The sequence below is a fragment of the Cellulophaga sp. BC115SP genome, from assembly GCF_009905545.1.
In the GTDB taxonomy this organism is placed as follows: Bacteria; Bacteroidota; Bacteroidia; order Cytophagales; family Spirosomataceae; genus Flectobacillus; species Flectobacillus rivi.
This window is the reverse complement of the sequence record NZ_JAAALB010000012.1, coordinates 1-57,671: the sequence shown is the minus strand read 5'-3', so window position 1 is coordinate 57,671 and position 57,671 is coordinate 1. Positions and strand designations below refer to the sequence as shown.

Genomic DNA, 57,671 nt, shown 5'->3' with positions numbered 1-57,671 from the left:
AGAACAGAATTTTCCCAGCTTCTAATGGTATTGCCATTTTTTCAACGAATCTTACTTATGAAAAGCGCCTTGAACAATCGCTTATCAAAAGTGAAGCAGAATTAACCTCATTGGTTGAGAATATTCCTTATGGTGTTTTTTCTTTGGATTTATCTTTTTGTTTACTAAAATACAATGGAGCTTTCAGAAGCTTCTGGTTACAAAAAGCTGGTACCGAACCCCAAATAGGCGTGCCACTCCCTTATACAATTTGTAGTGAGGCAAACCTCGTCGATTGTGATATATTCTTCCATGATGCCATTCTAGGAAAAAGTACTGTCTTAGAGCGAAAAATGGATATATCTGGAACCGAAAATATATTTGAAATAAGCATCAACCCTTCTTATGATGCTCAAAATGAGGTGATTGGGATAACAGTCCTAATGAACAATATTACTTCTAGAAAGCAAACAGAACAGATTCTTCTTGAAAATCAACAGCGTTATCAGTCTCTTTTTGATCAAAATCCTGATGGCGTATTTTCTTTGGATTTTGAAGGGAAATTTACTTCTGTCAATATGGCTTTAGCCGACATTTTGGAGTTTCCTATTGATACACTTCTAAAATGTCAAGTAAGTAATTTTTCGGCATTATCATTTTCAGAAAATCTTCAAGAAGTTTTACAAAAGACACTTGAAGGAACTTCTCAAAGTATAGAAATCGATATTCATACACGTACAGGAACACAAAAAAGGATTCATCTTACCTCTATGCCTATTTTGCTCAATGGGCATTTGCAAGGTGTATATGGCATTGCGAAAGATATTACGAGTAGCTTCGAGACCTCCCAAGCGATTTTAGCCAATGAACAAAAATGGAAACGTGCGTTAGAAGGTAGTCAGCAAGGCGTTTGGGACTGGCGGGTATCAGAACAAAAAGTGCATTATTCAAAAATTTGGAAAGAACTGATTGGCTATCAGGAAAATGAGATAGATGACTCCTATGACGAATGGTCTTCTCGAGTACATCCTGACGACTATGCAAAGGTTATGCAGTCGACAAAGCAATTAATCAACGATGAAAGCCAGTATTTTGAAGAAATCTACCGTTTCAAGCACAAACAAAACCATTATATCTGGGTGTTGGATAGGGGAGTGGTAATGGAGCGAAATGCCCAAAATGAACCTACGAGAGTGATTGGAACATTGTCGGATATTTCTCAACTCAAAGGGGTAGAAGAGCAATTATTGAAAAGCGAGAAGAATCTTACGGATGCCCAAAAAATTGCACGAATAGGAAGTTGGGAATTAGACCTCACACAAAATCATTTAGTCTGGTCTGATGAGCTATTTTCGCTATTTGGATTAGATAAAAAATCATTCAAGGCAACTTTCAACACCTTTTTACAGTGTATTCATCCTGATGATGTAAATGACTTTATGACAGCTTACAATCAGGTTTGTATACGAAAGGAACGATTAAATATCGAACATCGTATTGTGATGCCTACAGGTGAAATACGTTATATGCACCAACGTGGAGAATTAATCACCAACGAATTGGGGCAAGGTATAGGTATAAAAGGAACTTCGCAAGATATTACTGAGCGCAAGCAAATAGAGCTGAGTCTGTTGCAGGAACGTAACTTTTTGAAGATTGTTATCGATAATATTCCTGCGTATATCTACTACAAAGACACCGACCATCGTCATTTATTGGTTAATAAAGTTGGCTTAGATTTATTTGGTGTCACCAAAGAGGACGATTTACTGCATCAATCAGGCTTAAACTTATTGGAAGAAAGTAGTGCCAATTTGCTTCGAGAACAAGAGGTATATGTAATGTCTTCGGGCAATGCTGTAACAAATATCAAAGAGTATTTTCTGACTAAATCAGGACAAATCAAATGGTTGTTATCCAACAAAGTGCCTCTTCGTGATACCAGTGGAGAGGTGATTGGTGTGGTAGGAGTAAGCCGTGATATAACTGATTCAGTCAAAAAAGAATTAGAGCAAGAACATCTTTGGACGATTTCTCGAAAACTTAATGAAATAGAAAATCTTCAGGTAGCTATTTATGAGTCTCTCAGGATTTTAGCTTATTACCTAGACTGCGACTATGCTGAAGCTTGGATGCTCAACCTTAATCATTCTAAGCTTAATCTTCATACCAACTGGTTTGCGGATGAGTCTGTGGCCCTAGATTTTACAGGACTGGCGTTTCAAGACCTCAAACGAGGAGAGTTTTTGCCTGGTATGGCATGGGCTACCCAGCGTATTCAGGAATGGGACTTATCACATGGTTTTATTCCTTCTACCGAAAAACGTATCATCGAAAAGCTAGAGTGTCGTTCGGGTGTGGCGTTGCCCATTATGTTTCGTGGTCAAGTTATAGCGGTTTTCAGCTTTTACTCTACAGAGGAGCATATATCAAACGATACAGATTTCTTTGATAACGTTTCAAGACAAATTGGGGTGGACTTATCAAGACGAAAAGCTGAAGACGAGCTCAATATTTTCTTTAACTCATCGCCAGATTTTCTATGTATGCTTGATGCAGATTTTTGTTTTACCAAGCTCAATAAAGTGGCCACCGAATGGCTTTATGGTACTGAGCACTCCCTCATGGGCAGATCTGTTTTTGATTATATACATGAAGATGATCAAGCAAATACTCAACAACAAATTTCCTTATTGGCTCAAACTCGTCAAGTAGGATATTTTGAAAATAGGATACTCAAAGAAGATGGTGAAGTCCGCTGGTTGGCATGGACAGTCGCTTCTATCAAAGAACAAGATAGGGTAATTGCCGCTGCTAAGGATATTACTGAGAAAAAACACAGCGACCAACACTTAAGTTTGTACAAGCACTTGCTCGACAATATGAAAGACTTGGTGTGTTTGTGGAGCCCCGAAGGAAAGCCCATCTATGTCAACAAATCTTTCCATGAATTTGCGGGAGATTTTACGGATATAGTTGACAAAAAAATTCCACTTGTAGAAGAGCCTCTTGCCCAAAATATTTTTGATACGGTTTTAAGAGGACAACATGTTAGTCAAGACGTTGTGATTTATGATAAAGAAGAAGATTGGATAGACTATTATGTGAGCGCAGGACCTATTGCCGACGAAAATAATCAGATAGTGTCCTTGTTTACCATCTTTACGGATATTTCAGAACGCAAGAAACATGAACGAGATTTGGAACAATACAATGTTCAAATCACCAATATTCTTGAAAGTATTACCGATGGATTCTTTGCTGTAAATCACAAATATACAGTAACTTATATGAATGCAGAAGCTGAAAGACTTTTAGGAATGAGTCGTAATTTCTTAATTAACGAAAATCTTTGGGACACTTTTGGGCATGGAGCTCCTTTGAGTTATTATTCTGAATATACCCGTGCTATCGAAGAAAATGTTTCGGTATCATTTGATGATTATTATGCGCCAGGCAGAAGATGGTTTCATATCAATGCTTACCCTTCTGAAAATGGTCTTTCTATCTTTTTTAGAGATGTTACTGAGCAAAAATTAAAGGAGCAACTTGACCGAATTGAAAAAGCAGCTTTAGAATATAATACTTCACAGGACTCTACTTTAGCACAAGTTTTGGAATATTATATCAACGAGGTACAAGAGCTACAAGGAAGCACTTTCATTACGGCATGGCAAGTGGTGGGCAATGATTTAAAAATGCTAGTAGATTCGAGTTTGGATGAAAACTTGATTACCTCTATCGAGACCTTTGGTTTTAATACAAGACCAAACGATGACGGTGAATATACGAGCTTGTTTTTTCCACATAAACAATTTGTAAAAAACCTTGCCCTCATGCCTCAATGGCAACCTTTAGTTGAAATGCTTCGAGCCCAGCGAATCAAAGCTTGTTGGTCGATGCCAATTGTTGGTGCAGGTAATAAAATCATTGGCGTATTGGCCTATTTTTTCAACGATGAGAGAGTGCCTTCTCGAGAAGAAGAAGTCGCACTCGAAAATGTGAAACGAGTGGTAACGCTCATCATGGAAAGTAAGCTCGCCGAATTGGCGCTACGAGAAAGTAATGAACGCTATAATTTGGTCGCCAAAGCCACCAACGATTTGATTTGGGATTTAGATCTTGATACCAATGAAATTTTATGGAGCGATAGTATGAACCAGATATTAGGTTATTCGCTACAAGAAATTACAGGAGATTATTATTGGTGGCTGTCGAAGGTACATCCCGATGATGCTACAAGAGTTAATCATAGTTTGCGTAAACATTTGGTCGATAAAAAACTCCACTGGGAAGATGAATACCGTATCCTATGTGCCGACGATTCCTATAAGTTTGTGTATGACAGAGGTTTTACGCTTTATGATGAAAACAATCATGCTATACGAATGATTGGGGCAATTCAAGATGTTTCGCCCTTGAAACAGACTGAATTGAAGTTAAATGAATTAAATCTTGAACTAGAAAAAAGAGCTATTGAACTGGTTGCTTCTAATGAAGAATTAGAAAGATTTGCTTATGTGGCATCGCATGACCTTCAAGAGCCTTTGCGTATGGTAAGTAGTTTCTTACAACTTTTACAGAAAAAGTATGACGCTCAGCTCGATGACCAAGCAAAAAAATACATTTATTTTGCAGTAAATGGTGCTGAGCGAATGAAACAACTGATCCTTGATTTGCTGGAATATTCGCGAGTTGGCACTAACCGTGAGGCATTTGTTCTGGTAGATTTGAATGAAGTTATGACGGAAGTAATTCAGATTTATGATGAAAAAATCAAAAAAGAACACGCTACTGTATTAGTTAGTAAATTGCCCATTATAGATGGGAACAGGGTACAATTACTTCAATTGGCTCAGAATTTAATTGGAAATGCACTCAAATATCGAGGAGAAAAAGACCCTGTTATACAGATTGAATTAGAGGAAACTGAAAATGATTGGATTTTTTCTTTCAGAGATAACGGAATTGGTATAGATTCTGCATATTTCAAAAAGATTTTTATCATTTTTCAAAGGCTACATAACAAAACAGAATATTCTGGAACAGGTATTGGTCTAGCGATTTGTAAAAAAATCGTTGAACGCCACCGAGGAAAAATGTGGGTTGAAAGTACAGTCGGAGAGGGCAGTGCTTTTAAATTTACATTACCCAAAAATAAGCCCAAGTTTATTGAGACAAACTTGTAAAAAGAGAAAATGGTAAGCAACTAATTTCGTATAGGCCTTTTGGCTTTGTGCGTAATTCACTCTTTTGTATTAACTATATCACCACCATGATTACTATAAGACCACAGCAATTGAGGATACTCGTTGTAGAAGACAACCTCGGAGATTATATACTTTTTGAGGAGTATTTACACGATACAGGGCTAGATGTAAAGGAGGTTCAGAACGTCATATCGGTAGCTGAGGCTAAACAAGCGTTGTCCAATGCCGATTATGATTTAGTATTCTTGGATTTGTCTTTGCCTGATAGCATTGGTATTCAGTCTATTATAGATTTGAATAAAATGGCTGCCCATATTCCAATTGTTGTACTTTCGGGTATGGAGGATACTCAAACTACCACCGAAGCAATCATCAATGGTGCGCAGGATTATCTGATAAAAGGTGAATTAGAGTCTAAATTGCTTTCAAAAACGATTAGATATAGTATCGAGCGTAAGCGTAATCTTGAAAGAATAAAACAAAGCAACGAACGCTATACCATGGTGTCGAATGCGACCATTGGGGTCGTGTGGGATGTCAATTTGTCCAATAACGAAGTCGTACGCTCAGGTGATACATTCTTGCATACACATGGTTATGAGGAAAAATCTTTTACCTCAGATTTTAGCTTTTGGGGCGAAAGAGTCCATCCAGAAGATATTATTGCCGTGGAAACGGTTATCAAAGCCCATTTACTTTCTCGAAGTACCAAATTCTGGGAATATGAATATCGTTTTCAAAATGGTTCGGGTGAATATTTCTATGTACATGATCGTGGTTCGGTAATTTATGATGACAACGATGTGCCTGTAAGGATGTTGGGTACTATGATGGATATAACTGAGCGCAAGGTTTCGCAGGAAAAGTTGCGTATTTCCGAATATAACTATCGTCAAATTTTTGATAATAACCCCAATCCAATGTGGATTTATGATAGTGCTACAATGGAATTCTTAGAAGTAAATCCTGCGGCTATTCATCATTATGGTTATGACCGAGAAGAGTTTTTAGAAATGTGCATGGAAGATATTTGTCCTAAAGCCATGCAAAGAGAATCTTTAACCTTAAAAAACAGTCTTTTACAAGTACATTTAAAAGCAGGATACGAAAAAATCATTGTAGAAGTTACAGCCTATCCTATCGACTTTGCTGGACGAAAGGCTACGCAAATGTTGATTCGTGATGTTACTGAAAAAGTAAGAGCAGAAGAGGAAAAACGAATTTTAGTACATGGTTTAGAATTGTTTAGGAATGCCCCATCTTTGACTAAAGGGCTCAATGCTTGTCTCGAAACAATCCGAAATTACTTGGGTTGGGAACATTCTGAAATCTGGATGACCGATTATCAAAAAGAATATATCCGATTACAAACGTATAGTTATACTGCCGAATTTGAGCATTTGCAAGAAATGGTCGAGCCATTTTTACAGAAAGAAATAAATCTTACTCAAACTGTATATAATAATAGTCGTAATCGTTTAACGCCTATTTGGTTGAATAATCTTCATGATATGAAGGATTTTCAACGAACCAATGTTTCAGATAAAATAGGTATTCACTCCGCTATTTCTATTCCTATTACCTACGATGAAAAGCATATTGGTTGGATGGTGTTTTTTAGTAAGGCCAACCACCAAGTCGATGAGAGTATTTTGACTTTTTTGGGTGAAGTATGTAAGCAATTGGGGGCCGAAATTGAGAAGCGGAATGCTGACGAAATGCTTAATCACTTCTTCTTGTTGAGCAACGATTTGCTCGGCATTGCTACACTCGATGGCTTTTTTGTCAGAATCAATAATGCTTTTTTACGTGTTTTGGGCTATGATACTCATGAAATCAATGGACATGATGTATTAGATTTTGTACATCCTGAAGACAAACAAAAAACGTTTGAGGTACTTCGTGGTATTCAGGAAAAGGCTTCGGTGTCGGTGATGGAAAATCGCTTTATCGCCAAAGATCAAAGTGTTCGTTGGATTTCTTGGTCGGTTACTTATTTGCCTGACGAAAAACTCATATTTGCCTCAGGACGTGATATTACTCAGCAAAAAGAAGAAGAATTACAGTTACGTTTGCGTGAATCTGTGATTACGAATAGCAATGATGCCATTGTGATTACTGAGCCAAACGTCGAGAACGCATGTCATCGTGCGGTTTACTATAACGCTGCCTTTTTGCGACTTTCTGGGTTTGATCCAAGTGAAATAAAAGCTAATCCAACGATGATGCTAGTTGGTGAAAAAACGGATTTGGAAGCTCTTGCCAAAATTGAAGATGCCATTAAAAACTGGAAGCATGAAGAAGTAGAAATTGTTGTTTATCGCAAAAATGGTGAACAATTTTGGGCAAGTTTGGAGGTGGTACCAGTGCCCGATGCCAAAGGTGAGTTTACGCATGCCATTTCAGTATTTAGAGATATTTCAGCACGTAAAAAAGCTGAAGCAGAGCGAGAGGTTTTGATTAAGGAATTGACCGACAGTAATACTGATTTAAAGCAGTTTACGTTTATTACCTCTCATAATTTACGCGCGCCATTATCTAATTTAATGGGTATTTTGGATTTGGTAGAACCTGAGTCAATACGCGACGAAATGACCTTAGAATTACTTGAGAAATTTAAAGAGTCCACTCACTTACTCAATCAAACTATCAATGATCTATTGGATGTGTTGGTAATTAAAAATCAAGTGAATTTAGAGAAAAAACCCTTGAGTTTGACAACCGAATTTGACAAAGTAAAATCTTCTGTTGGGTATCAAATTCGAGAAGCAAACGCTTCATTGCAAACAGACTTTAGTGCAGCAGGCAGTGTTAGTTTCGATTCATCATATCTTGAAAGTATTTTATTAAATTTATTAACAAATGCCCTAAAGTATCGTTCATTGAAGCGACCACTTGAAATACAGGTGTTTACCAAAGACACACCGAATTACGTAGAGCTTCATTTTGCAGATAATGGCATTGGGATTGATTTGAAGCGGCACCGAAGTAAAATTTTTGGGCTTTATCAGCGTTTTCATGATTATCCAGAAAGCAAAGGATTAGGACTTTACATCGTAAGTTCTCAAATTAGAGCGCTTGGTGGAAAAATAGATGTACAAAGTGAAGTTGATAAAGGCACAACTTTTATTGTGTATTTTGCTAAATCATAGGCTTTTGAAACGAAATTTCTCAATATTGAGTTGAAGAAATGTAAGTACTCTCCAAAGTTCTGAATTTACTTTGTTACATCACTTTTGATAGTTGTTTACAAAAGCTTAATTAAATTATGTCAGAAAAAACTTCCTTATCCGCTAATATCATCAGAGCGTTCCTTGTCATTGGAAAAATCGAAGGCTACAGCTATTTGTTTTTGTTATTTGTGGCAATGCCAGTCAAATACATTTTAGCTAAACGAGAACTCGTTACAATTGGAGGTATCATTCATGGAGTCCTGTTTGTTGCATTTGTGGCAACTATTTTAGCCATGATTATTCAAGTAGGAATGACCTTACGTAAAGCGATGTTGGCATTCTTATTATCTTTAATTCCTTTTGGGACTTTTTACTTGAAAAAAACACTGTAATCGTGTTGCAATTGCCTTTATGCATACCGAAAAACTCAACTTAGTACAACAATATGCCGAATCGGTGTTGTCACAACTACCGCCTCAGTTTTGTTACCACAATGCTCAACATACCGAAGCCGTAGTGGCAGCCACCAAAGAAATAGCCCAAGAAGAAGGTGTTAAAGATAAAGCACTCGAAAACCTCTTGATGGCGGCTTGGCTACACGATATTGGTTATTCTGTGAGTTTCGATGATCATGAGACACATAGTATTGCGCTTTCTCAGGAATTTCTTGCCAAAATCGAGTGTACAGAAAAGCAAATACAGAAAATTTCAACTTATATCGGAGCAACCCGAATGCCGCAAAGCCCACATTCACACAAGCAGATGATTTTGTGTGATGCAGATTTGTCGCATTTAGCTTCTGAAAATTTCTTAGAAAAAACCGAACATCTTCGTACCGAAATTTGCTTTACTAAAATGTCTTTGTCTGAGAAAGATTGGCTGAAGAAAACGCTAACTTTCATGGAAGAACATCACTATTTTACCGCTTATGGAAAGAAAGTTTTGGAGCCTCGAAAACAAAAAAATATAAGTCTCCTCAAGGATAAATTGGAAGAGTTGAAACAAGCTAAAAAAGAAAATAAAGAGAAAGAAAAGGAAAAGGAGGCAGAAGCAAAGGTAAGACGCCCTGATCGTGGCATCGAAACCATGTTTAGAACTACCTCTGCTAATCACTTCCAACTTTCTTCAATGGCTGATAATAAGGCAAACATCATGATTTCGGTCAACACGATTGTTATTTCTTTGATTGTCAGTATATTGATGAGAAAATTAGAGGAGAATACCTATCTGGTTATCCCTACTATCATGATTACTACGGTATGTTTGTTGGCTACGGTTTTTGCAGTATTAGCTACTATCCCTAACGTAACGAAAGGTAAATTTTCAAAAGAGGATATAGCCAACCGTAGTGCCAATTTGTTGTTTTTTGGTAATTTTCATGAAATGGAATTAGAAGATTATCAGGCTGGTATGAAAGAAATGATGAACGACTCGGAGTTTCTGTATGCCTCTATGACGCGTGATATTTACTTCCTTGGGAAGGTACTTGGTAAAAAGTATAAGTTGTTACGTATTGCTTACAACATTTTCATGTTTGGTTTTGTGGCTTCTATTCTCGCATTTGGGGTAGCTACCATGTTGCAGCAACATAAGTAACGTTCATTCCTTTGAGGTTAATTTTTTAATGCAAACAGTTCAAAGTTTGAATAGATTTAAAAACAATTGTGCGAATGGCTGATAAACTAAACACTCAATGCTCAGTATGATGTTTTCCAGCTTATTGACCTTGCCATTGACTAAAATTTCATTTCTATGTTCAAAAAATCCTTTAGGCTGGTGTTTATCAGCTTTCTTTTTTTACCAAAAATTACTTGCGCTCAAAAGCAAACTTCTGATAGTTCAAAACCCTTAATTACTGCTAAAGAAATGATTGCACCAGGTATCCTGATTGGTACGGGAATGGTGTTTATTAATAATAGTACCAAAGCTGAACAAAAAGAATGGCATACCAAATATCTATCTAGTTTCAGAACTCATGCCGACGATTACTTGCAGTTTACACCCCAAGCTGCTGCCATGGGTTTGAGTTTAGTGGGTGTCAAAGGCAAAAATACTTTTGTCGATAAAGGAGGAATCATTGTTTTAGGCACAGGTATTATGTTAGGGACTGTTTTTGGATTAAAAAAGATAACCAATACAACTCGTCCTGATGATTCGAGTAATGATTCGTTTCCTTCGGGGCATACCGCTAATGCTTTTTTTGGAGCAACGGTTTTGGCCACCGAATATGGCGACCAAAGTGTTTGGTACACGATTGGGGGTTATACCGTCGCTACTGCTACGGGTACTTTTCGGATGTTAAACAATCGTCACTGGTTGTCTGATGTATTGGTTGGTGCAGGTATTGGAATTCTTTCTGCCAAGGCTTCGTATATTATTTACCCTTGGATCAAAAAACAAATTGCTCCAAAGTTACCTTCCAACGTATCGTTTGTTCCAGTGTATAATGGCTATGCTGTTACTGGAAATCTCACGATTGGATTTTGATTTACGCACACTACTGCTTGATAATTTCTTATGATGAAAACTCGTTTTTTTTGCATACTTCTCTTCCTATCTTATTCAACTCAACTTTTGGCGCAGAATACTGCACCTAAAGTTGAATTTTCTTTGTTTCTTATCGGTGATGCAGGCGAACCCGACACGCATGGTAAAGATGCTGTTTTGAATACACTTTCAGAAAAATTAAAATTGAAAGGGAAAAATAGCTCTGTGGTCTTTTTAGGGGATAATATTTACCCCAAAGGCATGGTCGATGAAGAACATCCTGACAGAAAAGATGCTGAAGACCGTCTGAAAGCACAATTAGATGTAATTAAATCTCATACAGGAACGGGTTATATTATTCCTGGAAATCATGATTGGGAACAAGGGGGGAAAAATGGATGGACAGAGATTATTGCTCAAGAAAAATTTGTCACAGAATATCTCCAAAATCCAGCCGTTTTTTTCCCAAAAGGTGGTTGCCCAACACCTCAAGAAATACCACTTTCTGACAATCAGACCCTAGTTTTGTTGGATACGCAATGGTATTTGCATCCTTGGAAAAAACCTGATGAAAATTCTGATTGTGAAGTAAAAACCCTTACAGGTCTGTTGACAGCCTTAGACGATATTTTGTATCGTAACAGACATAAAAAGGTAGTAGTGGCAGGTCATCATCCCATGTATTCTTATAGTTTGCATGGCGGATATTACCCTTTCAAATCTCATATTTTACCTTTCAACGAGCTAGGACTCAATATTCCTTTGCCGATTTTAGGTTCTATTTATCCTTTGTACCGTTCTTGGATTGGCAATATTCAGGATATTCCTAATCCTGTGTACAAAGAGATGCGAACAGGAATGGTACGTATCATGTCACAATATCCCAACGTAGTTTATGCCAACGGACACGAACATACGCTTCAGTTAATCGAAAAAGATTCTCTTTACTATATTACTTCTGGTGCTGGCTCTAAAACGACGCCTGTCAAAAAAGGGAAAGATTCTTATTTTGCTGCTGCTACCAAAGGATTTGCACAATTAGACTGGCTATCAGATGGTACCTCCAAAATTTATTTCTGGGATGCCAACGGTCAGCTTCTTTATGAAAAAGTTTTAGAGTTCAAGAAAAAGCCATATCAAGAATTAGTTGTACAATCGAACCAACAAACCATTCCTAATCCTAAATTTAAAGCTAATAAATTTAAAGAATGGCTTTTAGGAAAAAACTATCGTAGTATTTGGACTAGTCCTGTACAAGCGCCTGTGTTGGATTTGACACATGAAAAAGGAGGATTAAAAGTCATTCAACGTGGGGGAGGACAACAGACCTTATCGCTCCGATATGCAGGTAAGGATGAAAATCAGTATGTAACTCGCTCAGTGGAGAAATATCCAGAAAGTGCTGTCCCTGAGGCAATTCGTAGCAAATTTACCGTTGATATAGTTGGTGACCAAATTTCAGCATCACACCCATTTGCAGCCCTAACGATTCCTTCCTTGGCTGAAGCTGCTGGAGTCTTGCATACCAATCCACGCTTGGTTAGATTACCTAACGATACTATTCTTGGTCCATATCAACGACTTTTTGCAGGACAATTAGCCTTGTTTGAAGAGCGACCAGATGAGGGTTTTGCAGGTGCAAAAAAGACCTATTCGACCCTAAAACTTTTTGATAAATTAGACCAAGACAATAAAAATGTCATAGACCAAAAAGCCTTACTTCGAGCTAGATTATTAGATATGCTCATTGGAGACTGGGATCGTCATGATGACCAATGGCGATGGGCTGCTTTTGATGAAGGAAAACATACAGTTTATAAGGCTATTCCACGCGACCGTGACCAAGCTTTTTTTGTAAGTCAAGGAGTTTTACCAAAGATTGTATCTCGCAAATGGATACTGCCTAAAGTACAAGGGTTTGATTATAAAATTCGAGATGTAAATACGTTCAACTTCAATGCAAGATACGTTGATAGAGCATTTTTAACGCAATTATCCCAACAAGATTGGCAAGAAACAGCTAGCTTATTACAAAAAAGTATTTCAGATTCATTGATTGATGAATCTATTAAAAAGTTACCCAATAATGACCCATTTACCTCTGAGATAGCAGCTAAGCTTAAGCAACGCAAAAAGGATTTATTGGCTTATGCTTCAGAGTACTATAAATTTTTAGCGAAAGAAGTAGATGTTGTGGCTTCGGACAAAGACGAAATTATCGACATCGAGCGCCTCGCCGACGGCAATACGAGTGTAAAGCTATTTGACCAAACTAAAAAGGGAAAACAAGGAACACTATTGTATCAAAGAGTTTTTGACCCAAAAGATACCAAAGAAATTCGTATCTGGGGAATGGACGGAGAAGACGTATTTCATGTGTACGGAAAATCAAATAAAGGTATCAAAGTAAGGTTGATTGGAGGAAAAGGGAAAGATACCTTTATCGATAGTTCAGCAGTTGAAAAAGGTGCACGCAAAACGCTGATTTATGACAAAAAGAAGAACACAACAATTCAGGCAGGAGAAGAAACCGTTAATCATACCACCGAAAACGATAAGCATATCAATGATTTAGACAGATTTGCCTTTGTGTATGATAGATTAGCTCCATTAGGTTCGCTGGCTTATAACCCAGACGATGGTTTATTTCTTGGTGGTGGAGTGCAATATACCCAGCAAGGTTTTAGAAAATCGCCTTTCCGAATGCAACATAGTTTGTCAGGAAATTATGCCTTCTCAACCAATGCCTTCAATCTTTACTATGTAGGAAAAGCCGTTGATGTGATAGGTAAAGCAGATTTAGAAGTAAAAATAACTTTACAGCAAGATGGGCTGACAGACAACTTTTTTGGTCTAAGTAACGAGTCTCAATACATCCAATCCAAGGGCATAGAATATTACAGGGTAAAACTAAGTAATCTTGAAAACTCAGTGCTTTTGAGTAATAATTGGGGACCCTTGAAACTATATTATGGACTTGTATTTAATGGCTATAATGTAAAAGAAAATGCTAAACGATATATTGCTGAATACGCTCCCAAAGGATCACCAGTGTATGATGAACAGGATTTTTATGGTGTACGTACAGGCTTTACTGTCGATACTCGCAATAATCCTGTTATGACCACTCGTGGTTTGAAATGGAATACAGAGGCAACTTTTCAGAAAGCATTTGAGCATAATTATAAAGACGATTACTTAAATGTCAAAACTGATTTGGCATTTTATCATACCTTCAAACTTCCGGCTGTTTTATCCTTTGCTACTCGTGTTGGTGGCGGAATCAACTTGTTAGATTATGAGTTTTATCAGGCTAATACTTTGGGAGGGTTGAGTAACCTCAGAGGTTTTCGCCGTTCACGTTTTTCAGGAAGAAGCTCATTTTATCATAATTTAGAAGCACGTTTGAAGTTGCTCTCTTTCAAATCGTACCTTTTCCCTGCGCATCTTGGCGTGTTGGCGTTTAATGACCTTGGCAGAGTATGGAATCCAGATGAAACATCTCAAAAATGGCATCATGGATACGGTGGTGGTATTTGGCTTTCGCCATTCCAAATGGCAGTGCTAACGTTGACTTATGGACGTTCTTCAGAAGATGAAGTGATTAGTTTTAAGCTTGGTTTTTTCTTCTAACAATATTTTTTATAATCATTACAAGATAATTACAAGAAATAAACTTTTTTGGAGTTAACATTTGTTTCATTCTTACGAAACCCACTTAAGTGTGATAGAGGATTGGTGGCGGCTTATAGTTTGATAAAATAACTAAATTTTACAGCAAGCTGCTCTATTCATTTATACACAGATCTCGAAACCATTTCAATCAAAATAAAAGCCTATTTCTTTTCGCCAGTGAAAGACAGGATCTCTATTTTATGAATGATTGTTATAAAAAGATAGTATTACATTTTCTATTGTTTTATAATAGTAAAATGTTGATTACCTTAGAGTTATATCACGCCAAGGATATCTATTTTGTGATTTAGGAGAGTAGTTTAGTGGGGGTAGAATTAATTAATCGCAGCAAGGAATGCCGTAGAGGCAACAACAACAATGAACACGCTAGTACCAGAATGTGAATTAGACTTATTAACTGTCGAGGAGTTTGTATCGACCAAGCTTTCTTTTCGCCCGTTTTTTCGACTCTTAAAAGAATATGCCCAATCCTCAGAGGGGATTCTCAAGAGGATTTACGAAGAGGTCTTGAACCAATTAGAGCAATATCCTGAACTTCAAGAGCCCATCTATGATACTCAGATTCTTCAGAAATATCCAGAGGTTTTAAGCCTACTCAAAACCGTTATTTTTCCATTGCTTTCTGAAAATGATAAGGAGATTTTTGCGCTTAGCTATCCTGTTCATATTCGCTTTTTTTACTATTCAGAGGCATTTGAAGATATTTTTATTGATAAAGATTCAGGTAAAATTTTAGTTAAAGAATCAGAGCATATCCAGAAAATCAATAGTACCAAATTGCATCATGCATACAAATGGATTTTGGGAAAATACTATGGTATTAAGGTGGATATGAATGAAGAAGTACCGTATTCTTTTTTCAATAAAAAAACGGGATTGCTAACACATTACCTTATCAAGCCTGACAAACGCTTTTTGGATGTCAACTACATCGGAACAGAGCCTTTGCCAAAACTTGAGGGTGGCTTGGTGTGTGATGGGAAAAATGAAATTATAGATTTAGAGACCCTTCAACGATTATTACCGCTCAACCAATTCGAATTTGAAGGATTTGGTTTAATTACGGTTAAAGACATAACTGCCGAGACTTGTCTTCATGAAATGAAGAATATCGTTCTCAGAATGCCTTCAGAAAAAGAAGAAGTTAGTTATAGCGCCTTGAGCGAAACCATCAAAGTACTATTGGGAACTGCTAATGTCCAAGTAAATCTCATTCCATACTTGCGGCTAAATGATACCTATGTGAATGCTCATGAGTATCATCGTGGTACGATGTTTATTACGCCCCCAGTTTCAAGTATTTATTATGAAGAATTTCAAAAAGCTTATGACAAATTTTTACAATATCCACATGTAGTTTTTATTCCTAATTTGCTCAATGAAGAGACAAGTATCGCTGGCTATTTAATTGAGCAGGGATTCAAAAGCTATTTGATGTATCCGATTCAGTCTCAAGACCGTATGCTTGGAGTTTTGGAGATTGCCTCTGCGAGTGTTTCTGAATTATCGCATGAATCACTCAATAAAATCAATAGTGTATTACCAATTTTGGAACAAGCTTTAGACTATCACATCAAGAATTTTGATGATAAAATAGAACGATTGATAAAGCAAAAATTTACCTCTTTACAACCTTCTGTAGAGTGGAAGTTTAACGAAGTCGCATGGGAATATCTCAAAAATAGAGCTACCACCAAACAGCCTATGGGCAATGTGGTTTTTGAAAAAGTATATCCACTATATGGCGCTATTGACATTCGTAACTCTTCTATTGAACGAAATAAAGCCTTACAACAAGACTTTATGGAGCAGCTTTTACTGATTCAGGAGACCTTGGAGGTATTACGAAATGAATTTGTTTTACCCTTATTGGATGAATTGAATTTCAAAAATGACGGTTTTATTCAAAAAATTTCTGAAGGAATTTTACCTGATGAAGAAATGAATATCAACTTTTATTTTGAAGAAGAAATACAACCCATATTCAAACATTTGCAAGGAGAAAAAGGCAAAGCGAGCGAAGCCATTGCAGCATATTTTGCTAAGACTGAGCCCTTCCATCAGCATATTTTTACACATCGAAATGCCTTTGAGGATAGCCTGACCAAAATCAATGCAACGATTAATAATTTTTTGGAAGAAGAAAGAGAAATCTTGCAAGAAGCTTATCCAAACTATTTCGAAAAGTATAAAACGGATGGTGTCGAATACAATATCTATATCGGACAAAGTATAGCTCCAAATAAACCGTTTAATCCACTGTATTTGAAAAACTTACGATTGTGGCAATTGATTTCAATGGCTAAAATTGTGAAAATGACTGAAGATTTGATCCCACAGTTGCCTGTGCCTTTGCATACTACGCAACTGATTTTGATTCACAGTAATCCGATTGATATTAGTTTCAGAAAAGACGAACGTCGTTTTGATACGGAAGGAGCTTATAACCTACGATACGAGATTATGAAAAAGCGTATCGACAAAGCTCTAATAAAAAACACTGGCGAACGATTGACACAGCCTGGCAAGATAGCCATGGTGTATGCCAACCATAAAGACGCTGAAGAATATGTAAGTTATATCACATATCTTCAAAGTAAAAATATTCTTTCTGGTAAGGTCGAACACCTCGAATTAGAAGAGATGCAAGGTGTCTACGGTCTCAAAGCGCTGAGAGTAGAAGTTTAGGTAAGATTTTGGCAATATGTTTGATATATGCTAGGAAGCCCGTAATTTTATTTTCCTGAACGTTAAAAAATCATGATAATAGCATAAAATTTGCTAGAGTATTAAGAGTCCATTTTCTCGCAATATTTCTGATATTTTAATGTTTATGATTGGGTTTCCTAGCATACCTAGTTTTTGAACTATTGCCCAATTTCAAAACTTACTTTTATGAAATTACTCTCAAAGTATCTTTTATTATTTCTTACTTTATCGAGTCTTTGTTTTCAAAGTTACTCGCAAGCTCCCACACTTGACTCCGACGAGCTTTTCAAATTGGCTCGAACCGCTGCATTTGAACAAAAAAATTACCCCCTTGCCGTATCGTACTGCCAACAGGCACTCAAAAAAAGCCCTGATTACCAAGACATAAGAGTGTTTTTGGGAAGGATATACATTTGGACAGACAAGACTGATAGTGCCCGTGCCGAACTAGGACAAGTACTTTCTGTTAATCCAAAAAATAAAGAAGCGCTTAGTTCCATGATTGATTTAGAATATTGGAACGACCATCCTCAAGAGGCGCTCAGTATTTGCGAAACAACCCTAGGTTATTATCCAAACGATACCGAGATATTACTGAAAAAAGCAAAAGCCTTGAAAGATTTGAAAAAATTTGATGAGGGGCTTTCAATTGTTAATGGAGTTATCAAACGCGAACCTCAGAATACCGAAGCTCGTACTTTGGCAGCGCGTATGCAAGATAATTCGAGGCAAGTGTTTGCGACTTTGTCCTATGATTTTTTCTATTTTGATAAAAATTACAATTCTTCCTTACACGAACAACCTTGGCATTTGACTAGTATTTCTGTTAGCAGAGGCTCACAAGTAGGTTCGTTTATAGGTCGCGTTACTCATGCCAAAAGATTCGGTGACGATGGCGTCCAGTTTGAGGTAGATGGCTATCCTCGCATTAGCAAAACCTTTTACACTTATGTCAATTTTGGTTACTCGCCTAGTTTGCCTGTTTTTCCAACTTTTAGAAATGGGTTTTCACTGTACGCTAATCTACCCAAAAGCTTTGAAGGAGAAATTGGGTATCGCTACTTAAAGTTTTCTGACGAAACGTGGATTTACACTGGGTCACTTGGTAAGTACATCGGTAATTATTGGTTCAATTTGCGAGCGTTTTTAGTGCCGAGCAATAGCGATATTTCACAGAGCTATACCTTTACAACTCGATATTATTTTGGGGGCTCATTTGATTTCTTATCTTTTGGAATAGGAACAGGTATTTCGCCTGACGAGAGTCGTAATGTATTGTTAGAGGGAGGAAGAAAGCTCAATACTTTCAAAATAAATCTTGGCTACAGTAAAGTAATTAAGGAAAAAACAACGCTAGCGCTTAGCGCATCTTGGTTCAATGAGGATTTGAGTCAAAGAGTCAACGGTAATCAATATGATATTGGTATTAGCATTCGCAGAAAGCTTTAGGTAAAATGAAGAAATTTTCTTGGATTAAATTAGTATTACTTGTTATTATTAGCGCACCGCTTTGGATGTGGTTGGCTTGGTGTTTTACTCCCAAAAGAAAAATGGTGGTAGCCACCGTTGATAAAACTGTTCTTACGCCCGACGGACAAGAACATATTTCTTTGATTTGGATGCTAAAACATAAGCGGTTCACCAAAACTAGCACCAAATTGTATCAAATTAGTGATTACTTTGGCTTTTTTCCGAAAGACGACCAAAAGTATCAGGTAAAAGGCTTGGAACGTTTTTCGAGTTCGCAGCTAGAGCAGCTTAGCAAAGATTCTGATGTAGCATTTTTTACCGATACTTACGGTATTTATCGTCAGGAATGGTTTGCTGGAAAAAGTCAAACCGAGCGTTCTGGAATTTTGTATGGAGGGATGTCTGAACAAGATTTGACTTTGCTCAAAAATATGAAGCAACAGAAAAAGCTTGTCATGATGGAATTCAATGATATTAATTCACCTACAGCGCCATATCTTCGTGAAGAGTTTGAAAATGACTTTGGTGTTCAATGGACAGGTTGGATAGGCCGATATTTTGACTCTCTTGACACAACAGTAAATGTTGAGTTACCAAAATGGTTGGTTCGCAACTATATCAAGCAAAGAGGTTCATGGCCATTTAAAAAATCAGGTGTTGCATTTGTTTCAGAAAAAGACCAAGTAGTGGTATTAGAAAACGAAACGCATCTGACCAACGAAGTGCCTTTTATGGTAAGTACCAACGAAGGTCAGGAGGTATATGGGTTACCAGAAAGCATCAAGTATCCATATTGGTTTGATGTATTGAAGAATAATCCTAAAATGAATAAAGTAATGGCTTATCACCAAGTATATGCCAATTCGCAAGGGACAAAAGAACTACAGCGCTACGGGATTCCATCAAAATTTCCTGCGGTAATTATTCATAAAGGAGACGACTATCATTTCAGCTATTTTGCTGGAGATTTTAGTGATAATCCTATCGGAATGTTCTCTACCTACTTTAAGTGGATTGAGTATATTGCGCCTTGGTTTGTACAAGATGAGTCGGTTTCAGAACGTAAGGGCTTCTTTTGGGAGGTATATCAACCACTCACAAGCAAGATTTTAGAGGATTACTATAAAGAAAAGGTGCAATCAAAGGTGGAAATTAGGTAACGGTTTGGAAATCTAGCAAAAAATCAGTAAAGTTATCCTTTGAAAAAATGAGGTGTACCTAAATCACGCTAGATTTACGAGTAAAATGCAAAAAAGAGAAGCACTTAAACTTTCTGAATCGGAAAAAAAGCTTTTACAAGAAACTTCGATGTATCATCCGAAGCCAGAGGTTCGTATGCGTTGTCAGGGGCTTTTGCTGAACGATTTTGGAATGAACCAAAAGAATGTAGCAAAGTTCATGAATATTAGTGAAAATACATTTGTGAATTGGAAAAAAGCATGGTTATCGGAAGGACTCAATGGTTTGATTAGAAAAGAAGGCCAAGGTCGAAAACAAATCATATCACTTGATAATCCTCAGCATTTGGAGGTAATAGAAGAAGCCCTCAAAGACGAATCAATTAATTTGAGAGCCCTACAAAAAAAGCTTTTACAAGAATTAGACATTTCCGTGAGTATCGATACGGTAAAAAGGCTTGTTAAAAATCGATTGAGCAAATAGGAAAAAATCCTAAATAGAAGAGGTTCTAAAACGAATGTGTTTTAGAACCTCTTTTGTTTAATCACTTATTTGAGTCGAACAGAATCAGGTAATAACTTAGTCCCTTTCTGAATTTTCTCGTTTTTCTGTTTGAAAATATCAAAATTAGCCTTCACCGCCGACTGTGCGTCTTTCTCTGGACTTAGGGTCATCGACATATTTGGTCCTATTTGATACAAGTCTGTCCCGTTCAACACGTAATCTCCATAAATGAAATCAATCATTTGTGCTTTTGTCATCATCAATGGATAAGAGTGTACGTTTCTGAACTGTCTGACGGTATCAATACCTGTACCAATCCAATTGGTAACCAGTGGTTTTGCTACACCATAGTTTTTGTTCATAAAGGCTGCAATAGTAGGCGCTATGTCGAAGTGTGTCGAAATAGATTCAAATTTCACAGGACGCTTTACTAACGGAGAGTAAATAATCAAAGGCACATGGAAACGGTCAATTTTAGTTGCCATCGGAATTTCTGGCATACGGTGGTCTCCAGTAATGACAAAAATGGTGTTAGCAAAATCTTTACGTTTTTTATATTTCTCAAAAAACTCGCGAATAGCTTCGTCGGTATAAATTACTGTCGAAAGCATTTGTGTGTAATCTTTGGCATTTTGTTGCTGTGACGCACTCATTCTAGCCTTAGGGCTTTGGCTATATTGTAATAGTTTTTGGGTATAAACACTCTGATTATTAATTAAAAATGGACTGTGAGTTGAAACCGTCAGGATAACCTGAAAACTAGGTTTGCTAGTCTCATTGGCATTTACATCAAAGTATCGTTTAAACAAACTTTTGTCATCATAACCCCAAGTAAATGAACCTGTTTTGGGAAGTTTTAGATATCCAGAACCTGTAAAAGTGGGCTCATCATTGACTTGATCAATACCTTCTTTTTGCAAAAACAACTTCATGTTATCGAACTTGCTATCGCCACCATAATAAAATGCGGTATGATAACCTGCACGTTTCATAATGCCAATTAATGAATTATTAACGGGCATATTATTGCCTAAATCATTGAATCCACTTTTTCCAAAAGGTAGCGAGCCTAAAATAGAAGGTAATACAGCAAATGTACGTCCCCCTTCACTCAAGAAATTATTCCAATATAGACTTTTCTGCGATAAAGAATCCACAAAGGGGGTGTAGTTACCCAGATAAGCGCCTTCGCCCGTAAAAGCTCTACCGAGTCCTTCCACTAATAGAAATACGATATTAGGTTTTTGAGGAGATTTATTGAAGAAATTACCTAATACATCCTGCGTAGAATCTATTCTTAAGAAAGGGTAATTGTTTTCATCCAAATAATTTACTTTCAAAATCTCGTTATTGCCACCAAGTAAAGCACCGCCAATGCCCAAGTAACTATCGGCATAGATATCTACTTCGTCGTCGGTAGCAACAAAATAATCATAAGACGAATTAGAGAAATAGAGAGACTTGTTATAAGTGAGATAGTTATCAAATTCATTACTAAATTGATGACTTGGTATTTGTAGTTCTACATCAAAATAATAAACAACGAAGGCAAGTCCCCAAATCGTTAAAGGAATAACTATGCGATGTATCGGAGCTTTTTGCGTCAATGTACGGAAAAGTAAAAATTGCAATCCAATGATTACAATCATTCCAATCATTCCGAGTACAGGAACACCTGCTGCTCCGACGGTTTGTTTGATATCGTCGATTGAATAACTATATAAATCCGCACCGAGTGGTACTAAGGCTGTCAAAAAATATTGCATTAATGATAAATGCAATAATGTCAAGGCTGAAATAATGACCCAAATGACAATTTTAGCAATCTTAGAAGACAGAAACAGTAGAGCTTGATGAAGCAGCCCTAAAAAGACAATAGATTTTGAAAAATAGATAAGGTCATACAACGAACCTCTTGCCCATAAAAAAATGAGTGAATCGCTAATATTTTGAGTTGTACTGCCATAAATCAACTCAACAAGACGAATAATAAGAATGGTTAGAAACCAGCCAAGGGCCATGTTTCCAAACTGATTTAACCCAGACTTTTGAAGGTCAAAAAAGGTACTTTTTTCTGGTGATTCGCTCATGCTTAATTATAATTCTATCAAAAAAAATGAAATCTAAATTTTATGCTACAAATAAAATACCGAAATTCGAGTAAAACCTATTTGGAACGATTTTTGCGTTGATAATTTTAATTCTTCGTTAATTACACTAGTCAAATATAGGTTTTTTGATTTTCTTTGTAAAATAACTGAAGGTGCCGTTCGATTTGATATAGTATAAAAGTAGCGCTCCGCCAATTTTAGCGTTTAACTTTTAAGATTGTTTTATTTGTGAAGTTTGATAATAATGAGCTTAGAATCCTTTCCTTTTCATCCTAGTTTCGACAAAGAATATATTGCAGAGTTATTTGATAACGAGGCTTCATATTTTCTTGAAATAGTGGAGTACTTTTTTAACAACATACCTGCCGAAATGTCTGATTTGAATCATACTTTTGCAAGTGGTGACAAAATGGGTTTTGCCAAAAAATTGCATAAGATGAGTTCAATGTTAGGGTGTGTAGGTCAAGTTGAGTTTAGTAAACAATGTAAAGAAGTCGAAAAATCCTTTCTACAAACCCAAGAATTTATTGTCCCTCAAGAAAAGATGATTGAGGATCTTCAAGAGATTTTGCTTCATATTCAAAACGATTACGAAAAGCTCAAAAAGCTTTCAGAAGAAGCTATCTAAATGAAGTAATAATCGAATAAAACTATTATTCGGTAACAATTAAAATAAATATTAACCCTAGTTTCACAATACTTAGGGGGTATTGTACTAGACCCAATTTTGATCAATCATGAAAATTCTTATTGCCGAAGATGAATCACTGTTGTTAAAATTACTTGTTGATAAATTTAATAGAGAAAGCTTTGAAGTGACAGGGTGTCAAAATGGCTTGGACGCTATTGATTTATACGACGAGGTTCAACCTGATATTGTCATTACTGATTTACAAATGCCGTTTTCGGGAGGATATGAGCTTATTTTTCATATCCGTAAAACCCGCGACGCTCAAACTCCAATTATTGTACTTTCAAGTACGAATGTAGAAGATAAAATCGTTTCTTCTCTGGAACTTGGCGCCAATGATTTCGTTGAAAAACCGTTTCGTTTCAACGAGCTAATCATTCGTGTTAAAAGACTACTCGGAACCTCCGTTTAGGGATTCCATTGGAGGTTTGATGATATTTATTGCCCTTTCTCTCAAAATTTATGAATAATATACCCACTCATATTCAACGACTTATATTTATTATATTAGTCATTGCTGCAATCTTGTTGGTTGTAGATTCGGTGATTATAATAAGTATACTGAGTGAAAAAATAAGTGCCAAAAGAAGCGCAAAACGAAGAGCAGAAATCCGAGAAAAAATTCAGCAATATATCACAGCTTGGCTCATGGAAGAAGACTTGAATATTCAAGAATTTATGAGCAAAGAAATTGCAAACTACTTTTCTAATATTCAGCTAAAGTTTAAATTGTTTAGAGAAATTCTCTACGAAGAAATATTCAACGCCAACAAAGTTCTCCTGGGCGACGATCAAAAAAAAATAAAAGAGCTGTACACCTTTTTTGGTTTCGAGCAAAAAATCAAAAAGGAATTCTTCAGGTACAAATGGTATAAACTAGTCAACGCAACGAATGACCTTTTGGCGATTAAGGCGTTAGAAAATTCGGCTATGTTTACCGAATTATTAGATCATCCGAATCAATTTGTACGTTTGGTGGCCATTAAGGCCGAAATATCAATGGGTGGCGATCAAGTGGATATTCTGTCTGAAATACATTTTCCTCTTTCAGATTGGGAAATGTATGAAATCATCAGTTTTTTGAAAAGAAGCCAATTTAAACAAATCCCTAACTTAAGCAAACTGATTAACCATGAATCAGTTACACTTAAAATATTAGGATTGAAACTTGCTAATATTTTTCAAGAGCTTGATTTGGAGATGGATACTAAATCATTTGTGGTACATCCCAATCCAAAAGTAAGAACTGCTATTATCGAATACCTCGCAGAGTGTGGTGGCAACGAGTATTTGAATGATCTAAAAAGAAGGTTTGCTTCTGAAGAAGAACCTGTAAAAATTGCCATTTTAAAATACGTAGCCTTACACGGAACCGACGATGATGTTCCATTTATATTCAACAAATTGAAAGATGCGTATCCAGCTATTCGGGTGAAAGCTGCCGAAACGCTTCAAAACATGAATTCGAATAGTATGTCATTTTTATCTTATCTTGAATCAAATGGGGATAAATCTGATCAAAAATTGGCGATTCATGTGCTAAATAAATTTTAAACGGATGCTAACATTCTTCTCTTACTTTATACAATTTGGTTTGTTTTTGTACTGTATGATGATTTTTACATCTTACATACTCATGAGCGTTAGGTCATGGAAAGTACTGAAGCACCATAAACAAGCAAACCTCAATATCGATTTTAATGCTTTTCGTCAAAATCCGTACCTACCTTCTATTTCTGTTGTAGCACCTGCGTATAATGAAGGGGTCACCATTGTTGAGAACATTCGCTCCTTATTATCACTTGGTTACAATAATTTAACATTGATTATTGTAAACGATGGGAGTAAAGACGATACGCTTGAAAAAGCCATCAAGTTTTATGATTTAGAAAAGGTAGATTACTATTTCGAATATCGTTTGCCTTGCAACGAAATCAAAGCTATTTATAAATCCAGAAATAAAGCTTTCAAAAAACTTATCGTCGTTGATAAAGCTAATGGTGGTAAAGCCGATGCCCTTAATGCGGGCATAAATGTTTCGTACTCAGATTATTTTGCTTGTGTCGACGTGGATTGTTTGTTGGAAGAAAATGCCTTTGAACACTTAATTTATCCAGTTATTAATAGCCATAAAGAAGTTGTTGCAGTAGGAGGAATTGTTTGGCTCAATAACGATGCAGAGGTATATCATGGTCACATGGTGAAGCTACAAATTCCTAATAAATTTCTGCCAAGAATTCAACTAATAGAATATTTCAGAGCCTTCTTGTTAGGACGTACCGCATGGGGATCTATCAATGGACTTCTGTTAATTTCGGGTGCATTTGGTATTTTTCATCGAGAAAGGGTTATTGAGGCTGGTGGCTATAATAAGAAAACAGTTGGTGAAGACATGGAGTTGGTTATTCGATTACACAAACTCATGCTCAATAAAAAAATACCTTATGAAGTAGCATACGTACCCACCCCACTTTGTTGGACGGAAGCTCCTGTAACAAAGACCATTTTGTCACGCCAGCGTAATAGGTGGGCACGTGGCACAGCCGAGTGTTTGATGCTTCATAGAGATATGATTGGACGAAAAAAATATGGTATTATTGGTTTGCTTAGCTTCCCATATTGGTTGATTGCAGAATGGTTTGGGCCGTTTATCGAAGCATTCGGTCTGATTTTTACGTTGGTAATGATTCTGTTGGGCTATATCAATATATACTTTTTTATAGCTATGCTTGGCTTGGTTTTCTCAATGTCTCTATTCTTTTCAATATTGGCAATTCAGGCTCAGGAAACCTTTTTTAATCGTTACTCTGAGCCAAAAGAAATAGGACGACTTTTTGTCACTGCTATTTTAGAGCCTTTTATTTATCACCCACTCACGGTATATTGGGCTATAAAAGGTAACTATGATTTGTTTTTCAAGAAAACACACTCTTGGGGCGAAATGACCCGTACTGGTTATGCCCCAGCTACTGCTCCTAAAAAACCGTAACAAGAAATAATCTATTATCAAGGGGTTGAATATGGCTTTATAAGCTATTATTCAACCCCTTATCTTTTATATTTTTGATGCGATTTTATAAATTTGCAGAAGAAGAAAATACCTTAACCCATGAAAACATACCAAGAAGAATTAGAAGAACAAAAAAACAAGCAAGCAGCCTTTTGGTGGACGCTTGCTGTTGGCGCTATTCTTTTTTATACTTCCATCAAGTTACCTATTTGGAATGAAGCTACGAAAATAGTGACACAAGAACCAATCAGAATCTCCTTTGCTACGAATGAATTAAAAGAAGCTCCCTTCAAAAATATAATTGAACATAACAAAAAAATAAAAGAAGCATCGGGTCCTGCAGCCCCAAACAGGGAGAATCGTAATGCATCAGGAGCAGAAACATCCTATGCTAAACCAAGTCCTTATAAAGCTCCTAAAGCAAAATTGCCAAGCTCTACATCTGACAAATATGGCTATAGCCCAGAACCTAAAGCTTTTATGCCTGATTATGGCGCCTCAAAAGGAAAAGGTCTCGAATATGGACTAGATCGCTTTTATTTGGCTCAAAAACCTTTGTTGACAGACAAGTCTAGCGAAGTTGGTAAAATTGTCTTTAAAATAACTGTTGATAATGAAGGACAGATTTTGAGTATTAGAGTACAATCTACAACCTTAACTGAAGCTACTACCAATATTTACAAAGAAGATATTAAGTATGGGGCTGTATTTCGACCACATCACCTCAAAGGAACAACAATTGCAGCGACATCTTCAGGGCTATTGACAGTCCACGTCAATGTAAGAGGAAATACTCAGTTTGTTTTATGATACTCATAAAATATATTCATCAACTAACTATAGTTTTATTTGTTTAAATAAAATACGTATTTTTACCACTCTGTATATGTGTCTTTAGTGACTTCTACACGTATCAAGTGAGTATCCTATAGTAAATTAATTTGTATTGTGCTCATATTACCCTTGTGATGGCACTTCTATAAAACTATAAATCTGCAAGCCCTAAGTAGTAAGTTTCGTCTATTGCCAGTAGCGAAACGCCGTAAATTTCTGAATACCAGATAGCCATAACCTATTCCGAGTGGGTTGGGCAATAGGGGTCTTTGTTCACATACAAAGATATTGTTGGGTACATTACCTCAATTATTACGTAACAAACTACTTATGAAAAAACCACTCTTACCAAGTAACGAATCGGAGCGATTGGATGCGCTAAAGAGTTATCATATTCTCGATACTTCACCCGAGAGAGATTATGACTCTATCACTCAAATTGCTCAAGAGATTTGTCAAACTCCGATAAGCCTTATCAGCTTGATTGATAAGGATAGACAGTGGTTTAAGTCAGCTAAAGGAATCGATATGGCAGAGACACCCAGAGATCTTTCTTTTTGTGGACACACTATTTTGAATCCATACGAACCTTTTATTATTGAAAACACATTGGAAGATGATAGGTTTTATGATAATCCTTTTGTCATAAATGACCCTGGTATACAATTTTATGCAGGCATTCCGCTAGTAACCTCCAAAGGATATGCGTTAGGTACGCTCTGTGTAATTGATAACAAGCCCCGCTCGCTAGCCGATGATCAAATTGACGCCTTAAAAGCCCTAGCAAATCAAGTAACGAATCAATTTGAGCTTCGGAAAAAAACAATTCAGTTAGAAAAAATCAAAGAAGATTTAGAAATAAAAAACCAAGAGTTAGAGCAAGCGAAACTTCATTTGGAAGAAGCATTAAAGGCAAAATCGGTGTTTCTTTCGATGATGAGTCATGAAATTAGAACTCCTTTGCACTCAATTCTTGGCAATATTCATTTGCTTTTGGAAGAACAGCCTCGCAAAGAACAAGAAGCTCCATTAAAGGTGTTGAAGTTTACGGGGGAAACTCTTTTATCAATTATTAACGATATTTTAGATTACAGTAAACTTGAAGCACAAAAAGTACAAATTGAGCAAATTCCTTTTAACCTTGTTGATTTGCTTAATAATATTGTAGAAATAAATTGGCATCGTTCTAAGGAAAAAGGCAATACACTACAAATAGATTTGGATACCGATATTCCTGCATTTTTGGAGGGAGACCCTACTCGTTTGGTTCAAGTAATTAACAATTTGGTATCGAATGCGGTAAAATTTACCAAGAATGGAAAAATTATTTTAAAAGCTAGCATTGCGAACAAAACTCAATCGCATGTTGAGGTCAAATTTGAGGTTATTGATAATGGCATCGGAATTTCTGCAGAATCTTTGCCTAAAATATTTGATGAATTTGCACAGGCTTCCATTATCACCACACGTCAATTTGGTGGTACTGGACTTGGACTGGCTATTATCAAAAAGATTTTGTTATTATTCAATAGTGAAATAAACGTTGATAGTAGGCTTAATGAGGGCTCTAACTTTTACTTTACCGTTAATTTTAAAATTGCAGAAAATCAAAATTATTCTGTAAAAGAATTGACTGATTTTGATTTTAAAGGATATCATATCTTGGCAGTAGATGACAATGAAATCAACTTAAAAATCATTGCAAGAAATCTATTGAAAAAAGGTATTCAGGTTGATACTTGTGCTTCTCCATACGAAGCTTTGAAGTTGGTAAGTTCAGATAAATGCTACGATTTAGCGATTATAGATTTACAAATGCCAGAATTGAACGGATTTGAATTGACCAAAGAAATCCGCAAAATAGATAGCAACTTGACCATCATTGCAAGCTCAGCTGACAATAATGCGGAAACTATCAAAGAAGCTTTCGCTGTAGGCATGAACGATTATCTGTTGAAGCCACATACCGCAGATGAGTTATATTTGTTGCTGGCCAAACATCTTAGATATCAAAGTGACCATATAATCAATACATAGTTGTATCTTTGCTAAAGTTGATATATTTAACGAAATTCGTAATCTGTTTTACGAATTTCGTTAGCTTCTACAATTTAAATCTGATTTTCTTCTAGTAAACACCATTCAGATATATAGCCAGTAAAAGATTTTTTACTTTATGCTATATGCCAATTTTAAGACAAACTGTCTACCCGTAACGCTATTATAGTCACTGATTCAGCGACTTATCAATAAAAATATGCTTCATTTTACTGTATTTCAATCATATAGTAAATCCTTTCCACTACTGATAAAATCCCTGAAAGGACCACAATTGAATTTTTGATTTGAGTAAAACCACACTGTGTTATGAAAACGATCCGAGAGCCTTGGAATCGGGAAGGATATTACGATATTCCTAACTTTTGGGCATGGGATTTGACGAGCAATACGTTTTCTATTTCAGATAATGTGAATGCGATTTTATCACTGCCTTCCCAAACAATTAATAATTTGGATACATTGAAGCGCCATCTGTTTTCATTGGATACAAAATGGCTAGATTTCAATGTAGTAAAGGAATTAACAAAAGATGAAAACTATTTTGAGCAAAAAATAAGGCTGTATAACGCTGATGGAAATTTTCAGTTTTTTCAAATAAATGGATATGTTGAATTGCGGGACGAGTACGACTATGCTATATTGCTGAAAGGAACGTTTACGCACATTTCCTATTTGATAGAACACCCTGAAAAGTTGCCAGCCCCTCCCGTTCACAAAACAGAGTTTGAACTCATCATCAATGGCATAGAAGCTGGTATATGGGATTGGGATTTGCAGTATGATACAGTTTGGTGGTCGAGCAAATTTTATGAGTTATTGGGCTATGAGGCTGGAGAGATTAACACTTCATTCAACGCTTTTTTCAATACACTTTTGCATCAAGATGATAAGGCGAAAGTCGAGCAACTCATTGGGGAACATCTTTATCAAAAGAAGCCCTACAAAACTGAAATTCGCCTGCTTTGTCGCTCTGGAGAATATAAATGGTTTCAAACGTCAGGGCAAGCTATGTGGAATAAGGAGGGAAAGCCTATCAAAATGGCAGGGTCCATCATTGATATTACGGAGACTGTTAATTACAAAAGTTCTTTATTGAAGAATGAATTTCTGTTGAATGAATCATCCAAATTAGCACGAATTGGTGCTTGGGAGGTTGATCTCAAAACACAGAAAGTGTATTGGTCAGAAAGTACAAAAGCTATCCATGAATTTCCTTCAAATTTAGAAACTCCTAGTTTGGCTGAGGCATTCTTGTATTACCCGGAAGCCTCTAGAGCTATGGTCGCGAAGGCATTTGACGAAACTATTGCCTTAGGAAAAGCTTTCGATGTAAGTTGTGAGTTTTTGACATATTTGCAAAATAAAATTTGGGTAAGGGTCATAGGTAGCCCACTATTCGATACTCAAGGTATCATTATCGGCGTTCGTGGAGTAATCAAGAATATCGATGAAGAAAAACAAAAAGAACTTTTTTTACAAGATTCTTTAAAAATCATTCATGAACAAAATAAGAAATTGGTAAATTTTGCCCATATTGTATCACATAATCTAAGGTCACATACTGGCAACTTAGAAATGGTAAGTAATTTCATTGAAGAATGTGATACCGAGTATGAGCAAAAGCTCTTGTTAGACAATGTTAAGCAAATTTCTAAGCAGCTCAGCGAAACTATTTCACAACTCAATGAAGTATTAGTAACACAATCACAAGTTCAACAACCGAAAGTTAGGATTTGCTTTGATGAGATGCTGACAAAAGTCAAAAGTCAGATTCAAAGCGAGCTAGTTCTCAGTAGCGCACGTATCAAAAGCAACTTTACAAGCTGTAAAAGTGTCTACTATATACCAGCCTATTTGGAAAGCATTCTGACAAATCTTCTTTCCAATGCAATTCAATTTCGGAAACCCGAAGTGTGTCCAGAGATTACTCTTTCTTCTTGGATTGAAAATAATAAAATCATATTGCAAATAGAGGATAACGGTGTAGGTATTGACCTTGAGAAATACAAGTACAAGCTTTTTGGTATGCATCATACTTTTCATAAGCACACCAGTGGAAAAGGTTTTGGGTTATTTTTAATCAAAAACCAACTGGATTTGATGGGAAGTAAAATAGAAGTCGAAAGTCAAGAAAATATTGGTACAACATTTAAGATTACATTTTAATGAAGCCTGTAGAAACTATTTGTGTCATAGATGACGACAACATCTATGGATTTTGGGTAAAGAAATTATTGGTCTCCAAAAACTTTTGTAAAAGCTTGAGCATTTTCGAAAATGGCTTGGCAGGTTTCAACTATTTCAATGAATTAGTCGTGGGAGAGGGTGTGATTCCTGATTTGATATTACTGGATATTAATATGCCAGTGATGGATGGATGGGAGTTTTTGGAAGAGTTTTCCAAAATCAAAAATAAATTTGAGAAAGAGATTCCAATATATGTCGTTAGTTCGTCCATCAATCCCGCCGATATAGAACGAGCCAAAGGGTTTGAAGAAGTGAGCGGATTTATCACAAAGCCCTTAACGTTCGACAATTTGAAACAAATCAAGTTATTCCAAGATTAAATAAAGAAAAGGGTATTTTGTAGCGAAATACCCTTTTTCTTTGAAAATAGTTCTATATTCAAAAAAACTAAACCTACCATTGAATCTAGTATAAATAAGCAATCTTAATCTTGAATGATATGCTCAATAGTGCACAAAGACCTACCAACGAAATCAAGCATTTCGTCTTAAGCTCCTATTTTGGAGACGGACTTCGTATCACCTTTGGGGTTCTGTTTCCAAGTCTTTTCATGCTCGAGTTTGATAAAATCAATATCGGCATGACGATTTCTTTGGGAGCCTTATGTGCCAGCGTCGTGGATTCGCCTGGTCCTATTGTGCATCGACGCAATGCTATGCTTACTACCACAGGAATAGTTTCGTTGGTGGCTTTACTAGTAGGATTTGCCAATCTGTCTATCCCGATTCTGGGATTAATGATTACAGGATTTAGCTTTTTATTCTCTATGTTTTATGTCTATGGGCTTCGTGCAGCTGCCATTGGTACGGCAGCGCTATTGGTCATGACATTGAGTATTGGAGATATTCGCCCGCTTCATGAAATCATGATGCACCCTGTTTATATCCTAATAGGGGGACTTTGGTATACAGCACTTAGTTTGTCATTGTACAGAATAATGCCCTATCGCATTGCACAGCAATCGTTAGGAGATTCTATTGTGGAAGTAGCCAAGTTCATGAAAATTAAAGCAGCTTTTTATCGTGAAGGAGTTGATTATGATGAAAATTATAAAAAGCTTATTGAAACACAAATCAGTGTGAATGAAAAGCAAGATGCTACTCGAGAAATGCTTTTCAAAACACGTGAGATCGTTCGAGAGTCGACACAAGAGGGACGTTTTTTGGTGGTAGTTTTTGTGGATATTATTGATTTGTTTGAGCAAATTATGTCCACTTTTTATAATTACCAGCATCTTCATAAACAGTTTGATAGTGTTGGCATTCTCAAAAAGTATGAGGATATTCTGACACTTTTAGCAGATGAATTAGAAAAGATTGGGTATGACCTCAAAATGGGCACAACCCCGCATCTTTCACCAATTATTCCTAGAAAACTTCAAGAACTACACCTTGCCGTTCTTGATTTGGAGGAACATGCCGAAGAACATGGATTTACAGCACTAAGTATTGGTGCATTGAAAAATATCGAAGTCAACATCAAGAATATCTTTGCGAGATTAAAGAAAATTGTAGGAAATTTTAAAAATAGAAAGAAAAAGACGCTTAATTCTAGTGATTTAGCAACCGACCAATTTATTTCTCATCAAGAATTTGAACCCAAAATTTTCAGAGAAAACCTTACGTTTGATTCCGAAATATTCAGGCACTCTTTACGAGTTGCGCTTGTAATGCTGGTTGGCTTTATCATTGCACAGTCATTTGAGTTTTTGCATAGCAATTGGATTTTGCTCACGATTATGGTAATCATGAAGCCTGCATTTAGTCTAACTAAAGAGCGAAATTATCATCGTTTAATCGGTACAATCGTAGGGGCTATTTTTGGCTTATTAATTCTTTCGTATCAGCATAACAAAAATGTGTTATTTGCCATTTTGTTGCTTTGCATGCTTGGAGCGTATAGTTTTCAACGAAAAAACTATGTGGTAAGTGTCTTGTTTATGACTCCATTTATACTCATTCTTTATAATTTCTTAGGAATGGGGAATATTTCTATTCTTGAAGAAAGAGTCATGGATACCTTTATTGGCGGTGGCATATCCTTTATTGCAAGCTATTTTCTATTTCCGGCTTGGGAAAAGGAAAAACTCCAAAAGGTATTAGTCGAAATGCTAGAAGCTAATTTAGAATATTTTAGGCAGGTAAGAGGTTTATATCTGGGTAATGAGTTTCATTATTTGCCTTACAAATTGGCGCGTAAAGATGTATATGTAAAAACTGCCAACTTGGCATCGGCATTTCAGCGAATGTTTTCTGAACCTAAAAGCAAGCAAACAAGTATTAAGGAAGTTCATAAATTTTCGGTCTTAAATCACCTATTTGCTTCTTATACTGCTACTTTGGGACTTTATGTAAAAGAGCATTTTGACCAAATTCCAGATTTTCATAATCTACAAATGGTAGGGGATAACACCGAAAAAATATTAGCCCTAGGGATAAAAACGCTTCAGGGCGAAGAGGTTGATTTAGCAGAGGTACAATTAATACAGCTCAAAAATCCCGTTCGTGACGATGAAGAAACGGTATTGCTGATTCCTGAACAATATATCAATCTTCAAAAAGCAGCCCTAGATATTTTGAAGATTACCACAAAAATTAAATTGTAGAGTCGTAACGGCATAGATTTTGTAAAACGTACTGCGTAAATATGTTTGACGACCTATTGCTTATTGAAATTTGATTGGTGTCAGAACATATCTAACGCTGTTATAGGAATCCTCACTTCGGTGGGGATTTTTTATTTTAGGACGAATCATTAAAAACATTTTATCAGAACAATATCAAATCATACCTATAAAGTAGCTAAAAATCAGGGTATTTAAAACTGAGGTTACCCCAAAATGAAAATTTGTTCACATTAGAAAAAGCAGATAAAGAGCATAAAATGTCGTCATACTTTTGTGGCCTCAACAAAACCCATACGCATTTATGCTCACGTTTACTATTTCAAACAAATTCTCAAACCGTGTAAAACAGCTCCAGATTTTCCTTATTTTTTCTGTACTGTTTATCTCATTTAATTCATTTTCACAAGGTACGGATGCTACCATTTTAGGAAAAATCACAGACGAAAGTGGCGAAATTATACCAGGTGTTTCAGTGAAGGTTCGTAACGAATCAACAGGCTTCCAGACAGGGACTGTCACCAATGCACAAGGTGAGTATCAACTACAACAATTGCCCTTGGGTAAGCCATATTCCATTACCATTTCATTTGTGGGGTATCAAACTACAAAATTCACAGACTATGCATTGAATCAAGGTGACAAATTAAGAGTGAATGCTCAACTCAAACAAAGCAACACCGAACTAAAGGAGGTGGTAGTAAGTGCCAACTTTGTCAATAAAGAAACTGAACGTGCTGGTGCTGCTATCGCCGTGACCTCGCTCCAGATGAAGCAGTTACCTATGGAAGGACGTAACTTTACGGCGCTAACAGCATTGTCTCCACTTCAAGGTAAAAATGGTAGTTTTGGCGGTCAGCGTAGCTCCTCGACCAATGTTACGATGGATGGGGTAAATGCTCGTAGTATGTACACCAACGGCGCAGTAGGTAATGGGCCCTATACCATTTCACAAGAAGCAATACGTGAATATCAGGTTTCAACTAATAATTATGATGTGACGCAGGGTCGTCAAGGTGGCGGTTCGGTAAATGCTGTTACCAAAAATGGTACTAATAAAACCGAAGGTTCGGCATTCTTTTTTCAACGTGCTAATCAAGCAACCTTTGTAGGTAACAAGCTTTTCCCTTTGGCTAGTGAGTACAATATCAATGGAACACCTCGTACCACGGTTTTTGACCAAAAGCAATATGGCTTCTCTCTAGGTGGAGCGATCGTAAAAGATAAACTTCACTACTTCGTAGCTTATGACCGTCAGACAGAAACGATCCCTTATCAGATTGCTCCAGTTTATGACCAAACACAAGAACAAAACTTTGGTATAACTAAGGAAAATTTGGATAAGTTGATTGAAGTAGCAAGGGCAAAATACGGCATGAAAAACACCCAACAATATGGAGATTTTTCGAGACAAACAGAAGCTAATGCACTTTTTACCCGATTGGATTGGCAGATTAACGATAAAAACAAACTTACTTTTCGTAACAACCTTACCACTTGGTTGAGTCCAAATTCTACAACTGACAACTCAAATATAAATTTACTTGAAAGTTGGATTGGCTTTAAATCTCTTGAAAATAGCACATTAGTTTCGTTACGTTCATCACTGAGTCCAGACGTAACTAACGAATTGAAAGTGCAGTATCAAACTGTTGCGCGTGACTATATCGTCAATGATGATTTGCCAAGTGCCAATATTCCTAGAGCGATTATAACAGTACGTTCTGTGATTCCAACAGCGACGAACCCAAGTGCTACACAAACCAGAACAGTTCAGTTTGGGGGACAACGTTTTGGTACTGAAACCACAAGAGATAAAACGATCCAATTAGCCAATACCACGTATTTACGCAAAGGAGCCTTTAACTACAAATTCGGTACTGACAACATGTTGACTTTTTTGAACTCAACAATTGTCAACGAAATGAATGGTCGCTTTTTCTTCAATAGCTTACAAGATTTTATCGACCAAAAACCAAGTCGTTATGCTAGAGAAGTTCCCTTGGTTAATCCAGCCGTTAAGCAATCTTTACTTGATTTAGCGCTATTCGCTCAAGTTGATTTTAATCCGACTCCAAACGTAAGTGCTATGTTTGGCTTACGTTATGATGCTACTATTTTCTTCCGTCAAGGTGATGCTAATCCTAAAACTGAAACAAGTTTAGGCATAAAAACAAACAATACTTTAGCGGATTATAACAATATCCAACCACGTTTTCAATTGACTTGGGATGTAAAAGGTCGCCAAAAAGATATTGTCAAATTAGGTGGTGGGATATTCTCGGCACAGCCAGTTTCATATTTGCAATTGAATAATATTCAAAACAGTGGAACAATGGTTGGTTCAATTGATATTTCAGGTGCTGGTGTTCCTTTCCCTGATTTTGTTTCATATCGTAACAACCCATCTACTACGCCTGGCATTCCAGCAGGAGCAAGTTATGTGTCTACAATTAATGCGGTAAGTAAAGATTTTCAAGTTCCTTCTATTTATAAAGTAAACCTTTCTTACAATAGATTTTTCAACGAAAGATTCAGAGCTGGTGTCAATTTACTTTGGTCAAAAACAGTCAACAACTATGTGTACTATGACCGAAATATCGTAGACGAGCCTTATTTCAGATTGAGTAACGAGGCAAATCGTGGTGTTTATGTTCCTGCTAACACTATTCCTGCCAATGGCTCAACAGACTGGACACAAGGTAGGAAAGATAAAAACCTTGGTCGCGTGCTTGAACTAGAGTCTACAGGTGTGTTAGACCAATACGCTATTGTATTAGATGCGAGTATGAAAATCGGACAAGATGGGTATTTATCAGTAAGTTATACCAAAAATGACACCAAAGATAATACCTCATTCAATTGTTGTGTAGCCAATACATCTACTTTCAGACCAGTAGTAGACGACCCTCGTGACCAAACTGTTTCATATTCTGATGACCAATTCTCAGACAAATTAGTGATTTCAGCAGCTACTCCAAGCGTGAAAGGATTTCAATTAGGGGCAATTCTCAATGGTGTTGGAGGAACTCGCTATTCGTTTATGGTTGGTGGTAATAAGAGTTTGAATGGAGACTTTGTACTAACGAATGACTTAGCTTTTGTTTTTGACCCAAATAATCCAAGTGTTCCAGAGCCAATTAGAAAGGGGATTCAAGGATTGTTGGATAACCCAGAAGTTACAGAAAGTGTTAAAAATTACATCAGACAAAATATTGGTAAAGTAGCAGAAAGAAATGGCGGTGTCAATCCATTCTATTACACGGTTGATTTACGTTTAACCAAGGATATAAAAATTCTTAGTAGAACCCTTTCTGTATCTGCTGACTGCTTCAACTTTATGAATCTTTTGGACAAAACACAGGGGGTAAGCTATAACCATGGTAATATCAACTTGGTAACAATGACTGGTTTTGACCAAACAACCAAAAACTATACCTACACTGTTGAAAGTGGCGCTGGTCGCAAGCAATCTACCGCAGGAGGTACTCCTTGGCGTATTCAGCTTGGATTAAGATACGCATTTTAATATATCACTTTTGTAGGCGGTTAAAGCAGATTATTACTTTAACCGCCTTTTTTCAAACCCTACCTTTACATTCTCTAAAATGAAAAAAGCTATTTTCCTTATGTTATTGCTTACGTCAGTGTCAATAACATTCGCCCAAAAATCAAAGTATGTAGTTGTGATCAGTCTCGATGGCTTTCGCCCAGACTTTTATAGACAAGCACAATGGCCAACACCAAACCTTCATGAAATGGCTCAAAATGGTGCTTCTTCAGACGGTGTAAGAGGCGTTTTCCCCACAGTTACTTATCCTTCGCATACTACCATTGTGACAGGAGTTTTACCAAACAAACACAAAATTTTTCATAATACTCCATTTGAGCCGACTGGACAAACAGGACGTTGGAACTGGGAAAACAATTTGATTAAAGCAGAAACAATCTGGGATGCCGCTCACAAAAAAGGTCTAAAAACGGCTTCTATTCACTGGCCTGTAACAGTTGGTACACAAACTGTAGACTATAATATTCCAGAAACAGAAATTGAAAAAAATGTAGCAGATCCATTGATTCAAATGCGCAAATTTGCCAAACCACAAGGTCTGTTTGAAGAAATTGAACGTGAAGCAACGGGTAAATTGACTGCTAAAGCAATGGATAGCGATTATTTGACGATGGATGAAAATATCGCAAGGATGGCAGCTTACGTATTGGAAAAATACAAACCAAATTTGACAACTGTCCACATTTTTAATTTAGATCACTTTGAACACAAAGAAGGTCGCAATGGTCCAAGTGTTGAAAGAGCCATCGCGGGTGCTGACCGTGCTGTAGGTAAAATCATGGAAGCTGCCGAACGTGCAGGTATCAAAGATAGCACTACGTTTTTGATTGTTGGTGATCATGGATTTGTGGATATTCATGCACAACTTTCACCAAACACATGGCTCGTAAAAGCAGGTTTGATGGAAAAGAAAAAAGATAGAGGAAATTGGAAAGCGACTTTCCATCCACAAGGCGGAATGGCATTTTTGTATTTGAAAGATAAAAACGACCAACAAACGTTGAAGCAAGTACAAAAGATTCTGAATGATTTGCCAGCTAGTACAAAAAAGCTATTTGATATTGTAAAAACTGAAGATTATCAAGCTATTGGTGCTGATCCAGAGGCAGCACTGGCTCTGACGGCCAAACAAGGGTTTTCATTTTCGGATTCTTTCGAAGAACCATTCCTAAAGCCTGCGAAAGGTGGAACGCATGGGTATTTTCCAAACTTCAAAGAAATAGAAACGGGTTTTATTGCTTATGGTGCAGATATAAAATCTAATGTAGTGATTCCAACCATGGGACTTGAAGATATTGCTCCAATCGTAGCAAAATTGTTGGGACTATCAATGACCAATCTTGACGGTGTTTTGTATCCGAGTGTAGTAAAATAAATTTAAAGAAAATACCCAAATTACTCATCATTGGATGATTCTATAAATTTTCTGATTACTGGACAAAGCGAAAAAGTGTCATTCAAGTGTTTGGACTTACTTTTTAAAACAGTTTAAAACTGTTTTAAAAAGTAAGTCCAAGACTAAGTCTTGAACTAGGAACTTCAATTTTGTCTATCTAGTAATCAGAAAATTTTAGAATAATCACTCATTCACTCAATTGTAAATCACTAAATTAGAAAGGATCCATGTTTTAGGAGCCTCAACAAATCATCTTTCGTCATTTGTTGCAACATATCTTGGTCAGTCTTAATCAACTCATTGACCAAATGTTGTTTATTAGACTGCAATACCATCATTTTTTCTTCAATGGTATCTGGACAAATCAAGCGAACGGCAACCATATTTTTCTGTTGTCCTATACGATATACTCGGTCAATCGCCTGATTTTCTACGGCTGGGTTCCACCAAGGATCAATCAAATACACATAGTCGGCTTGTGTAAGATTCAGTCCTATGCCTCCAGCCTTTAAGCTTATCAGAAATACTCTAATTTGGTCATCATTCTGAAATTGCTCCACCACCTTTGCACGATTTGTAGTTTGTCCTGTCAGATAACTAAATGGTATATCTCGGAGTAGCAATTCTTTTTTGACCAACTCCAACATTTCTACAAACTGTGAAAAAACTAATATTTTGTGTTTGGGAGATTTGTTCTCTATCTCTTCAATCAAAACCTGCAATTTGGCAGATTCATGTCCATAAAACTCTTCATCACTGAGCAAGGCAGGCGAATTACATATTTGACGGAGTTTGGTCAAACCTTGTAAAATATGTAATCTTTCTTTCGGTATATCTCCTTCTTTTTGCGTATTCAAATAATCCCAAAACTCTCGCTCGTAAGCTTCATATACACGACGTTGCTCGGTACTCATTTCACAGTAAAGTACCATTTCTGTTTTTTCGGGAAGTTCTTTGGCTACCTGTTGTTTGGTTCTTCGAAGGACAAAAGGCTTGATTTTTTGTTGTAATTCTTGTGCTCTTGGCAAATCTTTAAACTTGTCTATCGGCATGGAATAGTATTCTTTGAAAAACCGCTTTGTTCCCAAAAGTCCTGGACAAGCAAAGGAAAACTGCGCATAAATATCAAAGGTATTATTCTCGATTGGTGTCCCCGTCATTACCAAACGATGGCGACTTTGCAACATACAAACAGCCTTATATCGCTGTGATTCAGGATTTTTGATAGCTTGAGATTCATCCAAAACAATATAATTAAACAGGTATTTTCGTAAAAACTTTATATCAGACAAAAGCGTATGATAAGTCGTAATAACAACATCATATTCCTCAAAACCAAGTGTATTTTCAGGACGATTAGATCCGTGCATGACTAGCACCTTTAAACTAGGTGCAAACTTTTTTATCTCTTGTAGCCAGTTAAAAATCAATGTCGTAGGCACAACCACCAAATTAGTTTTTAAGGTGCTTCTTTCTTTTTGCCATAAAAATAAGGCTAATACCTGAAGGGTTTTACCCAAACCCATATCATCAGCTAATACCCCGCCCAAACTCAATTGATTCAAATAAGCCAACCAATTCAAACCCTCCGATTGATAACTCCTCAACTGAGCGTGAAGTGATGATGTTACTTGGATAGGGGCAATTTTGTCTATATTTTCAATCTTATCTCTAAAATCTTGACTCAAAGCCTTTACTTCCTGCGTCAGCATTTCAGCATCAAAAAGCTCTTCTAGACTTCCCAAACGTGATTGTGGTACTCGCAAAGTTTCTTCGACGATTTCTCCAGCTTGGAAGTAATCCGCAAATTTTGAAACCCATGATTCAGGCAAAATACCCAATGAACCGTCGTCGAGGGTTACATATTTCTCTTTGTTTTTAATTGTTTTTTGCAAATGCTTTAACGAAACTCTTTGTTTCCCAAACTGAATTTTGATGGTTGTATCAAACCAATTCATACCCGAATTAACCACCACACTCACATGAGCTTTATGAGCGCTTAATCTAGTTTTCTTGAACTGGTTAAAACCTAAAATCTTGATTTGTTGTTCTCGCCAAACCTCAAAAGCATCTAAAAACCATTCATTTTCTAAAAACCTCTTGCGATGTAAATAAAAACTCTCCTGATGTAATTGTTCCTCAAAATCAGGATGTTGACGAATCAATATTCCTAAAAACCGTTGCTCTTCTGGTTCATTGCGTGGTAATGTAAAAGGCTTACCTTTTCGGTCAATCGCATAGAGTTGTTTTTTGGACAAAACAGGAATTTCTACTTCGCCATAAACCATCGTTGGCGTCAGCAAGATATAGTCTTCATATTCAGATAAATAAATCATTCTGACTAAAGCTTGATTGAGATTTACCTCTTGAATTTGTTCAGGACTAGCAGGTTTTAGGTATGAATATTTAACACGTACATGTCTTTCAAGTGGATCGAGAATCTCTTTTTGAAACTCCGTATATTTTGATTCGTGTAAGACTAAATAATAATTATGTCTTCTAAAAAAGGCAATTACTTTGAGAAAATGAAGATTATCCACCAAATACATCGTTTGATGAATTTGGATAAAATACCCATATTTTAAAGTCAAATCTTGCAATGGATATACCTGCCCATTTACTTGAAGATATACCTTAATTTCATACATCTCATCTTGCTGAAAAACCTCCAACTGTAATTCTATTGGAAGCGTACTCAATTGCACAGGCACAATCGATTGTGAGGCAATATTGACAGAAGTTTTATGATTATGATAAAAGACAGGTAATGCCAAAGGATTTTTAACAAGTGCTTTCAAGCTAGCTAAATCCTCTTCAGGAGGTGTTTGCTCATAATTATGTTGAAAGCGAGCCACTGCCATAAAAAACTTCAATACATCAGGGTCTTCAATTTGCCAAATTTTATCTAGTGGCGCTCTTGAAATCAATGGGTTTTTAGGTTTTCCCTCCTTGGTAAAATCAGCTTGATATAGCTCTAAATGAAAATGGTCGAAATATTTATGTAGTTTAAAAACCACAATCAGATTCTCTTGTGCCGACGAATTAGACAAATGTTGCCAGTGATTTGCTGACAGCAATTGGTCTTGCAATACCACTTTTGTATCGTTGGTAAAAGCAAAAAGAGCAGGATTTTTGGGAAGAATATGTGTTTGTTTTTCTTGATAATGTACCCGAAAATACTTCATTAAATCGGGCTCAGCCTCCAATCCATAATCATACGCTTTGGCTCGCATTTTTCTAAACCTCAATGCTTCATCAAAAAAAATTAGTAAGTCTTGATGCTTATGTACATTGTGTAAGGCTTGTGCCTGATGATCACACATTTTTATTTTGGAGGCACCACAATTACAATGTGTTTGTAATGCCCCCGCAACCTGATTGACCTGTATTAAATAGCCCATCGGATGCTCAAATACAGCCCAATTGATTTCGATATGACCAACTGGCAAATCAAAAAAGCCCCTAATACTTGTATCAGGGACAGATTCGCTATGTTGAATAATCAAAATTTCGTTGAGGAGATGGATGCTAAAGGCAGGAATCGTATAAACATTACGAGGGTCATTCACAAAAGCCGAACGGTGTACTGAATTCATCACAAAGTCTGTTGGTATTTGGTTACATAGATACAGGATTTTTGTGAAAATCGCAAAGTAACACCCATCTCAACACACTGACTTATTCTTTTAAGCTTTTCAAATATGCAATACTTTGTGGCACTTGAATATTTTGAATTGGGCTTTCGTCTTCGATAAAATAGTGCTTTATTCCTAGTTTTTTAGCCTTTCTGATAATGCCAGCCACGTCGATTTGACCAGTTCCTAAAGTTACGTCATTAGTCACAGGTGTCGAGCCCGAATGATTTCCTTGAACGCCCTTTCTCAAATCTTTTACATGAAGCATTTTGAATCTGGTAGGATATTTGTCCAAAAGTCCTTCGGGATTGGCACCACCATGAAACGCCCACAGCATATCTAGTTCAAAAGAAACATACTTGGGGTTGGTACGTCGCGCAATAAAGTCGAAAAGAGTTCCGTCCTGATACGGGATAAATTCATATCCATGAATATGATAGCAAAAAGTAATGCCATTTTCTGCTAAAATTTTCCCAACTTGATTGAAATCTTCGACCGCTTGTTGCGCCTCAAAAATATCAAAATCGCCTTTGTGTGGTATCCATGCCACCATCACGAATTTTGCACCAAGCTTTTTGGCATTTTCAACTACACTCATAGGATTTGCAACAATCTCTTCGTATCCTGCCCCTGTCGAAGGAACCTTTATATTTCTCTCTTTCAACAATTTAAGATACTCTGTTGCTTCCATTCCTTTCGGAATATTCCCTTCCAGTTCGGTAATACCAAGTGCTTTGATAGTATCGAGTGTGGCTACTATTCCATTAGGAAAACTATTTCTAAAAGTATAGGCTTGCGCACCAATTGGGAAGGTAAAAAGCTTTTTAGATTTTTGACCCAAAGCAGTCAATCCTAATATCAGATTAGCAATCAATAACAAAAGTGAATATTTTCTCATAAGAAAAAGGGGATTTTTGAAGAGATAATTACAGTAAGTTTTCCGTAAATTACCCTTTAATATTTAATATTTTATCTTGGTTTATTCTTAAAATATAGAAATAATTGCCAGAAAGTACCTATCCAATTAGTTAATGTCAGAATATTCACTTAACTCCCCTTATAAATAATGAATAAACGTACATTCCTTAAAACATCTTCCTTAATGGTAGGAGGCGCTTTTTTACCCAAAATGATTTTAGCAAACGATACCCCTCGCACCAACTGGGCAGGAAATTTACGATACAGTGCCAAGCAATATTTTGAGCCACAGACGATTGCTGAAGCGCAAGAGCTTGTCAAAAAAACACCGATCATTCGTGGTTTGGGAAGCAGACACTCTTTCAATAATATTGCTGATACTCCTGCAACTCAGATTTCGTTGAAATCAATGCAGAAAGTTTTATCCATTGATAAAGCAAACAAAGAGGTAACCATTGAAGGTGGTGCTACCTATGGACAAATTTGTAAAGAAATTCACGAAGCTGGTTTTGCACTAGCAAACTTAGCATCACTTCCACATATTTCGGTGGCAGGAGCATGTTCAACAGGGACACATGGCTCTGGTGTGAAAAATGGAAATTTGGCTACTAGTGTAAGAGCATTAGACATTATCACTGCTAATGGCGACATCGTTAGTTTTTCAAAAAACGAAAATACTGAAGCTTTAAAAGGAGCGGTAGTTGCTCTTGGTGGTTTAGGTATTGTTTCAAAAATGACTTTGGCATTACAAGACACCTTCGAGATGAAACAGTTGGTCTATCAAAATATGCCCATGTCAGCTTTGGAAAAAAACTTTGAAAGCATCGTTTCCAATGGTTACAGTGTAAGTTTGTTTACAGATTGGCGTAACAAAAATGTCAATCAAGTTTGGTTGAAAAAACGTAGTGAGGATGTTTCGACGCCAGATACAGAGTATTTTGGAGCAAAATTGGCAACACGTAATCTTCATCCTTTGGAGGACCTTTCGGCCGAAAACTGCACAGGACAAATGGGAGTATCTGGACCTTGGTATGAACGAATGCCCCATTTTAGAATGGGCTTTACACCAAGTAGCGGCAAAGAATTGCAATCAGAATATTTTGTTCCTTTCGAGCATGGTTATGAAGCCATGATGGCTATCGAAAAACTACATGAAAAAGTAAGCCCACATTTATTTATTTCAGAAATAAGAACGATGACAGGCGACGACCTTTGGATGAGCGCCAATTACCATCAACCATCCGTAGCCTTTCACTTTACATGGAAACAAGATTGGAATGCGGTAAAACAACTCTTACCATTAATTGAAGCGCAATTAGCACCATTCAATGCTCGTCCGCACTGGGGCAAATTGTTTACGATGAACCCTAAAAAGCTTCAATCACTTATTAAACCTTTGCCGCAGTTTAAAGAACTTTTAGCCACTTACGATCCAAAAGGCAAGTTTAGAAATCCATTTATTCAACAGAATTTGTACTGATTCTTAAAGTAGAATTGTGAGTGGGGAATTAGGGTTACACGAAGGATTTTCTTTCTTTCAAAAGAGTTCTTATGATTAGTGTTTTTTGATGTAGTGGCAACTCTTGCAGTTGCCACTACATCAATTTTATCTTAAAGCTAAACCTTCGTACAGTACTAATGTAAAATACCTAGTTCGAGACTAAGTCTCGGACTAGGTATTGCCTCAGTTTTTAAACTGTTAAAAAAAATAAGTCCAAGACAAAGTCTTGAACTAGTCATTTTCACAACTCACAATTCACCACTAATATTTAAACGACTTCTGTGGTTGGAGCTTTAAACTTGTACAGATAAGGCGCTTTATTGGCGGCACCAGTGTATAGTTTTTCGATTCTTTCCAAAATATCCATACTTAACATTTTGCGCTGAAAGTTATTTCTGCGAAGCGGATACCCCAAAATAGTCTCATAAAGACTTTGAAGTTCAGGCATAGTAAAGGTTTCGGGTAATAAATTAAATCCTACCAATTTAGTATCCAAGTTAGCCCGAAGAGACTCCAGCGCTTTGTGTATCATTTCTCTATGATCAAAAATCATAGGCGGCAAATCTTTTAAATCAAACCATTCTGCTATATCACTAAATGAATCAGGTGTTGGGTTCACTTTTGAAAAATCCACTAACGCATAATAGCCAATCGATACAAATCGCTTGTTGAGCCACGAGTTTCTAAATTCTTCCGTATGTCCAAAATCAAGAATATCTGCCAAGGTATTTTTCTTGGAGCGGTCTTCATGACCAAAAGTATGATATTGCTCCAAATAGACATTTTCTAAACCTGTTCTTTCACGCAAAATCCTCAAAGCCGCAGGATCGATACCTTCTTCCATTCGCACAAATCCACCCGATAAACTCCATACTCCTGAATCATGAACTCTCAGGAGCAACACTTTTAATTGATCTTGATGAAAACCAAAAATGACGCTGTCAATTGACAAGTGAGGAATAAAATTTTGCTTATTTTCTAAAAATCCATTCAAATCAACATTTCTCTCCATGTGATACCTTCTACTATTTAATTTTCTACTATGAGCTAAAAGTAACAATTTATACCCGTCAGATACCCGATTTGAGCTACACTATTTATTTTATGTCATAGGTCTACACAATCAGTACGGTTAATCACAAAATTATATAAATATTTTGCTACTTCTAAAATTTCAAGTATTATTGTCCCAAAATGGGAAAATAATAAAAATATACCTTTTAAGAATTTAACTTATCCAATTAACACAACCCTTCAGAACACTATTCCAATGAAGAACCTTCTTTTCAATCAATGGAGAAAACTGAATCTCTTGTTGTTAGCCTTGGGCTGTACCATCATTCAGTTTGGTACCTATGCTCAAAATGTAGGTAAACGAGTATTAGTTTTCAGTAAAACCGCTGCATTTAGACACGCTTCTATTGAAGTAGGTAAAGTAGCTTTTCAAAAAATGGGAAAAGAAAAAGGCTTTTCTGTAGACCTTACAGAAGATGCTAACGCTTTTACCAATGAGAATCTTCGCAAATACAATGCTGTTGTATTTTTGAGTACAACAGGCGACGTGCTTAATCCAACTCAACAGGCTGAATTTGAGCGTTATATTCAAGCAGGCGGTGGCTATCTAGGTATTCATGCGGCTACAGATACCGAGTATGATTGGCCTTGGTATGGCAAGTTGGCAGGTGCTTACTTTCTTGACCATCCAATGACTCCGAGCAATGTTCAAAAAGGTAAGTTTTTTGTAATTGACAAAAACAATTGGGCTACCAAAAATATGCCAAGTGAGTTTGAGCGTAGTGATGAGTTTTATAGCTTCAAAAATATCAATCCTGCCATTAATGTTGTAGTAAAAATTGATGAGAAAAGTTATATAGGTGGAAAAAATGGTGATAACCATCCTATTAGCTGGTATCATGAATTTGATGGCGGTCGTTCGTTCTATACTGCTATGGGACATACTGACGAAACATTTGCTGAGCCTCTTTTCTTAGACCATATTTCTGCTGGCTTAAACTATGTCATGGGTGGAGATTCTCCTAAACCTTTAGACTTTTCTAAAGCTCGTCCAGAAGAAAACCGTTTCGCGAAAGTGATTTTGGAAGAAAAGCTCAATGAGCCAATGGAATTGAGCGTTTTGAACGATGGTCGCATCTTGTTTATCGAGCGTCATGGCGCAGTTCGTTTGTACAATTTGAAAACAAAACAGCTTAAAACCATTGCAAACATTGAAGTAAGTACTAAATACAAAGATAAAGAAGGAAAAGAATCAGAAGCTGAAGATGGCTTGTTGGGTTTGAACAAAGATCCAAATTTTGCTCAAAACCATTGGATTTATTTGTATTATTCTGACCCAAAAGAATCTAAAAATGTTTTGGCAAGATTTGAATTAAAGGGCGATGAATTAGTGATGTCTTCCAAAAAGATTTTGTTAGATATTCCTACACAACGTGAACAGTGCTGTCATACAGGAGGCTCAATTGCTTGGGATAAAATGGGAAATCTTTACCTTTCGACAGGTGACAATACCAACCCTCACGGCTCAAATGGCTATAGTCCGAGTGACGAACGTCCTGACCGTGCGCCTTGGGATGCTCAAAAATCTTCGGCTAATACCAATGACTTAAGAGGTAAAATTATCCGTATCAAACCTACTGTTGATGGTTCTTATACAATTCCTGAAGGTAATTTATTTGCTAAGGGTACGCCAAATACACGTCCTGAAATTTATACAATGGGACACCGTAATCCATTTCGTATTTCGGTTGACCAGAAAACAGGATTTGTATATTGGGGTGAAGTAGGTCCAGATGCTAGTAAACCTGCCGCAGACCGTGGACCTGAAGGACACGATGAAGTAGGACAAGCACGTAAACCTGGCAACTTTGGATGGCCTCATTTTGTAGGTGACAACAAAGCATACAATAAATATGACTTCGTTAAAAACGTTTCTTTAGAAAAATGGGATGCAGCAGCACCAACCAACAACTCACCACACAACACAGGTTTGAAGGTATTACCTCCTGCTCAAAAAGCATTTATTTGGTATCCTTATGCTGCTTCGGCAGAGTTCCCTTTGGTAGGTAGTGGTGGTCGTAATGCGATGGCTGGCCCAGTATTTTACAGCGAGGATTTTAAAAATGCAAAGCGTGCTTTTCCAAAATATTACAACGAAAAATTGTTAGTATATGATTGGATGCGTGGTTGGATTATGGCTGTAACAATGGATAAACAAGGTAACTTAACCAATATGGAACAGTTTATGCCAAGTTATCGCTTTAGTAATCCAATGGATATGGAATTTGACGAAAATGGCGATTTGTATATGCTTGAGTACGGTTCGGGGTGGTTTACTGCCAACGACGATGCACGTTTGATTCGTATCGAATATAATGGTGGTAATCGTAAACCAGCTATTCAAATGGCTGCCAACCAAATGGGAGGAGCATTGCCATTCAAGCTTAGCCTTGACTCAAAAGGAACGAAAGATGCAGATGGCGATGCTTTGACTTATTCTTGGAAAATTTCTTCGAAAAATGGATTCAATAAAGTAATTGCTTCTCCATCAGCAGATGTAACTTTAGCCAAAGCAGGTATCTATAATGTGACATTGACGGTTTCTGATGGCAAAGGTGGTGTAAGCACACAAGCCATGGAAGTTTCAGCTGGTAACGAACCGCCTGTATTGTCTTTTGATTTGCCAAAAAGTAACAAAACATTCTTCTTCCCTAATAAGTCTTTTGATTACGAAGTAAAAGTAAAAGATAAAGAAGATGGTAGCCTCGAAAATGGTAAAATCAAACCAGAGCAAGTAGCGGTAAATATCGATTATTTGGCAGAAGGATTTGACAAAATTGCTATCGCACAAGGTCACCGTTCGGCAGATGCTAGTACGGCACTTGTAAAAGGCAAAAAATTGATTGATGCAAGTGACTGTCAGGCTTGTCATAGCATGGACAAAAAATCGGTTGGACCAACTTACCGTGAGGTTTCTAAAAAATACAAAGGCGATGCAGGTGCATTAGAGCGTTTGACTAAAAAAGTAATCTCTGGTGGTAGTGGAGTTTGGGGCGAAGTAGCCATGGCTGGTCACCCACAATTATCAACAGGTGACGCTGCTGAGATGGTAAAATATATTTTGACTTTGGCAGATGAAAAAGCAAAAGAAACCCTTCCAACAAAAGGTAGCTTCACTGCAAAAGTTGGCGCTGGAGATAAAGGTCAAGGAGTATATATCTTACGTGCTTCTTACCAAGATCAAGGTGCAAATGGTGTTCCTTCTTTAAGTTCAGAACAAACATTTACCTTGCGTAATCCACGTATCAGTCCACATGGATATGACCAGTACGAGGCTGTTTCAAAAATGAGTTTTGGAGGAAATGAATTAATGATTCCTAGCAAATCAGGTTCTTACATTGTGTTGAAAAATGCTGATTTGACTAATATCAAACAACTTGAGTTGTTGGCTACAGCTCCCAAAGCGCAATTAAATGCACAGGGAGGAAAAGTCGAAATTCATCTAGACTCGCCAACAGGAAAAATTATAGGTGAATCTGCCTTCTTGGAGGCTAGTGATAAAGCAGGGTTTGCTCCTTCACCATTAAGTGTGCCAATTAATCCAACAGACGGCTCTCATGATTTGTATATCGTTTTCCAAAACCCTAAAGCAGAAGGTTCGCTCATGGTAATTATGGGAACAGCCTTCAAAGATGAACTAGGAAATAGTGCTCCTGCGCAAGCAGCTGAGCTAGCCAAACCGAAAGACTTGAGCGATTATGCTGGAAAATATAAAATGACTGGTTTGCCATTTGAGTTTATTGAAGTCGAGGTAAAAGACGGAAAAGTAATACTCAACGCTGGAGGTCAAGGCGGTGCACTGACAGAACTTGAGCCAGACAAATATGATGCTGACGGAAAAGCAAAAGTACAGTTTGTAAGAGATGATGCTGGAAAAGTTAATGGCGTTAAACTCGAAGCAATGGGTATGAGCTTTGAAGGTAAAAAACAGTAGAATATTAGCTTAAAAACAAAAAAGGCGAATTGCACCGTTGTGCAATTCGCCTTTTTTATTACAAAAACTATTGAAAATCAAAAACTTACCCTATTCTATTTAGCTCATTTCTCAAAATCAAAATATGTCCAATAAATACCCCTGCTGGCACAACATAACTTTTGAAAACGAATATAAATAAAAAGTAAATCAGGGTAAATGCTACCAAACGTACAGTCAATTTATTCATCATCTGGTCTGGCAAGCGGTAACGACTCAATTGAAAAACTTGGTATAAAGAATATCCAAAACAGCTCCAATCAATAATTCTGAAGTAATCGTTTAGCCCTGTATGAAAATCACCTTTCAAAAAGAAGCCAAGGTCAACAAGGATAAAAATCATTCCTAATAAAATAACTGTTCTGATGATATACGTACTTCTCATGCTTTAGCGATAGTTTGTTTTGATTTGGGTAAATACTTTTAGAGCGATGCCTTAAAAGATTTTCACAAAAGTAAAGGGCTGGAAGAAATTCCCAGCCCTTTTTCTTTATTTCTTCACAAACTTTTCAGGTTTTTTATCAAACATCTCTTTACAAACTACGCTACAAAAGCCGTATTGCTTTCCTTTGTAGGTACTTGTGAACTTCGTGTCTTTTTCAGCGTGCATTTTGCAAACAGGGTCTTTGGCTTCCATTGCCACTGCCTCTTTTTTGCTTTCACTAGCTGCTTTTTTGTCTTTAGGAGCTTGTTGGAAACTTGCTGCAAGTACCAACATCGAGCATAAGATTGTTTTCATTTTGGAATTCTGGATTAAAACATAAAAGTAATATGGGCAGTCGTACGAGCATTTGCTTTTAATTCACCTCTCGACAATTCTTGTGCAAAAGGCATTTGATGTGTTAGACCAAGGCTAAATTTCTTAAAAAATGCCTCACATCCAATATTTGCTGAAGCCAAATAACCCCCAGTATCTTTATTGATAATACCTTTATCATGGTCGTTTTGGGCATATTCCCAATAGACCCCTGCATTGGGCATTAGGGTATTTCCTTGACCAAAACCTTTGGCATAAAACGCCGTCAATGCTGTTGTCAGCTTATTGCCATACCGATACTGATTACTATTTTCAGTATTGATCTTATAAGTCAAATCAGTATTCAACCCCCATTGATCATAGCGAACGGTATAAATGGCATTCAGTAAAAAATCTGTACTTCCTGTTCCTAATTGAAAATTAGGATTAGCTACTTCTTCAGAGCTATTCAAATCATATTTGAATCTACCAGTAGGAGCTTTTACGCCCACACCAAGCATCAGATTATGATTTACTTGATGCGCCGTACTATCCCAAAAGGTATTCAACACATTGTAATGCCCCAATATTGTAATATCGCCCAAACCTTGAATGGTATTAGTGAGATTTGGTAAAATCTGCGTTTGAGCATTAAAGTTATAAGGTACAAAAGCTAGAATTTGTACTTTTTTCAAAGGATAAAATCGTCCCCAAAGTTCGGTAGTATGAAAACTTTCTTTGGTTTTCAGTAATTGTGAATTTAGATGCGAATCAAAATTTGAATAGCGATAACGCAATCCTAAAAAACCTCGGTGAGATTGTGGCAATATGCCAAAAAAGGCATTTCCATTGGAGCATCCACAAATATCACAAGCACGGCTTTCGAAAAAAAATGTACAACAGAATATGAGTAAAAATATCTTGAATCGCATAAAAACATGGTTAAAATTGACCCTCTACAATAAGATTATTGCAATCTTTTATCAGCTAAAAAAGTCTTGTCTGTCAACGTTTTTAAAAAAGCAATAACTTGCTTTTTTTGCACATCAGTCAACGAAACACCACCTTTGAGCGAAGGGTCGAGATTCGGAGTATTCTGAACATCATCGGTATAATGGTTCAAAACAGCCTCTAAAGTATAAAAACGACCATCGTGCATATAAGGTCCTGATACTTCGATATTGCGCAAACTTGGCACTTTAAATTTGTACTTATCGGATTCTGATTCGGTAATTTTTCCACGGCCAAAATCTTCAGGGCCTTGTATTCTTAAGCCATTATTGCGGTAGGATTGATTCGTAAATAAAACTCCACTGTGGCAAGAAGCACACTTTTGTTCAAAAAGACTTTTACCTGCTAGTTCATCCGCTGTAAAAATAGCTCCATTCTCTTTCCTCATCACCTGGTCATATTTCGAGTTAGCCGAAACCAAGGTAAGCATATATTGAGAAAGAGCTTTTAAGAATCTTTGTGTATTGATTTCTTCCGTTCCAAAAGCCTTTTTGAACTGACTTGGATAATAGGAAGTCTTGCGAAGTTTTTCGAGAATAACACCTATTTTCTCATCCATTTCTACTGGATTTTCGATAGGGGCGAGGGGAACAAAATCTAAGTCGCCAACACCGCCATCCCAAAAGAATTCTGACTGCCAAGCTAAATTTTGAATTGGCAACGAATTTCTTATCCCGACTTTTCCATCTATTCCATGACTCAAATCATGCCCATGATGCGTAAAAGCAAAACTCTGACTATGACATTCTGAACAACTAATCGTATTATCGCGTGACAAAAGTGGATCAGCAAACAAAGCTTTGCCTAATTCAAATCCTTCGGGCGTAATAGGATTACGAGCTAAATCATAGGTTGGCGCTGGAAAATCACTAGGTTGCTCAAATCGTATCGTTGGCGTTGTCTCTGATTTTGTACATGCTATCAGACTTAAAAAAGTCATCAAAAGTGTTAATTGAACATATTTCATCATTTCAAAAAGATTGATAGTATTCCCGACAGCAATAGTCCAAATGAGAATAAGTGAAATAGAAATAGCCAAAAAACTAATCTGCTTTCACTAGTCAAACGGATAATTTCAAATACCCTTTCGGCAAAACTTGGCTTGGGAAGTAACACAATTCCAGTGCCTTCAAGCCACTTTTCAAGTTCGTATCTTCTAAGCATCACTATATTGATTATTCAGAGCAGAAATGGTGGGACAATGTTATTTGTCCCACCGTGTTATTAATTAGTCATTGTGTACGTGGTCTACTACAAACATATTTTTGTAATTATTGGCAATTGGAGTAGCCAGTGCAGGAGACATAATTACAGGAGCATCGGCCAATTTGAGCGTTGTAGTGCCAGAAAATACCTTAGTTACATCAGCCACAAAATGAATCGTCGGAGCAATACTTTTGCGCACGGTCATCGTACTTGGCAATGAAAGCGTAACGGTTCTTAAGTTATTTGGAGTAACACTGGTACGACCACCAAAACCTCCTACATGATATTGGTATTTTCTGACACCTGCCGCATTTGCAGCCACTGCTGATGATGTCCCTTCTAATTTCATAAAGATATAACCTGAGTTCCATGACCAGTACATACCGTCATCCGAGAATCCTGCTGGATCTAATACGCCCGTACGTTCTTCTACTGGCGAAATACTTTTTACACTATCTACTCCAATCGTAAAAGTAACTTCCTTATAATCAGCCGCTGGAACATCTTTCAATGATTGAATCAAGGTTGTTGCATCGGCTTGACGAACTAAGAAATATTGATTTTTGAAGTCAACTGTACTGCCATCTACTTTTTTCAATGAAACATTACTGACATAATAATTCAAAGTAGTTACGGTAAAATCCTCACCAGCTGCATTTTTAGCGGTTGTTGAACCTAGGACGATTTTCTGTCCACCCATCAAGTTATCAAACTCAAGGCTAACATTATTTTTATCACTTGTGCCTATTGGCTCTATATCGTCCTTAGAACAAGAAACTATTGTAAAGAAAGCAAGTGTTAAAATTGATATTGATTTGAATAGAGATTTCATTTTATGAAAATATTTTTTGTTTTACCTTACAGGGAAGCCATCAGGCTCTGCAAAGCGTTTGTCTTTTAAAAAAGTGTCGTCTGTGAGTGTATTCAGAAAAGCTATTATTTTTCTTTTTTCCTCTGATGTCATCTGAATACCTAAGCGTCCATTAGATTGTCGCAAAATCGGGTCGAGTGTTCCATAATCTTGTACACTAGCATCATAAAAATTCAATACTTCGAGCAAGGTCGTGTACCGTCCATCGTGCATATAAGGCGAAGATGCCGCTACATTTCGCAGACTTGGCACCTTAAATTTGAATTTATCATTCGCATTTCCTGTAACTCTAAATCTACCTTCGTCCACTACGATTTGTAACACGGGTTTCTCATTGATATATTCAATTTTTGTTCTTTCAAACTTAGAAAGTCCGTTACTTCTAAAACTTTCGTCGGTGAACAAAACGCCTTTATGGCAATTAGCACAGCCTTTTGAGCTAAACAAACTCATCCCGTCTAGCTCATCTTGTGTAAAACTTGCCGATGCATCTTTCAGGAGATATTTGTCGTATCTGGACTGATATGATACCAAACTTAGCATAAATTGAGTCAGTGCCTTAAGCATACGCTCCTTGGTTACACCCTCCGAACCAAAAGCCGCTTTAAACTTGTCACGATAGCCTTGGTGACGTGCCAATCTGGCAACGACATTATCAATTTTATCGTCCATTTCGTCGGGGTGCTCAATGGGTAAAATGGGTTGCTCGTTTAAAGTTGCCGCTTTACCGTCCCATTGAAAACGCTCACGCCATGCTAAGTTTTGTAAAGATTGTGCATTTCGAAGCCCCACTCTTCCGTCAATTCCATGACTCAAATCGTGCATGTGATGGGTAAAAACATAGGTTTGTCGATGACATTCGCCACAAGCAATGGTACTATCTCTCGATAAAATTCCGTCGTAAAACAAGTTTTTTCCCAAATCAAAACCCGCCGCCGTAATTACATTAGAATCAATAGGATACACGGGTTTAGGAAAATGACTGGGTGCCACAAAATAAACCTCAGGATTAGGTTCATCTGTTTTTTTGTGACAAGCCACAACAAATAATACGAGGATTAATAACAAGTGTTTTTTCATGACTATCGTGATTCGTTTTTATAGAAATAACTCTGCTGGCGTTGACAAAAGTACAAATATTCCGTACTTATCAACGAGCTAATAATATATCCGAAAACATAAAGCAATAGTCAATCCATGTCCCACCGATGGGGAATTCCATTACATTGTGGAAATTGAGGATTATATTTTGGGAGGTTGAAAAATCCCAAGAAGTGGCGAGCCATAACTAGGCTCTAGATAAGAAAAAGAATGAAGCTGAGGTAACTCTTCAAAAGAGCTAAGTCCTGATAAGTCAACATGGCTATTGTCGAAGAAAAGTACAATTTCAGGCATTTTTTCTAATTTCTCGGAAGTTGCCTTTTGTTCTTTTTCTTCAGCAGCTTTGAGTTTTTTCGCTAAAAAACATTTCCCGTCACAATGTAGTTGGGGCTTGTTGCGATTGATACAAAGCTCTTTGGCAATATAACTTTTGTTGACTTGGTAATACACCACAAAGCTCCACTTACTAAACAATGGAATGTTTAGTAAAAACAGTAGAAGTATTGCTATGACTTTGTTTACCATGGCGCAAAGATAAACCTGTAATTTGAGTCATACTACGTTTTTTTCAAAAAATGATAAGAATCAGGAATTGACTCAGCTGACCCTTGCTCTTGTATTTAGCGTTGAATAAAGTAGTATTTCTGCAAATTAGATTTAGGAGTTATGGCGTTTTATTACTCTACCCTATGATTTTTGGGAGAAAAAAGGAAAAGGTTGAATTTTGTGTTGCAAAACGACCAAAACCAGCCTTTTCAGATGAAAGAGTTCATCCACGACAAAGTTACTAAAATCTTGTTTACGATTCCACTGGCAACAAATTTAGCCCGTAAAAAAACAATTTCTGACATTCTGTTAGGACTGATTGAAAGTAGAAAAGTTCAATTCCATGAAATAGCACTTTACGTTGCAGGTAAAGTAAAAACAGCCTCAACTGAGCGTCGCATTCAGGGATTTTTTAAGGATTTTAACTTTGATTTCTGTAAAGTTTGTTGTGCCCTAGCCTTATTTTTACCCCAAAAGAAAGTTTTTCTATCTATTGATAGAACTGAGTGGGACGGGGATGCCTAATCTTTGGGAAATTTCAATACAATATTCTAATGATTGTAGCCTCCTTCGATAGATTAGGAATTCCCTTATATTGGCAATTATTAGATAATAAATCAGGTAACAGTTGTTACAAGAACCGTATTGAGATATTAGAAAAAGTGATTTCCGTAATTGGTAAAGAACGTATTGCGGGGATAGTTGGCGATAGAGAGTTTATAGGTGCTTCCTGGTTTAAATACCTGAAAATAAACAGCATTCCTTTTTGTATGCGCTCACCTAAACATCATCTATTGACCTTAAAATATGGAAGTATTTACCATATTGAGTGCCTATTATAACAGCACAAATAGCGATACTTTCACGATGCTTTGGTGGATGGCATTGTCTGTAATGTAATGCTAAAAAAGCTTTCTAATAATGATTTTCTTTTTTTGGCTGGTCAGTTTAAAGCCAAGAAATTAGGTGAAGTTTATCGAAAACGCTGGGCAATTGAGGTACTTTTTCAGAATCTAAAAAGTCGAGGATTTGATTTAGAAAGTACACATTTAAAATGTATGAAAAAATTAAGTAGCCTCTTAGTATTTATCTGTCTTGCCGCAGCAATTTGTTACAGTATCGGTAAATACTATAATGGTAAAGTACAAAAAACAAAAGCTAAAAATCATGGTTACATGGCTAAAAGCTTTTTCAGAACAGGTTTGGATCTATTGCGTGAACTACTAAAGAACCCTAATTCCGACTTAGTTAATCTATCGTACAAAATCATCCGAGTGTTCTATAAGATTATAAAACAAAAAAAGCTTATAGTCAGCAAGTTATAAAAATCATCGGGTAGAGTAGCGTTTTATTCTTGAAGCTGTTTAAACTTTTGTTTTTTTAGCGACTCTTCGTAATAAAATAACCGAGAATGCCATAAGATGCAAAGAAATCCAATTTTGTACTAAGAATTCAAACCTGATGAGAAGAGCCTTAAAGCTATCAATCCAAGCATTGGTTCGTTCAATTACATAGCGTCCTTTGTAGAACATATTATCTGCTATTTCTGGCACTTTGTTTTCTTGTTTATTTCTTGGATTCGGTTTGATATTGGCAATGATACCTCCTTTAGAGCAAGCTTCTTTTAATTTTCTTGAATCGAATCGCAACGGCGAATCGTCCACTATCAGCATTTAAAAACAGGCCATCTAAGCTAATGCTTGCATCTTTTAACATATCACAAAGTTCATCAAATAGTATGTTAATTTCATATAGATCATGGACTGGGCGTCGCCATGATTACCATCTTGGGGTGTGCTCATAGACAGTGGAATTCCTTGATTATCAACAATAAATAGAGCATTTGTCGTCTTACAAGATTTTCTACCTTGATAAGCAACGGACTCTCCTCCATTTTTTGAAGGAGTATGTGAACCGTCCAAGGAAAGTTTTGATAAGTCAAGATATTGTCGAAATTCTCTTAGTAAATTAATAAAAATCTTTCGCTAACAACCTGCCTTATTCCACTTATTAAAATGGTAATAGACACTATTCCAAGATAAAACAGTTCCTTTAAAAAATTTCTCCGTTGGCAATGATCTCCACAGTTCCACTGCGGTTGGACCCTATTTTTAGGCGATATAAGATAGCTTCAACAAGCTCAACTAA

Annotated in this window: 37 protein-coding genes (1 of these 37 running past the window's edge); 25 read left to right on the top strand and 12 right to left on the bottom strand. The window is 36.8% G+C overall.

What is annotated here, in order from left to right:
* The 10 genes from GVN22_RS11445 to GVN22_RS11400 all read left to right on the top strand — a co-directional run.
* Positions 1–5,168, top strand: partial view of a PAS domain S-box protein gene (locus GVN22_RS11445; protein WP_166551162.1) — the 3' portion only. It extends 805 nt beyond the left edge of the window; only the last 5,168 of its 5,973 coding nucleotides appear in the window; its start codon lies beyond the left edge, outside the window; the stop codon is at positions 5,166–5,168.
* Between the two features lie 86 nt (positions 5,169–5,254).
* Positions 5,255–8,341, top strand: coding sequence for a PAS domain S-box protein (locus tag GVN22_RS11440; RefSeq protein WP_166551161.1), 3,087 nt, complete (start codon positions 5,255–5,257; stop codon positions 8,339–8,341).
* Positions 8,342–8,457: 116 nt separating this feature from the next.
* On the top strand, positions 8,458–8,754 hold the full coding sequence (locus tag GVN22_RS11435; protein WP_166551160.1) for a DUF3817 domain-containing protein: 297 nt from the start codon (positions 8,458–8,460) through the stop codon (positions 8,752–8,754).
* Between the two features lie 19 nt (positions 8,755–8,773).
* Positions 8,774–9,958, top strand: a complete 1,185-nt coding sequence (locus GVN22_RS11430) for a Pycsar system effector family protein (protein ID WP_166551159.1) — start codon at positions 8,774–8,776, stop codon at positions 9,956–9,958.
* A gap of 156 nt (positions 9,959–10,114) precedes the next feature.
* Entirely contained in the window at positions 10,115–10,849 is a 735-nt protein-coding gene (locus GVN22_RS11425) for a phosphatase PAP2 family protein (protein ID WP_166551158.1), read from the top strand.
* An 87-nt stretch (positions 10,850–10,936) separates the two neighbouring features.
* Positions 10,937–14,482, top strand: coding sequence for a BamA/TamA family outer membrane protein (locus tag GVN22_RS11420; protein WP_166551157.1), 3,546 nt, complete (start codon positions 10,937–10,939; stop codon positions 14,480–14,482).
* A gap of 420 nt (positions 14,483–14,902) precedes the next feature.
* Positions 14,903–17,233: a GAF domain-containing protein gene (locus GVN22_RS11415; RefSeq protein ID WP_166551156.1), complete on the top strand. Its 2,331-nt coding sequence runs from the start codon at positions 14,903–14,905 to the stop codon at positions 17,231–17,233.
* Between the two features lie 207 nt (positions 17,234–17,440).
* The gene (locus tag GVN22_RS11410) at positions 17,441–18,703 is read left to right on the top strand and encodes a YaiO family outer membrane beta-barrel protein (protein WP_166551155.1); all 1,263 of its coding nucleotides are present in this window, start codon (positions 17,441–17,443) and stop codon (positions 18,701–18,703) included.
* Positions 18,704–18,708: 5 nt separating this feature from the next.
* On the top strand, positions 18,709–19,884 hold the full coding sequence (locus GVN22_RS11405; protein ID WP_166551154.1) for a hypothetical protein: 1,176 nt from the start codon (positions 18,709–18,711) through the stop codon (positions 19,882–19,884).
* An 85-nt stretch (positions 19,885–19,969) separates the two neighbouring features.
* Positions 19,970–20,386 (top strand): helix-turn-helix domain-containing protein, encoded by a 417-nt coding sequence (locus GVN22_RS11400; RefSeq protein ID WP_166551153.1) that lies wholly within the window; start codon positions 19,970–19,972, stop codon positions 20,384–20,386.
* Positions 20,387–20,451: 65 nt separating this feature from the next.
* Here the strand turns inward: GVN22_RS11400 and GVN22_RS11395 are convergent, their stop codons facing one another.
* A complete protein-coding gene (locus tag GVN22_RS11395) occupies positions 20,452–22,497 on the bottom strand; it encodes an LTA synthase family protein (RefSeq protein WP_205690866.1) in 2,046 nt (681 codons plus the stop codon).
* Positions 22,498–22,762: 265 nt separating this feature from the next.
* Between GVN22_RS11395 and GVN22_RS11390 the strand changes: the two genes are divergently transcribed.
* The 11 genes from GVN22_RS11390 (at position 22,763) to GVN22_RS11340 (ending at position 38,930) form a co-directional block, all read left to right on the top strand.
* Positions 22,763–23,146 carry an Hpt domain-containing protein gene (locus GVN22_RS11390; protein WP_166551152.1) on the top strand — a complete coding sequence of 128 codons (384 nt, stop codon included), beginning with the start codon at positions 22,763–22,765 and terminating at the stop codon, positions 23,144–23,146.
* A 109-nt stretch (positions 23,147–23,255) separates the two neighbouring features.
* On the top strand, positions 23,256–23,621 hold the full coding sequence (locus GVN22_RS11385) for a response regulator transcription factor (protein WP_095168227.1): 366 nt from the start codon (positions 23,256–23,258) through the stop codon (positions 23,619–23,621).
* Positions 23,622–23,671: 50 nt separating this feature from the next.
* Positions 23,672–24,763 (top strand): HEAT repeat domain-containing protein, encoded by a 1,092-nt coding sequence (locus GVN22_RS11380; protein WP_166551151.1) that lies wholly within the window; start codon positions 23,672–23,674, stop codon positions 24,761–24,763.
* A gap of 82 nt (positions 24,764–24,845) precedes the next feature.
* Positions 24,846–26,198 (top strand): glycosyltransferase family 2 protein, encoded by a 1,353-nt coding sequence (locus GVN22_RS11375; RefSeq protein WP_240915614.1) that lies wholly within the window; start codon positions 24,846–24,848, stop codon positions 26,196–26,198.
* 120 nt (positions 26,199–26,318) lie between these two features.
* Entirely contained in the window at positions 26,319–27,029 is a 711-nt protein-coding gene (locus tag GVN22_RS11370) for a hypothetical protein (RefSeq protein WP_166551149.1), read from the top strand.
* A gap of 354 nt (positions 27,030–27,383) precedes the next feature.
* Positions 27,384–29,090: a GAF domain-containing hybrid sensor histidine kinase/response regulator gene (locus tag GVN22_RS11365; RefSeq protein ID WP_166551148.1), complete on the top strand. Its 1,707-nt coding sequence runs from the start codon at positions 27,384–27,386 to the stop codon at positions 29,088–29,090.
* A gap of 330 nt (positions 29,091–29,420) precedes the next feature.
* Positions 29,421–31,280: a PAS domain-containing protein gene (locus tag GVN22_RS11360; protein WP_166551147.1), complete on the top strand. Its 1,860-nt coding sequence runs from the start codon at positions 29,421–29,423 to the stop codon at positions 31,278–31,280.
* A complete protein-coding gene (locus GVN22_RS11355) occupies positions 31,280–31,681 on the top strand; it encodes a response regulator (RefSeq protein ID WP_095168241.1) in 402 nt (133 codons plus the stop codon). Before GVN22_RS11360 ends, GVN22_RS11355 begins: the two co-directional genes overlap by 1 nt.
* A 119-nt stretch (positions 31,682–31,800) precedes the next feature.
* Positions 31,801–33,966, top strand: coding sequence for an FUSC family membrane protein (locus GVN22_RS11350; protein WP_166551146.1), 2,166 nt, complete (start codon positions 31,801–31,803; stop codon positions 33,964–33,966).
* 322 nt (positions 33,967–34,288) lie between these two features.
* Positions 34,289–37,513 (top strand): TonB-dependent receptor, encoded by a 3,225-nt coding sequence (locus GVN22_RS11345; protein WP_166551145.1) that lies wholly within the window; start codon positions 34,289–34,291, stop codon positions 37,511–37,513.
* A gap of 79 nt (positions 37,514–37,592) precedes the next feature.
* On the top strand, positions 37,593–38,930 hold the full coding sequence (locus GVN22_RS11340) for an alkaline phosphatase family protein (protein ID WP_166551144.1): 1,338 nt from the start codon (positions 37,593–37,595) through the stop codon (positions 38,928–38,930).
* Positions 38,931–39,160: 230 nt separating this feature from the next.
* On the opposite strand, the gene GVN22_RS11335 is transcribed toward GVN22_RS11340, so the two are convergent.
* Both GVN22_RS11335 and GVN22_RS11330 read right to left on the bottom strand, forming a co-directional pair.
* Complete coding sequence (locus GVN22_RS11335; RefSeq protein WP_166551143.1) at positions 39,161–42,547, bottom strand: DEAD/DEAH box helicase; 3,387 nt, start codon at positions 42,545–42,547, stop codon at positions 39,161–39,163.
* An 82-nt stretch (positions 42,548–42,629) separates the two neighbouring features.
* Positions 42,630–43,484 carry a sugar phosphate isomerase/epimerase gene (locus tag GVN22_RS11330; RefSeq protein WP_166551142.1) on the bottom strand — a complete coding sequence of 285 codons (855 nt, stop codon included), beginning with the start codon at positions 43,482–43,484 and terminating at the stop codon, positions 42,630–42,632.
* Positions 43,485–43,652: 168 nt separating this feature from the next.
* Between GVN22_RS11330 and GVN22_RS11325 the strand changes: the two genes are divergently transcribed.
* Complete coding sequence (locus GVN22_RS11325; RefSeq protein WP_166551141.1) at positions 43,653–44,984, top strand: FAD-binding protein; 1,332 nt, start codon at positions 43,653–43,655, stop codon at positions 44,982–44,984.
* Positions 44,985–45,273: 289 nt separating this feature from the next.
* On the opposite strand, the gene GVN22_RS11320 is transcribed toward GVN22_RS11325, so the two are convergent.
* Positions 45,274–46,017, bottom strand: a complete 744-nt coding sequence (locus GVN22_RS11320; RefSeq protein ID WP_166551140.1) for an NUDIX domain-containing protein — start codon at positions 46,015–46,017, stop codon at positions 45,274–45,276.
* Positions 46,018–46,275: 258 nt separating this feature from the next.
* On the opposite strand from GVN22_RS11320, the gene GVN22_RS11315 reads away from it, so the two are divergent.
* Positions 46,276–50,013, top strand: coding sequence for a ThuA domain-containing protein (locus tag GVN22_RS11315; RefSeq protein ID WP_166551139.1), 3,738 nt, complete (start codon positions 46,276–46,278; stop codon positions 50,011–50,013).
* Between the two features lie 85 nt (positions 50,014–50,098).
* On the opposite strand, the gene GVN22_RS11310 is transcribed toward GVN22_RS11315, so the two are convergent.
* From GVN22_RS11310 to GVN22_RS11280, 7 genes are all read right to left on the bottom strand, one after another.
* Positions 50,099–50,437: a hypothetical protein gene (locus GVN22_RS11310; protein ID WP_166551138.1), complete on the bottom strand. Its 339-nt coding sequence runs from the start codon at positions 50,435–50,437 to the stop codon at positions 50,099–50,101.
* 105 nt (positions 50,438–50,542) lie between these two features.
* On the bottom strand, positions 50,543–50,791 hold the full coding sequence (locus GVN22_RS27730; protein WP_205690865.1) for a YHS domain-containing protein: 249 nt from the start codon (positions 50,789–50,791) through the stop codon (positions 50,543–50,545).
* 14 nt (positions 50,792–50,805) lie between these two features.
* On the bottom strand, positions 50,806–51,720 hold the full coding sequence (locus tag GVN22_RS11300; RefSeq protein WP_166551137.1) for a transporter: 915 nt from the start codon (positions 51,718–51,720) through the stop codon (positions 50,806–50,808).
* Between the two features lie 35 nt (positions 51,721–51,755).
* A complete protein-coding gene (locus GVN22_RS11295; protein ID WP_240915613.1) occupies positions 51,756–52,769 on the bottom strand; it encodes a cytochrome-c peroxidase in 1,014 nt (337 codons plus the stop codon).
* Positions 52,770–53,027: 258 nt separating this feature from the next.
* Entirely contained in the window at positions 53,028–53,837 is an 810-nt protein-coding gene (locus GVN22_RS11290) for an MbnP family protein (protein WP_166551136.1), read from the bottom strand.
* Positions 53,838–53,858: 21 nt separating this feature from the next.
* Positions 53,859–54,956 carry a cytochrome-c peroxidase gene (locus GVN22_RS11285; RefSeq protein WP_166551135.1) on the bottom strand — a complete coding sequence of 366 codons (1,098 nt, stop codon included), beginning with the start codon at positions 54,954–54,956 and terminating at the stop codon, positions 53,859–53,861.
* A 162-nt stretch (positions 54,957–55,118) separates the two neighbouring features.
* The gene (locus GVN22_RS11280; protein ID WP_166551134.1) at positions 55,119–55,502 is read right to left on the bottom strand and encodes a hypothetical protein; all 384 of its coding nucleotides are present in this window, start codon (positions 55,500–55,502) and stop codon (positions 55,119–55,121) included.
* Positions 55,503–55,736: 234 nt separating this feature from the next.
* On the opposite strand from GVN22_RS11280, the gene GVN22_RS11275 reads away from it, so the two are divergent.
* Both GVN22_RS11275 and GVN22_RS11270 read left to right on the top strand, forming a co-directional pair.
* Positions 55,737–56,048 (top strand): hypothetical protein, encoded by a 312-nt coding sequence (locus GVN22_RS11275; protein WP_166551133.1) that lies wholly within the window; start codon positions 55,737–55,739, stop codon positions 56,046–56,048.
* A gap of 374 nt (positions 56,049–56,422) precedes the next feature.
* On the top strand, positions 56,423–56,848 hold the full coding sequence (locus tag GVN22_RS11270; protein WP_166551132.1) for a transposase: 426 nt from the start codon (positions 56,423–56,425) through the stop codon (positions 56,846–56,848).
* A 39-nt stretch (positions 56,849–56,887) separates the two neighbouring features.
* Here GVN22_RS11270 and GVN22_RS11265 read toward each other — a convergent pair whose 3' ends face one another.
* Positions 56,888–57,196, bottom strand: coding sequence for a transposase (locus GVN22_RS11265; protein ID WP_166551131.1), 309 nt, complete (start codon positions 57,194–57,196; stop codon positions 56,888–56,890).
* Between the last annotated feature and the right edge of the window lie 475 nt (positions 57,197–57,671).

Bases quoted from the DNA above. Each gene is read 5' to 3' on its own strand.
- GVN22_RS11440 (WP_166551161.1), top strand. From the start codon at position 5,255: ATGATTACTATAAGACCACAGCAATTGAGGATACTCGTTGTAGAAGAC.
- GVN22_RS11435 (WP_166551160.1), top strand. From the start codon at position 8,458: ATGTCAGAAAAAACTTCCTTATCCGCTAATATCATCAGAGCGTTCCTT.
- GVN22_RS11430 (WP_166551159.1), top strand. From the start codon at position 8,774: ATGCATACCGAAAAACTCAACTTAGTACAACAATATGCCGAATCGGTG.
- GVN22_RS11425 (WP_166551158.1), top strand. From the start codon at position 10,115: ATGTTCAAAAAATCCTTTAGGCTGGTGTTTATCAGCTTTCTTTTTTTA.
- GVN22_RS11415 (WP_166551156.1), top strand. From the start codon at position 14,903: ATGAACACGCTAGTACCAGAATGTGAATTAGACTTATTAACTGTCGAG.
- GVN22_RS11410 (WP_166551155.1), top strand. From the start codon at position 17,441: ATGAAATTACTCTCAAAGTATCTTTTATTATTTCTTACTTTATCGAGT.
- GVN22_RS11405 (WP_166551154.1), top strand. From the start codon at position 18,709: ATGAAGAAATTTTCTTGGATTAAATTAGTATTACTTGTTATTATTAGC.
- GVN22_RS11400 (WP_166551153.1), top strand. From the start codon at position 19,970: ATGCAAAAAAGAGAAGCACTTAAACTTTCTGAATCGGAAAAAAAGCTT.
- GVN22_RS11395 (WP_205690866.1), bottom strand. From the start codon at position 22,497: ATGAGCGAATCACCAGAAAAAAGTACCTTTTTTGACCTTCAAAAGTCT.
- GVN22_RS11390 (WP_166551152.1), top strand. From the start codon at position 22,763: ATGAGCTTAGAATCCTTTCCTTTTCATCCTAGTTTCGACAAAGAATAT.
- GVN22_RS11385 (WP_095168227.1), top strand. From the start codon at position 23,256: ATGAAAATTCTTATTGCCGAAGATGAATCACTGTTGTTAAAATTACTT.
- GVN22_RS11380 (WP_166551151.1), top strand. From the start codon at position 23,672: ATGAATAATATACCCACTCATATTCAACGACTTATATTTATTATATTA.
- GVN22_RS11375 (WP_240915614.1), top strand. From the start codon at position 24,846: ATGAGCGTTAGGTCATGGAAAGTACTGAAGCACCATAAACAAGCAAAC.
- GVN22_RS11370 (WP_166551149.1), top strand. From the start codon at position 26,319: ATGAAAACATACCAAGAAGAATTAGAAGAACAAAAAAACAAGCAAGCA.
- GVN22_RS11365 (WP_166551148.1), top strand. From the start codon at position 27,384: ATGAAAAAACCACTCTTACCAAGTAACGAATCGGAGCGATTGGATGCG.
- GVN22_RS11360 (WP_166551147.1), top strand. From the start codon at position 29,421: ATGAAAACGATCCGAGAGCCTTGGAATCGGGAAGGATATTACGATATT.
- GVN22_RS11355 (WP_095168241.1), top strand. From the start codon at position 31,280: ATGAAGCCTGTAGAAACTATTTGTGTCATAGATGACGACAACATCTAT.
- GVN22_RS11350 (WP_166551146.1), top strand. From the start codon at position 31,801: ATGCTCAATAGTGCACAAAGACCTACCAACGAAATCAAGCATTTCGTC.
- GVN22_RS11345 (WP_166551145.1), top strand. From the start codon at position 34,289: ATGCTCACGTTTACTATTTCAAACAAATTCTCAAACCGTGTAAAACAG.
- GVN22_RS11340 (WP_166551144.1), top strand. From the start codon at position 37,593: ATGAAAAAAGCTATTTTCCTTATGTTATTGCTTACGTCAGTGTCAATA.
- GVN22_RS11335 (WP_166551143.1), bottom strand. From the start codon at position 42,547: ATGAATTCAGTACACCGTTCGGCTTTTGTGAATGACCCTCGTAATGTT.
- GVN22_RS11330 (WP_166551142.1), bottom strand. From the start codon at position 43,484: ATGAGAAAATATTCACTTTTGTTATTGATTGCTAATCTGATATTAGGA.
- GVN22_RS11325 (WP_166551141.1), top strand. From the start codon at position 43,653: ATGAATAAACGTACATTCCTTAAAACATCTTCCTTAATGGTAGGAGGC.
- GVN22_RS11320 (WP_166551140.1), bottom strand. From the start codon at position 46,017: ATGGAGAGAAATGTTGATTTGAATGGATTTTTAGAAAATAAGCAAAAT.
- GVN22_RS11315 (WP_166551139.1), top strand. From the start codon at position 46,276: ATGAAGAACCTTCTTTTCAATCAATGGAGAAAACTGAATCTCTTGTTG.
- GVN22_RS11310 (WP_166551138.1), bottom strand. From the start codon at position 50,437: ATGAGAAGTACGTATATCATCAGAACAGTTATTTTATTAGGAATGATT.
- GVN22_RS27730 (WP_205690865.1), bottom strand. From the start codon at position 50,791: ATGAAAACAATCTTATGCTCGATGTTGGTACTTGCAGCAAGTTTCCAA.
- GVN22_RS11300 (WP_166551137.1), bottom strand. From the start codon at position 51,720: ATGCGATTCAAGATATTTTTACTCATATTCTGTTGTACATTTTTTTTC.
- GVN22_RS11295 (WP_240915613.1), bottom strand. From the start codon at position 52,769: ATGATGAAATATGTTCAATTAACACTTTTGATGACTTTTTTAAGTCTG.
- GVN22_RS11290 (WP_166551136.1), bottom strand. From the start codon at position 53,837: ATGAAATCTCTATTCAAATCAATATCAATTTTAACACTTGCTTTCTTT.
- GVN22_RS11285 (WP_166551135.1), bottom strand. From the start codon at position 54,956: ATGAAAAAACACTTGTTATTAATCCTCGTATTATTTGTTGTGGCTTGT.
- GVN22_RS11280 (WP_166551134.1), bottom strand. From the start codon at position 55,502: ATGGTAAACAAAGTCATAGCAATACTTCTACTGTTTTTACTAAACATT.
- GVN22_RS11275 (WP_166551133.1), top strand. From the start codon at position 55,737: ATGAAAGAGTTCATCCACGACAAAGTTACTAAAATCTTGTTTACGATT.
- GVN22_RS11270 (WP_166551132.1), top strand. From the start codon at position 56,423: ATGCTAAAAAAGCTTTCTAATAATGATTTTCTTTTTTTGGCTGGTCAG.
- GVN22_RS11265 (WP_166551131.1), bottom strand. From the start codon at position 57,196: ATGCTGATAGTGGACGATTCGCCGTTGCGATTCGATTCAAGAAAATTA.